A 56,558-nucleotide genomic window follows, 5' to 3' on the forward strand; every position below is an offset into this window, starting at 1 on the left:
CCGCTACGAGAAACGCGCTTACATCTACCTCGGTACCGTCACGCTCGCAGCCCTCGTCATCTGGCTCAGAACATGATCCGAGAAACAGTGCCTAGAACGACCGGCAATAGGCATCGGGTGTAGGGAGGATGCAGAGCAGGCACGGGTTCACGTGATCATGGAGTCTTTACGCTCGGTGATCACGAAGGACGGCCGTGCCGGCGCTGTCGTCCTGCTGCTCGAAACCGCTCGGCGCCGGAGGGAGACGATCATGACCGCCGTGCTCCGGGGCGGCCTACCGTGCCGGGCGGAACGGCTGCAGGAACCGGATCCCGTCCTCGATGCTGCCGTCCATCAGTTCCAGCAGTCGGGGCACCAGGTCCTGCATGCGGGGTGCCTGCAGGTGGCCTTCGAGGGCCTCGCGGCTCTCCCAGCGCTCGAAGATGACGAACGTGCCCGGTTCTCCCTCGACCTGGTGAGCCTCGTAGTCGATGTTGCCCGCGTCGTGGCGTGATGCGGTGACGGCGGTTGTCATGAACGCCCTCATCTCGGCTTCCTTCCCGGATTTGGCCCGGGCTTCCCACAGCACGGTGACGTAGCGGTTCGACGTGGTGATCATGATTGCTCCTCCTGACTCCGAACAGCACGGTCGTGCGCTGTTCACGCACCCCATGCTGGGTCCCCGGGAGGGTTGGCGGGAGCTACGGGGCTTCGTGGTATAGCGCGTGCTACCCAGCGGGGCGGGGTGTGCGGGAGGATGGTGTGCATGGATCACCTCGGTGCCGCGCTGCGGGCGTGGCGGGACCGGCTGGATCCCGCGACGGTGGGCTTCGCGCACGGCTCGCCCCGTCGGGTCCCTGGTCTGCGACGCGCGGAGCTGGCGACGCTGGCCGGCATCTCGGTCGAGTACGTGGTCCGGCTGGAGCAGGGACGGGTGGCGACACCCTCGGCGCAGGTCTGCTCGGCCCTGGCTCGCGCCCTGCACCTGTCCGACGACGAGCACGCTCACCTTTTGCGTATGGCCGGTCATGCAGCGGATCCGAGCCGGGTTCCGCGAATGATCCCGGGGAGTCTGTACCGGATCGTGGACCAGCTCGCTGGCAACCCGTTGGCGATCTACGACGCCACCTGGCAGTTGCTGCACTGGAATCCGTTGTTCGCGGCCACGTTCGGCGATCCCACGGTCCGCGCTGTGGGGGACCGCAACGTCCTGGTCTGGCAGTTCCTGGGTGAGCTGCCCCGGGTCCGGCAGACGGCGACCGAGCGGGCGGCGTTCGAGGAGTCCCTCGTCGCCGACCTGCGCGCGACGACGAGCCGGTACCCCGAGGATCCTGACCTCGCGGCGTTGGTATCGAGGCTGAACCTCAGCCCACGGTTCTGCGAGTTGTGGGGCCGCCGAGCGGTGGGCGGTCACCAGAGTGCGCACAAACTCGTCCAGCACCCGGATGTCGGAGACATCGCCATGAACTCCGACATCCTCAACACCCAGGACACGAACCTCCGCCTGGTGGTGTACACGCCGCAGCCAGGCACCGACGCCCGCGGCAAACTTGAATTCCTTGCGGCCATTGGGGTCCAGAGGATGTCTCCTCAGGGGTGACGGCCCGCGTTCCGCTTCCTTGTCCGGTGGACCGGGCAGGCGGGTGGTACGCGCCGTACCAGGAAGTTTCGTAGCTCCCGCCGACCCTCCCGGGACCCCAGCATGGAGTGCGTGAACAGCGCACGACCGTGCTGTTCGGACTAGGAGGAGCCGTCATGACCACCACATTCATCACCGGGGCCAACAAGTCTCTCGGTCTTGAAACCGCTCGTCGCCTCGTCGAGGCGGGGCACACCGTCCTCCTCGGTGCCCGCCACCGTGAGCGCGGTCGGGCCGCGGCCGAGTCGCTCGGCGCCCGGTTCGTGTCGATCGACGTGACCGACGATGCCTCGGTCCGGGCCGCGGCCGCGGATGTCGCCGCGCATGAGGGAACGATCGACGTCCTGGTCAACAACGCCGGCGTCCTCGGCAAGGTCGGCCCCGTCGAGGAGTACACCGCGGCCGACGTGAGCGCCGTGCTCGACGTAAACGTCGTCGGGATCGTGCGCGTCACGCACGCCTTCCTCCCGCTGCTGCGCAAGTCGCCGAACCCCGTCATCGTCAACGTGTCCAGTGGGATGGGCTCGTTCAGCATGACCCAGGACCCGGCGCGGATCGAGTCGCGATATGCCCTGCCCCTCTACTGCGCCTCGAAAGCCGCGGTCACGATGCTCACGACGCAGTACGCCAAGGAACTGAAGGACGTGAAGGTCAACGCCGCAGACCCCGGGCAGACCGCGACCGACTTCACCGGCGGCCTCGGGCACAGCGTCGCCGACGGCGCAGAGTCCATCGTGACCCTCGCGACGATCGGCCAGGACGGGCCGACGGGACAGTTCATCGACCGATCCGGGAACCTCCCGTGGTGAACCGGCCCTGAGCTCAGGGCCGGTCGACCCACCGCCCTGCGCATACCTCCTGCTCGTAATCTCTACGCTCAGTGATCACGAAGGATGGCCGTGCCCGCGCTGCCAGCTTGCCTGCTCGAACCCCTGTGGGACCAGTTCGCCGCGCTCCTCCCCGTCCGGGAGGAGTTCGTCGTCGGCCACCCGCTGGGCTGTCACCGCCGCCGCATCCCCGACCGAACCGTCTTCGAGCACGTCGTGCTCGCGCTGGTCCATGGTTCCGGCTACGAGCGGATCTCCACGCCCGGATGCTCGGACCGCACTATCCGCCGACGCCTCAAAGAGTGGTCGCGGCAGGGGATTTCCAAAGCGCTGCACGCTCTCGCCCTGGACGCCTACGACCGGATGATCGGCCTCGACCTTGGCGAGATCTCGGTGGGCGGCTGCATCACCAAGGCCCCGTCCGGCGGGGAGAAGGCCGGCCGCTCGCCGGTCGACCGGGGCAAGCAGGGGCTGAAGCGCTCCGCTGCCTGCGACGCCCGCGGCGTCCCGCTGGGGATCGTCTCCGAGGGGGCCAATAGGCATGACTCGCCACTGCTCGGACTGACCCTGGACGCCGCGCAGGAGCAGGTCGGCATGCTGCCGCACACCGTGAACGTCAACCTTGACCGGGGCTACGACAGCATCAGGACCCGTGCGTTGATAGCCGCGTTGGGGTTCACTGCCGAGATCGCCCGCAAGGGTGTGCCCGCCCCGATCCAGGCCAGCAGGCGCTGGCCCGTCGAGCGCACGCATTCGTGGATGAACGGCTACGGCAAGCTTCGGCGCTGCACCGAGAGAAACGGCAGGGTCGTGGACTTCTACCTCTACCTCGCCGCTACCCTCGTCACACTTCGCATGCTGATCCGGCAGGCACGCAGCCGCTACCGCTGGGATGGCCGACCCACCAGCCGCCGTCTCAAGTGATCCATTCGCCGGTCGGTCTTACTGCTACCTGGGCGGACGTCCGCGGTGTTCGTGCATGCCCGCCCGAAACCCATCCGGTCGATCAGCCTTCTCCGGCTGTGAGTTGTCGGGCGCCACATGAGTCGCTTCCCGCCCCGGTCCACGGGCTTGGACGACGGGTTCGGACCGGCGCCGGCCTGCTTCCCGGAGCCTGGAGTACGAGGGATGCCGTCACGGGCCGCGTACAGGTGCCGAGCGGCAGCGACGTAACCTGCAACAGGCGAGTCAGGTACTGCTGACGCGTCGCAGCCGTCCGTGAACAGCCTCGGGTGGCTCCCGCACTCCGAGATGTCAGGCGCCCGGAGCGACCAGGAGGTTGACCGGTGATCACTCTGACCGCGGTGGGAGGGGTGGCCCTGGTCGAACTGGGCATGGCCCTGACCCCTGGACCGAACATGGTTCACCTCGCCTCCCGCGCGATCACCCAAGGCCGCAGGGCGGGCCTGGTCAGCCTCAGCGGGACCGCCGTCGGGTTCGTGTGCTATCTGCTGGCTGCGGCAGCAGGTCTGTCCGCGCTGTTCGCCGCCGTACCGGCGGCGTACACGGTGGTCAAGCTCGCCGGGGCCGCCTACCTGGCCTACCTGGCCTGGGGCATGCTCAAGCCCGGTGGTCGCTCGCCCTTCGCCCCGGACCAGGGCCTGCCGCCGGTCTCCGACGCCCGCCTGTTCTCGATGGGGCTCCTGACCAATCTGCTCAACCCCAAGATCGCTCTGATGTACGCCGCGCTGCTGCCCCAGTTCCTGGACCCGCAGGCAGGCCCGGCCTGGGCACAGCTGCTCCAGCTCGGCGGGGTGCAGATCGTCGTGGGAGTCACCGTGAACGGGTTGATCATGCTGGGCGCGGCACGGATCTCGGGTTTTCTGGTCGCTCGGCCCCGCGTCATGACAGCCCAGCGGTTCACCGCAGGCGGCCTGCTGGGCGTTTTCGCACTGCGCACCGCCCTGTCCCGTACCCCCGCCCCCACCTGAGCCTGAGCGCGTCACACAGAAGATCATGTGCTGTGCGGTCTCCGTGACGCACTCCGGAGCGCCCGGGCGGGCACTGCACACGCCGGCGGTAGGCATTCGGTTCCGGCGCGCTTTCCGGTGCGGGAGATTCCCCGGGTCCCGGCCTCGCCCGGGAAGACGCTTCGCCACGCCCCCGGCCCGGTCTCGGGAACGGGGCCGGGCCCCACCCGCCGGCCGGCAGTCCCGCCAGGCAGATCGCGGGCAGGTCATCAGGACCGCCCCGGCCGTCCGGAGCCGGTGCCCGGGGCGGTCCGGGTTCTTGACGTGCTAGCGACAATGATGGCTTGATGGGCGGTACGGAGAAATGGGAGCGCTCCCAGGGCGCGTGTACCGCACTCCTGCTCCCGCCCCACTTCGGGAAGGACACCCCGTGCGCAGCAGGCATCACCCCCTCCTCGCCGCTTTCCTGGCCGTCCTGTTCGTCTTCGTCGCCGGCTTCGGCCTGGCCGGTGCCCCGTCCGCCACCGCCGCCACCACCGCGGCCCCGGTGCGGATCATGCCGCTCGGCGACTCCATCACCGGCTCCCCGGGCTGCTGGCGTTCCCTCCTCTGGAACCAGTTGCAGAACGCCGGTCACACCGACATCGACTTCGTCGGCACACTGAACGCCCAGAGCTGCGCCCTCACGCACGACGCCGACAACGAAGGTCACGGCGGTTTCCAGGCCACGGCCACCGCCGACCAGGACCTGCTCCCCGGATGGTTGGCGGCGACCTCGCCGGACATCGTTGTCATGCATTTCGGCACCAACGACGTCTGGAGCAACATCGCACCGGACGTCATCCTTGCCGCTTACACCAAACTGGTGGGCCAGATGCGGGCCGGAAACCCGGCGATGAAGGTGCTGGTCGCCCAGCTCATCCCGATCAATCCGAGCAGCTGCGCCGAGTGCGCCGCTCGTACCGTCGCCTTCAACCAGCGCATTCCGGCCTGGGCACACGGCATCACCACCGCGCAGTCTCCGGTGACCGTCGTCGACCAGTGGACGGGCTTCGACACGGCCACCGACACCTACGACGGCGTCCACCCCAACGCCTCCGGCGACGCCAAGATGGCGGCCCGTTGGTACCCGGCTCTGTCGGCCCTGCTCACCCCTGGGTCCCCGGGGGATCCGGGGAGCCCCGGGAACGGCGGTTGCTCCGCGGCCTTCCGGGCGGTGTCGGCCTGGCAGGGCGGTTACCAAGGCGAGGTCACGGTCACCAACACCTCGTCCGCTGCGGCGATCTCTTCCTGGGCGGTGGCTCTGACCCTCCCGGCGGGCAGTCGGCTCACCCAGGTCTGGAACGGCGCACTCACCGGGACGACGGTGCGCGACGCCGGGTGGAACGGCACGGTGGCCGCGGGAGCGAGTACCACCTTCGGCTTCCTCGCGAGTACGCCGGCCGCGGCGGGCACGCCTTCGGTGACGGCGACGTGTTCGGCGTCCCAGCCATGATGCATGGAGAAGGTTCGGGAGTGGGCTTCTGAATCGGTTCGGCGAGGCGGCCCGCTCTGCCGGGCGGGCCGCCCCGGCAGGCGCCGGAACCGGCGCCCGGGGCCGTCCGCGCCCATGACTCAGGCAGCCCGGCCGCGGTGCGCCGGACGGTTCAGGGCGAGTCGGGCGGCTCCTCAGGCCTCGGGGTCGCGCAGACCGACGCAGTCAAAGGCCCAGAAAGCTTCCGAGTAGACGAAGGTGCCCGTCATCCACGGCTCGTGAGCGGACAGCCGGGCGACCTGGAACGCGGCTTCGGGGATCCGCAACGACGGCGAACGGAAGCCCGCCGCGCCGGCACCCTCGAAACCGCGTGCGCCGTAGTAGTGCGGTGAACCCTCCAGGAACACCAACGGCACACCCTGGCTGTCGGCCGCCGCGAGGGCATGGGCGATGAGCCGCGTACCGACACCCCGACGCTGGAACTCCGGGACCACGCCCAGCGGTGACAGCGACAGGACGTCCACGATCCGGCGTGGAGCGTCCAACCGCGTCGCGCTCAGCAGGACGTGCCCGACGACCCGGCCGTCAACGGCAGCGACGAAGGACATCGGCGCCAGTGCGGCCTCCGTGACGCGAAGTGCTTCCACGAGTCCGGGAACCCGATCGTCGTGACCGAAGGCGCGCGTATGGACCTCGCGCACATCACGGTGATCGTCAGCCGTCTCCTGCCGGATCACCAGCCGGGCGCCACCAGAAGCGATTCGGGAGCCTCCAGGCGCATCGTGTGAGGTCATGGCCGCGAGGATAGATCGCGGGGGGCTCATGCGCGAGGCGATTACGCACCGGACCGTTACCGGCCGGGGCGCGGGGCCGACCGGGGCGCGGGGCCGGCCGGGACGCCCCACACCGGCGCCGGTCCTCCGCCCGGAGCGCGTGCTCCCGGGCCGGCCGCCTCCGGCCGTCCTCCAGCGGCTGCGGCGCTCCGCTGCCGGCCACACATCACCGACCGGCACGGCGGTTCTCCTCCGGTACCCGCGTAGCATGAACCCTGGCAGGCCGGGCACCTGCGACATCATGCCGGTGCCGGACGGTTCGGGGCTGCTGGCCGAGGGTGCGTCCGGTCAGGGGCTCTGTGGCGCGACGAGTGCCGGCCCCAAGCCCTCGCCCCCTGGGTCGGACCCTGATCGACAGCGAGCGAGGAGTCATCGTGACCGTATGCGGGCCTGACGGGAGTGGTGAGCCGGCCAGGCGTGTCCCGGAGCGCAGAGGCGGCCAGGACGGGGCTCTGACCCTGGGGAGGGCACTGGCCGCGGCGGAGGCGGCGGCACCCGTGGAGTCGCTCGACGTGGTCGCTCGCATGCTCAAGGAGAACCTCGGGGCCGCGTCGGTCTCGTTCCTGATCACCGACTTCACCGGCAGTTCGGTCGTCCGGCTGGGGGCGGCGGGCAGCGTCGACACCGATGGCCCCGCCCGGCGCATCGCACTGCGGGGCACCCTGTACGACGACGTGATCCGCACCCAGCGGCCCGAGGTGCAGGGCACGGGTGAGGGCATGTCGGTGCGGGTCGTCGCCCCGGTGACGAACCGGGGGGACGCCATCGGGCTCCTCGAACTGTTCCTGCCCGCGGTGCCGGACGCGGAGGTGATGCGGGAGATCGGGGAGACCGCGCACGCCCTGGCGTACATCGTCATCGCGAACCGGTCCTTCACCGACGTGTACCAGTGGGGCCGCCGCACCACCCCGCTGAGCCTGGCCGCCGAGATCCAGCACCGGCTGCTCCCTGCCTCGCTGGCGTGCGAGGCGGCCCAGTTCGCGGTCGCCGGGGCGCTGGAGCCCGCCGACCATGTCGGGGGTGACACCTTCGACTACGTGATCGACCGGGACACCGTCCAGCTCTCCGTCACCGACGCCGTGGGGCACGACGTCAACGCCGCGCTGCTGGCCACCCTCCTGGTGGGCGCCCTGCGCCGGGCACGGCGAGCCGGTGCGGATCTCGCCGAACAGGCCCTTCAGGCCGACCGGGCCATGCGGGAGCACGGCCACCAGGGTTACGTCACCGGCCAGCTCCTGCGCATCAGTCTGCTCGACGGCAGGACCGAGTTCGTCAACGCCGGCCACCCCTGGCCCCTGCGTATGCGGGACGGGCAGGTGCGGGAGATCGTTCCGGAGGTCGATCTGCCCTTCGGCTTCCAGGTCCCCCACACCTACCGGGTCCAGTCGCTGGACCTGCGGCCGGGTGACCGTCTGGTGATGCTCACCGACGGCATGCTGGAGCGTCACGCCAACAGCCTCGACTTGTCGGACCTGGTCATCCGCACCCGCGAGTTGCATCCCCGCGAGGCCGCCCGCACCCTGATCGCGGCGATCGTCGACGCCAACGACGGCCATCTGCAGGACGACGCGACCGTCATGTGCCTGGACTGGCACGGCGTCGGGCACTCCCAGCGGGATGCGGACACGGGTGCCGATCTCGCCGACGCCTCCGCACCGTCACGGACGGAGCGGACCACTCCGGGGCGGTGACCCCGGCCCGGCAGCCGGTTCCGGCCACCGGGTGAAGCTGTCGTCGTCAGGAAAGGCCTGGAGGACACGCGTCGGCACAAGCGTCACCTGGAGGTCTCAGGGCCGCGTGGCCACCGGCGTGGTGATGACGGCAGGGAGGCCGGAAGGGGGCTGGGCTCCCGTGATCCGGTTCGGGGTCTCGTCACCCGAGTGCGCCTGCGTGCCGGGGCGCCGGGAGGGCGCGGTGCCTGCGAGCCGCGGTGTCAGGGCACGGCAGCCGCGCGGCCGGCTCGAGCCGGCCGGCCCCCGCCAGATCCGGGCCATGGGTAAGGAACCGGCCGAACTTCTGTCACAGCACGGCTCCCTGATACACCATCACATCCGGGCATTTGGGTAATGCCATGGGAACAAAGAGTCACACAAGGGGGATACTGTCGAAGTCACCGGGGGCCCGTTTTCCGGACGCCGGGAAAGTCACTGCTTTGCACCTGGGCACGCCTCGCCCACCATGGCTGTGACGCCTGGTTCACCCGGAGTTGTTGAGCACGCCGCTCACGTTGAGTACTTCGTGACAGTTCTGCGCACGACGTCCCGTAGCCGGCGTGCCCGGCTTCGCACAGGTCACCTGGGCCGTCACCGTGTCGTTCTCGGTGATCCTGATGGGGGTGACCCAGTGGTAGTCCTGGTTGCGGAAGGTCTCCAGCGCGATCGTGGTGATCTTGCGTTTACCGAAATCGATGGTCAACACCCCTTCGTCGCCTTGGTAGTTCGCCACGACGATGTCGGTGATCTCGAACACCTTGCCCGCAGGCACCTTGTACGTGCCGGTCTTCTCCGCCCCCTGGGACGTCTGCAGGTCGATGGTGGCCGAGCTCTGCTGGCCGCCCGCACCGCCGGTCCCTGTGCCGGTGCCGGTGCCGGTACCGCCCCCGCCCGTACCCGGTCCGGTGCCCGAGCCACCGCCACCGGGCTGCTCGCCGGCGCCGGTGCCGGTGCCGGGCTCCTGACCGGGCCCGCCGGTGCCGCCCGGTGTCGGCCGGGCCTGGACGACGGCATCCGCCGCCGCTTCCTCGGCCGCACTGCGCACGGTGGGCCGCACCAGGGCGAACCAGGCGAGCAGCAGTGCCAGGATCACGGCGAGGACGGCGAGCAGCCACTTGGGGAAGACCGGTATCTGGACGAACTCCGCATCCAGCGGAGCCCGGACGTCGCCCGTGGCCTCGGCGGACTCCAGCCGTTCACCGGCCGGATCCGTCTCGGTGACCGTCACGGTGAAGGGCCAGGTCACCGGGTTCCCGAACCACACCGGTGTTCCGGTGCGCACCCGCAGCCCCACGTCCGCCGACTCGCCCGGCTCCAGTTTCCGTACCGTCGGCCGGAACGCGAACCCGAGTTCCTCGCCCGGCTGCGCGGGCTCGAAGCCCACCTGGACGGGGGTGTTGCCTTCGTTGCGCAGCGCCAGCCGGTACCGGCCGCGCAGCCAGCCACGGCGGCGCCGGGGGGCGATCTCGGTGTGCAGCTGCCGGAATTCCCCGATGTGTACGACGGTCTCCGGGACCCGTACCGCCTCAGGGTGCTCGGTGGGCAGCACCCGGACCGCGAGGGGCACATCACCGGCCGTCACCTCGGGTGCGCGCGGCGGTTCCAGACGGATCGTCACCGTTTCCGACGTCCCCGGGTAGAGGGACACGCGCTCCGGCTCCACGGTGGCCCACGCGGCGCAGTCGCCGATGACCTCCAGGCGGTACGCCTCGACGATGTCGCTGTCGTTGCGGACGGTCAGGCTGGTGGACGCGGTACCGCCGGGCGTCACCGACACCTCGGGGATGTCGAGACCGGAGGCGCCGGGGCTGGGGGAGGCTGTTGGAGACGTCACGCGGCAACGCTACGAGTGCGCACCCGGCCTCCACGAGAGGCACGGGGGCAACGCACCGGGCAGCGGCCATGCCCCTGAGAGCTGTGTTCAGCTCACCTTCCGATGAGTTTTCCCCGCCTGTCCACCGGCACCGATGCACTGAACGGGCGGCTTCCCTCGGCTCTGCGACACCACCGTTCCCGCAGCGGGGCGACCCGCCCCGCACATGCACAAGAAACAGGTACTGACACCCATGTCCTGCCCTCGCGCGAGCAGCCCCGCCTCTTCCTCCACCTCGTCGCAGCACCCGCCCTCCCCCGTCCGGACCGCACGCTGGACGACTCCCTCCGTCCGTCGCGAGCGCGTCTCGGTGGCCGTCTACGCACCCGATCCGATTCTGCACGTCGGGGTCGTCCAGCCCTTGCGTCAGCGGCCCGAGATCGACTTGAAGGACCTTCCCGACGCCGACCAGGCGCAGGTGTCCCTCGTCGTCGTGGACTCCGTGGACAACGAGACGGCCGCCCTGCTCAACCGGTTACGGCACAACTCCAGGACCCGCACCGGCCTCGTGGTCGGCACCTTCGAGTCCGGGGACGCGCTGCAGCGCGCCATCGACTCCGGTGTGGCTGCGGTGCTGCGGCGCGCCGAGGCCGACCAGGACCAGCTGCTGCGCCTGGTCCTGGCGATAGCCAACGGTGAGGGTGTACTCCCCGGAGACCTGCTGGCGAAGCTGCTCAGCCACGTGGGCAGCCTCCAGCGCTCGGCCCTCGACCCGCGCGCCGTGTCCCTGTCGACGCTGACCTCGCGCGAGGCGGAGATGCTGCGTCTGGTGTCGGACGGCCTGGACACCGCGGAGATCGCCCGGGAGACCTCGTTCTCCGAGCGCACCGTCAAGAACGTCCTGCACGAGGTCATCACACGGCTGCAGCTGCGTAATCGCGCCCATGCCGTCGGCTACGCGCTGCGCAACGGTCTGATCTGACCGCCGGGCCGCTCCCCGACAGCCCTCAGACCGCCCCGCCACTGCCCGAAAGCGCACCGGACGTTTCCCCCGGGTGCGTCCCGTCGGCCCTGCTCCGCCGGGGCCGACGGGACGCAGGATGGCGGGCGTATGTGCGACGGCGGCATTCGGACTGTGAGGTGGGCCGTGAACGGCACGGGAGATCGCGGCGGTTGGCGGCGTCGTCTGGGGAGATCCGGCATGTCGCTGCTCCTGCTGGCCCCCCTCCTCGCTGTCACCACGGCCCCCGCTCCCGCCCCCGGCCCTGGTGGGGGCGACGCCGTGGCGGCTGACGCGACCGCCACCCGGATCACGTACGCCGGTACCCGGCACCACAGTCTGGGGCGTGTCGCGACGACCACGTCCAGTACGCCTCTGTTCGGTAAGGGCCCGGCCCACAAGGGTCCGGCCCACTTCGACGTACAGCCGGCAGCGCTGGGCGACATGATGGTGTTCGCGAGCCGCCGCGACGAGAAGAATCCGCAGATCTACCTCAGGGCCGGGGACGGGTCGGTGCGCCGGCTGACCAGCGGACGCGACGCGGCACACCCCCGGCTGACACCGGACGGCCGGGCGGTCGTGTTCGACTCCGCCGAACCCGGGGCCGGCGCCGGTACCCAGCGTGACCTGTGGCTGGTGCGGGCCGACGGGACCGGTCTGACCCGGCTGACCGACACCCCCGCGAACGAGGAGAGCCCGACGCTCTCGCCGGACGGGGAGCGCCTGGCCTACTCCAGCGACAGTGATCCGGGCACGGGGCAGCAGATCTACGTACGCCCCCTGCGGGGCGGCGCCGCCCTCCGCGTCACCGGGCCCGCGGACGGCACGGGCAGCGAACCCGTCTGGAACCCGGTGGACGACGACGAGAACGGCGACATCATCGCGTACACGGCGACCGGCGCCGACGGGCCGCGCCTGCGCTGGACCGCCGGCAGTGGCGGGGGCGGCGGCCCGCTGCTGTCCGGTGCGCAGGCCGGCTGGCAGACCCACGGGGCAGCGTGGCTGCCCGACGGGGACGGTGTGCTGTTCCTCAGCCCGGACCGCACCTGTGAGTGCGAGGGTGACTGGGACCACGTGTTCCGGGTGCCGGCCCATTCGGAGCAGACGCCCGCCCTGGTACTGAGCGAGGACCGCGAGGTCGGGTCGGTCACCTGGCTCGGTCCGCTCGACGGGGGGACCGCCGTGGTGGACCGCACGTCCGCGTCGGGACCGCATGTGGTGACCCTCCAGGACGTGCGGACGGACGGCTCCGACCCCCGTGACCTCGGTCTGACGATCCTCGAGGAGGACCCTGCGGCCGACACCGAGACCGACCCGGCCAAGGATCCGCTGTTCGAGCCCGCCGCCGGGTACGACCCGTGGACCGAGCGGCAGAGCTACACGCCCGACGGCCGGCGGATCGTGGTGACCCGTTTCGAGGACACGTCCGACGGACGGGTCGAGCGGATCTGGACCGTGGACGCCGACGGCTCGAACGCACGGCCCCTGCCGCTCGCGGGACGCGAGGCCGGGGACTGGGACACCGACCCGGCGTTCTCCCCCGACGGTGAGCTCCTCGCGTTCACCCGCACGTCTCCCGGTGGCGCCGGCGAGGCGGCCGGGTCCAGCCACATCCTGATCGCGGACGCCGTCACCGGCAAGCTCCGGGGCGAGATCGTCCCGCCCGCAGGGGAGGTCCGAGGAGGCGACGCCCAGCCCGCCTGGTCCTCCGACGGCACCACCCTGGCCTTCACCCGCGAGGAGGTGATCGACGGGGGCGGCGGCAACAAGCACATCTGGACCGTGCCGGTGGACCACCTGGACCAGCAGCACGATCTGAGCGACACCGCCTGCCCCGGCGCCTGCGCGGTGATCGACGACAGTCCGGCCTTCTCGCCGGACGGGAGGACGATCGCCTTCAACCGGAAGAGCGGCGCCGGCCTGGTCGACGAGCGCAACGGCATCCTGCTCACCTCGGTGGCGGGTGGCGACTGCCGCGTCCTGCTGCCCGAGGCCGCACGCGGGCTGCCCGGTGCCTGCGACCGCCGACTGCCCGACACCACGGCCTCCGGGCCGTACCAGCCCCGGGACGCCGCGTGGACCGCGGACGGCCGGAGCCTGGTGCTCAGCTCCCGCACCGGGGTGGCCAGGAACAGCCCGGAGAAGCTGCACATGGTGGACGTGGGCTCGGGTGCCATGACACCGCTCACCGCCGCGCTGCCGGGCCGGCAGAAGGAGCCGGGGGTGCAGCAGTCCGTGGACCTCGCGGTGCGAGCGCCCGACACGTCCGGGGAGATCGTCGTCGGGCGGACCGGCACGCTCCAGGTCGACATCGTCAACCACGGCCCCGCCCCCTCCCCCGGCACCGGGCTGACCGTCGCCCCGCCTACGGGTGTCGGCGTCACGGAACTGACCGCCCCCGGTGGCGATTGCGACGCCGCCGCCCTGACCTGCGACCTGGGGGTGGTCCCGCCGGGCGGCACCGTCCCCGTGACCGTGACCCTCACCGGTGTCACGCCGGGTGACCAGCCGGTCGGCTGGTCGGTCGCCGGCGCCGTGATCGATCCGAACCCCAGCGACAACGCCGACCGGACCACGGTGCCGGTGGCCGAGGCGCCCGAGCCGCCCGGCCCCACACCGGACCCGACCCCGCCCACCACAGCGCCCCCGGTCACGCCGCCTCCGCCGGCCGAGCCGCCTGCTCCGGAGGCCGGGCCTGGCGTCCGTGTCACGGCGCAGCCGAACCCCGGCTACGTCGGCGGCCGGGTCGTCGTCACCTACACGGTCCGCAACGGCCGCAGCGCACTGGCCACCGGACTGCGCCTGCGCCTGGGCCTGCCCGCGGGGGTACCGAACAACGGGCCGCCCGCGGGCTGTGACACCGACTGGGTGTGCGCGCTGCCCGATCTTCCGCCGGGCGCCCGCGCCACGCTCCAGGTCGTGCTCAGCCCGAAGAAGGCGCTCACCGCCCGGGTCACCGGCGAGCTGACCACGAGCGGCACGGACGCCGACCTCGGTGACAACACCGCCCGGCAGCGGCTGCGCGTCCTGCAGCCGCGGATCGTCGCCGTGCCGCCGATCGGCAAGCCCGGTTTCGTGACGTCGGTGCGCGGCGAGGACTTCCCGCCCGGTGTGCCGGTGCGGTTCCGCTGGAAGCCGGGGATCACCGCCGCGGCGGCCCCGACCGTACCGATGGCGGACGGCACGTTCATCGGCCAGTTGCTCATCCTCGCCAAGGACGCGACGGGGCCTCGTGCGATCACCGCGAGCGGCTCCGGATTCTCACCGGTGAAGACGGACTTCCTGGTGGTCAACGGCAGTGTGCAGCCGCCGTACGGGGTGACGCGCCGGTGATCCACGAGGTGGACGAGGCGCTGCGGCGTCTGCTCGGCGGATCCGGGCTCACGGCGTCGGGCGTCGAGGTGGTCTTCGACGCGCCCACCAACGACTGGGCGGCCCGCCGCAGCGCCCCCACCGTCTGCGTGTTCCTGTACGACATCCGTGAGGACAACTCGCGGCGCGGCAGCAGCGCGGGTGAGGTGTACGACGCGGACGGTTTCGTGGTCGCGCGCCGTGCCCCGGCGCGCTGGTTCGAGCTGACGTATCTGGTCACCGCGTGGGCGGGCCGGCCCCAGGACGAACACCGGCTCCTCTCCCAGGTGCTGGCCTGCCTCGTCTCGACCGACACCCTGGGGCCGGACCTGCTGACCGGTTCGCTCGCCGAACTCGGCCTCATCGTGGGCCTGGACGCCGGGGGCACCGGGCTCGACGCCCCCGCCGCGTCGGACGTGTGGTCCGCCCTCGGCGGGGAGCTGAGACCTTCGCTCGGGGTGCGGGTCCGGGCGCCGCTGGCCGGTGTCCGGCAGGTCGCCGCCCCGCCGGTCACCGAAGGGCTGACCGTCCGCTCCGTGCCGCGGTCCGGGCCGGACGGCACGGAGCCGGCCCGCCGCCTGCGCTACACCGAAGTGAGCGATCCGGGTCCGGACGGCTTCGGGGGCCCCAGAGAGCGACAGCCGGCTCCCGCGCGCCGCCGGCGGCGAGGGGACCGGCAGCCGTGACGCACACCGTGGAGCCCGCCGCCCCGGCGGACGAGGACCGCGTCCCCTTCCTGTGGCAGCGGTTGCAGGTGGTGGAGGACCGGGTGCGGCGGGCGGTCGCGGCCAGGCGTTCCGTCGACCCCGACCCGGACGACCCCTACCGGGGCCAGTACCTCACCCCCGACGCGGCCGCCCGGATCCTCGACGGGCCGGGCGGGCCCGGCCTGCCCGCGCCGGCCCCCGCGGATCCGCCGCCGGGGTCCGTCCTGGGGCGCCTGGTCCGGGCCTTCGAACTGTCACCGCTGGATGTGGATCTGCTCCTGATCGCCGTGGCACCGGATCTCGACTCCCGGTTCGAGCGGCTCTACGGCTACCTCAACGACGATCTCACGCGCCGGCGTCCCACGACCGGCCTCGCCCTGGAACTGTGCGGGCACACTGGGATGACCTCCGGCCGGTTCCGGCTCTCCCCCGGTGCACCGCTGCTCGCGGGCGGTCTGGTGGAGGTCACCGAGCCCGGCCGGCCACCGCTGTCGAGGGTGCTGACGGTTCCCGACCGGGTCACCGGGCACCTCCTCGGCAGTTCCGCCCCCGACGCGCGCCTCATGGACGTGCTCGGCGCGGACACCGTCGACCCGGCCCTCGACACGGCGCTGGTCCGACGGGCCGCGGCCGCGGCCGGCACCGGCCATGTGCACCTGCGGGCCGTCGGCGGCGCCCCCGAGGGGCCGGCCGGAGCCGCTCTGCGGGCGTCCGGACGCCCCCCTCTGGTCCTGGACGCGGCAGCGCTGGCCCGGCGCGCGGGGGACCTGCCCGAGCTGGCGCGGGCCGCTGCCCTCGACGCACGCCTGACAGGCGCCGGGGTGGTCATCGGCCCGCTGGACGTGCTGCCCGACAAGCCCTCCGAGCGGGCACACATGCTGCGCACACTGTGCTCGGCCCTGTCGGGGGTCCCTCTGTTCACCTACGGTCCGGACGGCTGGGACCCGGCCTGGGCGGACCGTACGCCCGTGACCCTGACGGTCGGGCCCCCCTCCCCCGAGCAGCAGGTCGCGCGGTGGCGGCACGCGCTGGAGGCCGCCACCGACGGCGGGCAGCCGGTGGAGGACGTCGACGTGCTCGCCCGGTCGGTGGCCGCGCACCGCCTGGACGCCGGGCAGCTGCGGCGTGCCGCCGACGTGGCCGGCCGCACGGCCGCTCTCGCCGGCCGTCCGGTCGGTCCCGAGGACCTGCGCGCCGCCGTGCGGGCGCAGAACGGCGCGGGTCTGGCCCGGCTGGCCCGGCGGGTGCAGCCCGCGGTGGGCTGGGACGACCTCGTGCTGCCGCCGCAGACCCGCCGCGGGCTGCGTGAACTCGCCGTGCGCGCCCGCCATCGCGACCAGGTGCTCGGCGGGTGGGGCATGCGGCCGGGCGGTGGCCGGGGCCGTGGCGTGATCGCCCTGCTGGCGGGCGGGTCGGGAACCGGCAAGACGATGTCCGCCGAAGTGGTGGCCGCCGATCTCGGCATGGACCTGTACGTGGTGGACCTGTCCACGGTCGTCGACAAGTACATCGGGGAGACCGAGAAGAACCTGGAGCGGATCTTCACCGAGGCGTCGGCCGTCAACGGCGTGCTGCTGTTCGACGAGGCCGACGCGATCTTCGGCAAGCGCTCCGACGTGAAGGACGCACGCGACCGGCACGCCAACATCGAGTCGGCGTACCTGCTGCAACGCATGGAGTCGTTCGACGGGATCGCCGTCCTGACCACCAACCTGCGGGCCAACCTGGACGAGGCGTTCACCCGGCGCCTGGACATCGTGGCGGACTTCCCGATGCCCGACGCGGCCCAGCGGCTGGCCCTGTGGGAGCGGTGCCTGGGCGAGCGCCTGCCGCGCGCCGGCGATCTCGACCTCGGCTTCTGCGCGGACCGCTTCGAGCTGGCCGGCGGTTCGATCCGGGCGTGCGCGGTGACGGCCGCCTACCTGTCGGCCGAGTCCGGCATCCCCTTGACCATGCGTCAGGTGGTGTCGGCGATCGCCCAGGAGTACCGCAAGCTGGGCCGCCTGGTGCTCGACGCCGAGTTCGGCCCCTACCTGACGCAGGTCGCCGGCGTCTGAGCTGCACGCAGGGCCCCGGGGCCGCGTCCGGACGGGCAGGGCGATTGCCCTCGGCAGGGCCCGAAGTCCTCTGCCGTCGCCGCGGACCGGCGGAAAGGCTGAGCGGGACCCCGACCGCAGGAAAGCGAAGGAGCGAGCATGCCGACGTACCTCACCCCAGGCGTGTACATGGAGGAGGTGCAGTCCGGTGCCCGCCCCATCGAGGGAGTCGGCACCGCCGTCGCCGCGTTCGTCGGCTTCGCCGGGAACGGCCCGTTCCACACACCGACGCTGGTCACCAGCTGGGACCAGTACACCCTGCAGTTCGGCGGCTTCAGCGAGGGCACCTACCTGCCGCACGCCGTCTACGGGTACTTCGCCAACGGCGGCGGCTCCGCGTACATCGTCCGGGTCGGCGGATCCTCCGGCGACACGTCCGCCCCCGCCGTGAACGGCGCCGCGCGGAACGACGCGCCGCCGCCGGTGGAACTGGGCGGCTTCCTCGTCGCAGCCCGGCCCGGTGTGAGCGGTGTGTCCGTGGAGATCGCCGAGCCCGAGGGGGAGAACCCGCCCGAGGACCGCTTCAGGGTCCTGGTCCGCCAGGGCGACCAGGTGGCCGAGACGTACGACGCCTCCACCCGCAAGAACATCAAGGGCTACCTCCCCCACCAGGCCCGCGCCTCGAAGCTGATCGAGGTCACGGAGCAGCGCGGCGCGACCCAGAGCAGGCCCCCGGCGCAGACGGTGGCCGTTCCCGACGCGCCGGCCGCGCCCGCGTCCGGCGCGCCGGCCCGGCTCGACCCGGCGGAGTACGTCGGCGACGCGGGGGCCCGCACCGGGTTCGGCGGCCTGGAGACCATCGACGAGATCACGATGGTCGCCGTACCGGACCTGATGAGCTCCTACGAGCGCGGCGACATCGACGACGAGGGTGTGCGCACGGTGCAGCTCGCCGTCATCTCGCACTGCGAGCAGATGGGCGACCGGGTGGCGGTCCTGGACACCCCGCCCGGCCTGTCCGCGCAGCAGGTCCGCACCTGGCGCAACGACGAGGCCGGCTACGACTCCCGCTACGCGACCCTCTACTACCCGTGGGTGCGCGTCTTCGACCCGGCCACCGGGCGCAACTCCACCGTCCCGCCCAGTGGTCACGTCGCCGGTGTGTGGGCCCGGAGCGACGCCGAACGCGGCGTGCACAAGGCCCCCGCCAACGAGGTCATCCGCGGCGCCGTGGATCTGGCCCTGCGGCTGAGCAAGGGCGAGCAGGACCTGCTGAACCCGATCGGTGTGAACTGCGTACGGGCCTTCCCCGGCCGTGGCATCCGGATCTGGGGCGCCCGCACCCTCTCCTCCGACCCGGCGTGGCGCTATCTGAACGTGCGCCGCCTCTTCAACTACCTGGAGGAATCCATCCTCCTGGGCACGCAGTGGGTGGTGTTCGAGCCGAACGACGACCGCCTGTGGTCGAGCATCCGCCGCAACGTCAGCGCGTTCCTCACCGAGGAGTGGCGACGCGGCGCGCTGTTCGGGCGGACGGCCGCGGAAGCCTTCTACGTGAAGTGCGACCGCGACAACAACCCGCAGGAGTCCATCGACCAGGGCCGTGTGGTGTGCGAGATCGGCGTGTCTCCCGTCAAGCCCGCGGAGTTCGTGGTGTTCCGGCTGGCCCAGTTCTCCGACAGCACCAGCCTCGTCGACGAGTGAGCCACGGCTCCGCCACCCGGCCCGGACACCTCCGGGCCACGCGAATACAGGAAAGGTGACTGACAGTCATGGCAGAGGGCGATGCTCTTTCCACCCACATCTTCGGTGTGCAGCTCGGCGGCTACCTGGTCGAATCGATCCAGGAGATCAGCGGACTGACCGTCGAGGAGGAGGTCGTCGAGGTACGGCAGGTCAGCGCGGAGGGCAAGCAGATCATCCGCAAGCAGCCGGGCGCCCGCCAGGCCGGTGAGATCACGATCACCCGGGGACTCGACCAGAGCAGCGAGTTCACCACGTGGATCAAGGAAACCCTCAACAACGGGGCCGTGGACACGGCGCGGCAGAACCTCACCATCGAGATCAAGGACTCCACCGGGGAGACGGTCCGCCGCATCCAGCTGATGCAGGGATGGGCCTCGAAGTGGGAGGGCCCCTCGCTGAAGGCGGGCGAATCCGCCGCGGCCACCGAGTCCGTGACCATCGTGTTCGAGGAGATCGTCGTCGAATGAGGCGCCGTACGGTCACAGCCGGCAACCTGGAGGAGATCCTCCAGGCCACCGCACCCGCGGCGGACGCGGGAGAGACGAACCGCCCTCCACCCGGCGCCGCGCCCGCAGCCCGTCAGGACCACGGCCTGCGGACCGAGTTCGAGTTCGAGCTGCCGCGCGGTTACGTCGACGAGGCCGGCACCGTGCACCGCCACGGCGCCATGCGTCTGGCGACGGCCCGCGACGAACTGCGGCCGCAGATCGACCTGCGGGTCAAGGAGAACCCCGCCTACCTGAGTGTGGTGCTGCTCAGCCAGGTGATCACCCGGATCGGGACGGTCACCGATGTGCACGTCGGTGTCGTGGAGCGGATGTACGCGACCGACGTCGCCTTCCTGCAGGACTTCTACCGGCGCGTCAACAGCGAGGGGCACACGCGCGCGGCCGTCACCTGCCCGCACTGCGAGGGCGGCTTCGAGGTCGACCTCTCGGGTGGGCGCCTGGGGGAATCGTGACGTACGCGCTCCCCCGGCTGTGGGAGGAGATCGCGTACGTCGCCTATCACTTCCACTGGCCGCGCGAGGAGGTCCTGGACCTGACCCACGGCGAACGCCAGAAGTGGGTCACCGAGATCGCCCGCATCAACACCCGCGTGAACGAAGGCGGTTGAGCGCATGACATGGCGGGACAGACTGCGTCGCACGCGCCGCGCCGCCGACCCGTACACCCCGGCCGTACGGAGCCCGGGTGCCGCCGGGGAGCGGCCGGGCCCTGCCGTGCAGGCGTCCACCGTGCCCGGCGACTGGGACGGCGGCTGGCGCCGCACCGCCCCGCCGCAGCTCACCGTGGCCCGCACCCCCATGGCCGTCAGTGACGGCCTCGCCTTCCGCGCGGGTCTGGCCGCATGGCGCGACCCGTCGTTCGACACGGGACTCGCGCACGGCCTGCTGGCGTCCGCTCCGGGCGGCCTCATGCACGAGGTCGTCCGTCCTGCGGCCTCGGCTCCCGCTTCCCACAGCGGGGGCGGTCCGCTGCTGCTGCGCGCGCTGCCGCCCGCCGGGGAGGAGGCCCTGCCCGGCGCGGGAGAAGGCGGGTCGCCTCCGCCGGGAGTGCGGCACGGGGGCGCCGCCCCGGCGGCCGGCCGCCGGTCCCCGGCAGCGCGGTCCGGCGGCGCCACACGGGACACGACCCCTTCCGGCGCCGGCTCCGCAGTCGCTCCCGCGCCGCCGGGGGAGCACCCGCGGCAGGACCTGGCACCGGTCCGGCGACGCGCCCCGGACAGCGGCCGGGCGTCCGACGGACGGGGTACCTCACAGAAGTCCGCGGCACCGCAGCCGCACACGCCGCCTCCGTCCCGGCGCCCGCAGGCCCGGCGACGCGCACGGGCCGACGCCGGGCCGCCGGACTCCACGGTGTCCGGCACCGGTGACGGCCGTTCCACGCCCGGGCCCGTGGGCGAGCAGCGCACGACACCGCCGGTTCAGCGGCGTGCACGGAGCGGGACCCGGTCACCGGACCCGGCCACGTCGCCCGCCTCCCCTGACGGAGGAAGCACGGCGAACGGCCCGCGGAGCGCGACCGGGGGCCCGTCGCCGTCCGGTCCCCCCTCCACGGGGGCCGGGCGTCCGCCCGCGGACCGCTCCGGTCACGCCGCTCCGTCCGCCGCGTCCGCGCGAGCCCGGGGGCAGCGTGGTCCCGCGTTCGAGCACACCGCTACGGTGCTGGGTACCGCCGGGCCTGCCACGCACACGGCTCCGGTGCAACGGACCGGTCCGCCGGGCAGCCCTGCGGGCCCCGCGCCGAGCCCTCCCCGCTTCCCCCTGGTCCGCCGTGTCGCGGTGGTTCCGGATTCCCCCGCACCCCCGGCTCCCGTGGGCCGCGGGCCGGGCACGGCACCGCCGGGAACCGGCATGAAGGCCGCCGGGGCCTCCGCCGTGCGGCGGGGGCCCGGGCCGGTCCCGTCCGTCCCCGACGGCCCGGAGACCGGCCGGCCCTCCGTCCGTCCGCGTCCGGTGGGCCGCTCGCTGACCGTCGCCCGGCGCACGGCCGCACCGGTGCGCCGGGTGTCCGTGGTGCGTCCCGCCGCCCCCGCGGCAGACGCACGGAGCGGTTCAGCTGATGCCGCCGCGACCGGCCCGGTGAGGAGCGCGCGGTCCGGTACCGGTGCACCCGTCCCACGTGCGTCAGGCCGTCCTCCGCTGGGCGCCCCGCTGCCGGGGCCCCTCCCGCCCACCGCGACGGAGCCGCACCGGCAGGGCTCGGCCACGGGCAGCGCACCCGGTCCCGCTCTGCCCGTCGTGCAGAACCGGGCGGAGGAACCCGCCGTCCGGCGGCAGACGCGGCCCGAGGGCGGCGGGCGCGGCACGCCCACCACACCTTCGGTGCCCGGCTCGGCGCACCGGTCGGCCCCGCAGCAGCCCAAGTCCCGCCGCACCGGGCTGGGGCCGCCCCTTGCCGCGCTGCCGCCGAGCGCCGGTCCGCCCGTACCGGACTCCCGTACCGCGCGCGCCTCCGGACCGGATGCGCGCACCGCCGTGCAGCGCACCCCCGCAGGCAGCATGCCGGCCGCGCCGGCGCCCGCCGGAGCCCCACCTGCGCAGGCACCGTCCACCGGTGCGCAGGCACCGCCCACCGGCCACCCGCGGCAAGTCCCCCTGCTGGGGCCGCCCCCGGAGCCGCACACCGGGAAGGCCGACGGCACGCCGGGCGCCGGAGCAACCGGCGCGCCCGGCACGCCAGGCGTACCCGGCACCCTCGTGCGACGCCGGGCGGCGCAGGACACGGAGCAGCCGGACAGGGCGCCCGCGCCGCAGGACACCGGTCTCGGGGTCCTGGGCGCCACGCGCCATGACCGCCCGGTCCACGTGGTCGTCGCACGCGCCGTGGCCGGTCCGGAAGCTGTCGCCGCCCCCGGCTCCCAGGCGGCGCCACCGGCACGGCCCACCGTTCGGCTCCTGGCGGCGCGGCCGCTTGTCACCGGCACCGGCAAGGAGGACGCGATCGCTCCTCCCCCGGCCCCCGCCCGTTCCCGCCCCGTGGTCGCGGCGAGCTGGTCCCGTGACGCCGCCGTGGCCGGCAGCGGCGGTGCGCCGGCCGGCGGCTCGCGTCTCCCGGCCGGTGCGCCCCCCGTTCCGGTGGTCCAGCGCGCCCCCGCCGCCGCTGCCCCGCCGCGCGTCGTACGCCCGGCGCCCGCCGCGCGGCCACGCGTCGCACCCGAGGCCCGCCCGGACGGCTCCGCACCGGCGCGGCCCCTGCCCATGGCCGGCCCACAGCCCCGCCTGCCCACGGTCCAGCCCTCTGCGACGGCACCCCCGAAGCCTGCGGACGCACTACGGGCGGCGCCGGCGGCGTCCCCCACCGCACAGGTCGTCCAGCGCGTCCCCGACCCGCCCGCCCGGAGCGGGCAGACGGGCGGAGCCGCGAGCACCACCCCTCCCCCACAAGGGCTGAAGTCCGCCCCCCAGGGGGCCCAGGGCGCCGGCTCGCACGGCAAGGCGGCTCAGGTCGCGGCAGGCGATCTGGACGATCTGGCCAGGCGCCTGCTCGACCCGGTGACCCGTCTGCTGCGCGCCGAGTTACGGCGCGGCCGGGAACGGACGGGCAGGCCCTTCGACGGCCGCCGCTGAGGACGACGAACAGGAACGGACGACGGGACGACGGACTGATGACGGACAACATCTTCGCGACGAGCGTGTTCTTCCGGCTCGCCATCGGCGGCAACGACCTGGGGGCCTTCCACACCTGCTCCGGCATGGGTGCCGAGGTCGAGATGGAGAGCTACGCCGAAGGCGGCAACAACGGCTTCACCTGGCAGCTGCCCGGGCGCATCACCTGGACGAACATCACCCTCACCCGTCCCGTCACGACCGACACGGCCAAGATCAGCCGCTGGCTGGACGCGACGCTGCAACGGGTGGAGCCCAAGGACGGCGAGATCGTGGCACTGCGTCCCAACCTGACCCGGATCATCAGCTGGCAGCTGTACGGCATCGTTCCCGTGCGCTGGCAGGGCCCCTCCTTCGACCCGGCCGCCTCCCAGGCGGCGGTCGAGACCCTGGAGATCGCCCATCAGGGGCTGACACCGTCCTGACTCGCCTCGGCCTCCGCCCCTCGGACAGCGGTTCACCTCCGTCACCGTCTCCGAATCCGCTTTCGGAAAGGAACGCACACCATGTCCCCAGCCGTCCGTGCCGGCCGGGCCAGGGCCCAGCTCACCCTCAAGGAGCCGCCGACCTCGGTGGGGGCCAGGCCGGGCGGCACGATCGCGCAGCTGGACCTCCAGTTCAACCCCTCGACGCTCGAGCTGAGCAAGTCCACCGAGTGGCGGCGCACCCCCTCCCGCATGGCCGGTCAGTCCGCGCTCCCGGAGTTCGTCGGCAGCGGCCCGCGCACGCTGAGCCTCGAGGTGTTCCTGGACGCCACCGCCACCCACGACAACTCCGTGGAGCAGGCGGTGGAGAAACTGATGAAGGCGTGTGTGCCGACTCCGGCGAGCCTGAGCCGCAAGAAACCCGCGAGCCCCTGGGTCCGGTTCGAGTGGGGCACGGCGCGCACCACGTCGTTCGACGGGGTCCTGTCCAGCCTGTCGGTGTCGTACAAGCTCTTCGACGTGGACGGAAAGCCGCTGCGTGCCACCTGTTCGCTGTCCATAGAGGAGGCGAGCGTCGACCCGGCGGGGCAGAACCCCACGTCGGGCGCGCGCACCGCCCGCAGTACGCACACGGTGGTGGCGGGCGACAGCCTGGCCATGCTGGCCTGGCGTGAGTACGGCGACGCCACCGCCTGGCGGGCCATCGCGGAGGCGAACGGCATCGACGACCCGATGGCCCTGCGGCCCGGCAGCGAGCTCGTGGTGCCCGGCATACGGGACACGACCGGCGAGGAGGACTCGTGACCAAGGCCGAGGCACCCGGAGGCCGGTCGTTCGCGGCCGACCCCGTCATCGAGGCACCCGGCGAACTGCCGCCGGCCTGGGCCGCGCAGCTGGTGAGCTGTGTCGTGGACGAGAACGTCGGCCTGCCGGACACCGCGGTGCTGACCTACCGGGACCCCGACCACGAGTTCCTGGGCGCGACCGGCATCACCATCGGCACGCCTCTGCGGGTCTCGGTGGTGACCGTGAAGGGGAAGGCGCGCGAGCAGCTGTTCGACGGTGAGGTCACCGCCCTCGAACTCGACCGGGACCGCACCGGCACGTTCACCGTTCTGCGGGCCTACTCCAAGGCCCACCGCCTGCAGCGCGGCCGCAAGGTGGTCGCGTACCGGAACATGACCACCGCGGCGATCGTCCGCAAGGTGGCGGCGGGTGCCGGCCTCGCCTGCGGCAAGGTGGAGGCACCGGCCGTCACGCACAAGCAGCTGTCACAGGCCAACGTCTCCGACTGGGACTTCCTGCAGTACCTGGCGGGCGAGAGCGGCGCGCAGGTCCGGGTCGACGACAAGGGCAAGCTGCAGTTCACGCGGCCGCTGAGGGCATCCGGCGCGCCGGCGCCGTCGACACCGGCCACGAGCAGCCCGCTGGTCCTCGAGTACGGGCGGAACCTGCTGGCGCTGCGGGCCGGCCTGTCGGTCGCGGACGCGGCGGCGAAGGTACAGGTGCGCGGCTGGGACACCACCACCAAGCGGCCGTTGGTCGCCGAACAGGCGTCCGTGGTCAGCGGCACGGTGGTGCCGGGGCTGAACCCGGCGTCCGTCGCCCGGTTCGGCAGGTCGACGCAGATGACCGTCACCGACACCCCGTACCGTACGCAGGCCGAGGCGACGGCGGTCGCACGGGCCACCGCCGAACAGGTCAGCTCGCACTACGCGGAGTTGGAGGCGGTGGCCGACGGCAACCCCATGCTGCGCGCGGGCAGACCCGTCGCGCTCGGCAACGTGGGCACGGCGTTCTCCGGCCGGTACACGGCCACGGCCGTGCAGCACGTCCTGGAACCGCACGGCGGCTACCGGACCACGCTGTGGGTCAGCGCCAGCCCGGACCGGTCGCTGACCGGCCTGGTCACCGGTGCCAACGCTCCCGGCCGCGGCCCGCGCATCCCCGGACTGGCGATCGGGGTGGTGACGGACGTGCGCGAACCGAACGGCTCGGAACGCGGCGCGGTCCGCCTGAAGTTCCCCTGGCTGGACGACATGTACGTCACCGACTGGGTCCGCACCGTGCAGTGGGGCGGCAAGGGCGGGGGCGGCGTGGTCAGCCCCGAGGTCAACGACGAGGTTCTCGTCGGGTTCGAGCAGGGGCTGCTGGACAGCCCGTATGTCATCGGCGGCCTCTACAACGGCGTCGACACACCCTCTCCGCACGATGTGCCGCTGGTCGACAGGACGAGCGGAAAGGTCAACCGCCGTTCCGTGGCCTCGCGTTCGGGCCACCGTGTGGAGCTGCTGGACGCCGCGGCACCCGGCCCGTCGGGGCTGCGCCTGGTGACCGGGGACGAGCGCCTCGAAGTACGCATGGACGACCGCCGGGACCGGATCGAGATCACCGTGTACGCGGGGCCGAAGCGCGCCGCGACCTCCGTCGTCCTGGACAGGGACAACATCACCCTGGACGCCGGGCAGGGGACCGTGACCGTGAAGGGGCGCAGGGTGGACATCAGCGGTTCGGCCGGGGTCGACATCAGCGGCCGCAAGGTGGGGGTCGCCGCGCGGTCGGAGGTCACCGTCGACGGCGGTCTGCTCGGCGTCCTCAAGGCGAAACTCATCAAGATCAACTGATGTCCACGACACGACAGCCGCCCGGACCGTGCCGCAGGGCTCGCTCCGGGCCCCACCGCCGACCGCAGTTCTCGAGGAGTATCCGATGCCAGCCGCAGCCCGTTCCGGCGACGCCACCACCCACGGGGGCCGGATCACCACCCCGCCCCCCTCGGCCGCCGCGACGGTGGCCCGTGTCCTGATCGGTGGCCGCCCGGCCGCCGTCATGGGCAGCCTGCACGTCTGCCCGATGCCGCCGCACGCGGTTCTGGGCCCCGCCAACGTGCTCACGCCCGGCCCTGCCGGCCTCACCGCCGGGGTCCTCATCGGCGGGCTCCCGGCCGCGCAGGTGGGCGACAAGGCTGCCTGCGGTGCTCAGATCATCCCTCCCGGGGCACCGGACGTCGTGATCGGAGGCGCGCTGTGAGCGACCGGTTCATCGGCCGCGGCTGGGCGTTCCCGCTGCGGGTCGGCCCCACCGGCGGGATCGCCATGGTCGAGCGGGGGCGCGAGATCGAGGAGGCCATCCGGCTGGTCCTCGGGACGGCACCGGGCGAGCGCCCGATGCGGCCCGAGTTCGGCTGCGGCATCCACGACTACGTCTTCGCCCCGGGAAGCGGCGACACCGCGGGCCGGGTCGCCCAGCAGGTGCGCGAGTCGCTGGAGCGGTGGGAGCCCCGGATCGCGGTGGACGACGTGGCCGTCGCCTTCGACTCCGTGGAGGCGGGCACCCTCTACATCGACGTGCACTACACGGTGCGGAGCACGAACGACCGGCGCAACCTGGTCTTTCCCTTCTACACGATCCCCTCCGAGGAGGGGGCCGAGGAACCGGTCGCGAACTGATGGTCCTGCCTTCCCCCAATCTGGACGACCGCCGTTTCCAGCAGCTCGTCGACGAGGCGAAACGGTACGTACAGCAGCGTGCGCCGGAGTGGACCGACCACAACGTCTCCGACCCCGGCGTCACCCTCATCGAGACGTTCGCCTACCTCGTGGACCAGCTGCTGTACCGGCTGAACCGGGTCCCGGGCAAGAACTACCTGGCGTTCCTCGACCTGCTGGGCATCCAGTTGTTCCCGCCCGCGGCCGCCTGCGCCGAGGTCGACTTCTGGCTGTCGGCACCACAGCCCGACACGGTGTCCCTGGCCACGGGCACCGAGGTGACGACGGCCGCCGGGGAGGACGGCGAAGCCGTGGTGTTCGCCACCACAGCCGAACTGCACATCGTCCCGAGCGAGTTGACGCGCCTGGTGACCGCACCCCGCACAGGTGAACAGACCGACCGGACGGGCGCCCTCACCGAGGGCCGCGACGTGCCGTGTTTCCAGGCGACGCCCGAGCCCGGTGACGCGCTGCTGTTCGGCCTGCCGGCAGCGGTGCCGCGCTGCGTGGTCGCGGTGCGTCTGGACAGCCGCGTCGAGGGCGTCGGCGTCGACCCGCGCCAGCCCCCGCTGGTGTGGGAGGCCTGGGACGGTGGCCGCTGGCAGCGGTGCGAGACGGGCGAGGACACCACGGGCGGCTTGAACCGGCCCGGCGAGATCGTCGTGCACGTACCGGCCGGGCACACGACGTCGGTGATCGGGGGGACGCGGGCGGGCTGGCTGCGCTGCCGCGTCGTCGAGGCGGAGCCGGGCCAGCCGTTCTACTCCGAGTCCCCCACGGTGCGCGAGGCCGCCGTCTTCACCATCGGGGGCACCATGACGGTGGAGCACGCCGAGACGGTGACCGACGTGCCGCTGGGCACCTCGGAGGGGGTGGCGGGGCAGACCTTCCGTCTCGACCGCCCACCCGTCCTGCTCGACGGAGCACCACCGGTGGTGGAGGTCTCGTCGGCCGAGGGGTGGCTGCGCTGGGACGTCGTGGACCACTTCGGGAACTCGCGGCCCGCCGACCGGCACGTACGGGTGGACGCCACGACGGGCGAGTTCACGTTCCCACCGGCACTGCGCGAGGTGGACGGCACACTGCGGGTGTGCGGCGCCGTCCCGCCCAAGGGGGCCCAGGTGCGTGTGGCGCGCTACCGCACCGGCGGCGGGCCTGCGGGCAACGTCGCCCGGGGTGCGATCAACGTGCTGCGCAGCTCCGTCCCGTACGTGGCGCGGGTCGGCAACCGGGAAGCGGCCCGCGGCGGGGTCGCCGGTGAGACCGTCGACAACGCGAAGCTGCGCGCCCCGCAGGCGCTGCGGACGCAGGAACGCGCGGTGACCGCCGAGGACTACGAATTGATCGCCCGTCAGGCGGCGCCCTCGGTGCGCCGGGTGCGCTGTCTGCCGGCCGCCGGGGACCCGGGCGCGGTACGGGTTCTGGTGGTGCCCGACGCGGTCGCCGACGAGGGTGACGACCGGCTCCGCTTCGAGCAGCTGATCCCCTCCGACCAGGTGCTCGCCACGATCACCGAAGCTCTCGACGAGCGCCGTCTGATCGGCACCCGGCTGGTCGTGGAACCGCCCGTCTACCAGGGTGTCACCGTGGTGGCCCGGCTCACCGTGCCGTCCGGTGACACCGGCCGGGTCCGTGACGCCGCGCTGGCCGCGTTGTTCCGCCACCTCAACCCCCTGCACGGCGGCACGGACGGGACGGGCTGGCCGTTCGGGAGGCCGGTGCAGTACGGAGAGGTGTTCGGTGTGCTGCAACGCGCCGTCGGTGACGTGCTGGTGGACGACATCCGGCTGTTCGCCGCCGATCCGATCACGGGGCGGCGCGGCTCCCCCGTCGACCGCATCGACATCGGCGCCGGCACGCTCGTCTTCTCGTACCAGCACCAAGTGGTCGTGAGCGCGGCGGAACCGGGGGACCGCGGATGAGCCGCGCCGCCGTCCCCGGCCTGCCCAGCCGTCATCCCATCGGCGCGCAGCTGCCCGCCCTGTACGCCGACGCCGACTTCACCCAGCGGTTCACGGCCGGCCTCGACACCGTGCTGGCCCCGGTCTTCGCCACCCTCGACAACCTGCCCGCCTATCTGGACCCCCGGGTGGCACCGGCCGACTTCCTGGCCTGGCTGGCCTCCTGGGTGGGCGGTGTCGACGACCCCGGGTGGCCGCTCGAGCTGCGCCGTGAGGCGGCGGTCCGGGCCATGGAACTGCACCGCAGGCGCGGTACGCGCAACGGGCTGGTCGAGGCGTTGCGCCTGGTCCTCGGCGTGGGGGCGGACGTCAGCGGGGACGGCGCCGCCGTCTGGTCGCGCACGGCGGGTACCGGCCTGCCGCCCGCGCCGTCCGGCGAGGTCCTGATCCGGGTGTGGCCCGACCGGACGGAGACGGTCGACGCCGGCCGGGTCCACGAACTCGTCCGGGCCCTGTGCCCGGTGCACACGGCGTACCGGGTGGACGTGCTGACCGGGCCACCCACCGACGAAGGAGGGCGACGCCATGCGTGACTGTCCCATGTGCGGGGCGTCCAACGAAGCGACGGACGACTTCTGCGGCAACTGCGGCAGCTACCTGGGCTGGTCGGAAACCGGCGCGGCGGCGCGTACGGAGCGGACGCCGGACGGGCCGGAACAGCCCGCGGCGACCGGCGGTCCCCCGGAGGACCCCGCGCCGAGTACGGCCCCTGCGGCCACCGGGTCGCCCCACGCCCCGTCCGCGGGTACGCCGGACGCCGCTCCGCCCTCCTCGCTCGGCACGGCCACGACGCCGCTTCCCGGTGCCTCCAGGACCGGCGCCGATCCGGAGGACACGGGTGCGGAGTCCGCGGGCGCGGCGGCCGGCACCGCACCACGGCCTGCTCCTGCTCCCCCACGTGCCGCCCCGGCACCGTCCGGATCAGGGGACACGGCCGGCGGACCCACCGCGGATCCGCCCTCCCGGAGCACCGCCGTCCCGACGCCCGCGCCCGCCCCCGTCACGCCCCGCGCGACGGCACCGCAGCCGGTCAAACCCGCCAAGGCGGCCGCCCCGCGCGCGGTGGTCCGGCCCCCCGCGGCGGACAGCACGGTGAGCGGGGCGCCGTGCCCGGCCTGCGGCACTCCCAACCCGCCGCACCGCCGCTTCTGCCGTAGATGCGCGGCCCCCCTGGCCCCGGTCGCCGCGTCGGCTCCGGTGCCGTGGTGGCGGACCGTACGGCCGCTGCGGCGCCGCACCCGCACGGGCTCGGGGCGCCTGGTGCGCTTCACGGTGATCCTGGCCGTGGTGGTGGCCCTGTGCGCGGGAGGCTTCCTGCTGCTCCCGGCCGGACGTCATCTGTTCGAGGACACCCGGGACAAACTCGGCAAGCCCAAGGCGGTGACCCCGTCCCGCGTCACGGCCACCGCCCAGTTGCCCGGGCACCCGGCGGCCGACACCACGGACGGGCTCAGCAACCGCTACTGGGCCGTGCCCGGGCCCGGCGCCTCCGTGACGTACACCTTCGGCAGGCCGTTCCGGTTCGTCGACCTGATCATCACCAACGGCGCCTCGAAATCCGCCGAGGAGTACGCGGACGAGGCGCGTGCCCTGCGGATGGACATGGAGGTGACGGCACAGGACGGGCAGGTGCACCGTAAGCCGATCACCTTGAGCGACAAGCCCGGCCCCCAGACGGTCGCCGTCGGCATCAGCGACGTCACGGCCGTCCGGCTGACGCTCGACGCCCCCGCCGGACTGGCCCGGGGCCGTCACATCGCGCTCGCGGAGGTGGAGTTCTTCCAGCGCGGGTGAGGAGGGACCAGCTCGCGGAGTGCCGTTCCACCGGCGGCTCCGGCCGTCGCGACGGGCGGACTTCAGGCACACGGCCACCGCGGGCCCGCCGTAGACTTCTCGACCGCCGCCCGTTCTTCTCACGCACGCGGACCGCCGTGAGACACGGCGCCCCCGCACCCCACGAAGGCAACACGAAAGCAAGGTGCCATGTACAGCCTCATAGGTGTTCTGGTCGTCCTGGCAGGACTGACGACCGTGGCCACGGTGGAGGGCCGGGCCCGTCGGCTCGACCGGCGGATGGCCCGCCTCGAGCGCAAACTCGACCTCGTCCTGCGGCACTCCGGCATACAGGACGACGACCCCGTCGTGGCGGAGGTGGCGGCCCTGGTCCGTGCGGGCCGGGAGATCCCGGCGATCAAGAAGTACCGCGAGGCCACCGGTGCCGGTCTGCTCGAGGCCAAGGAAGCTGTGGACCGGCTCAAGGGGTGAGGAGAACGCCGCAGCAGACGGCGGGGAGGCCGGCCTGAGGAAGCCTGCGGCACTGTCGGCCCGTCGGCGGTTCGGTCATGGCCCGGTCCGGCGCGGGGCAGCTCGAAGATCTCCCTCCGTACAGCGGGCAGTCGTAGCCACTCCGCACTCACCGGCGTGGACGAGTACAGGCATCCGGAACTCCGGCGGCCGCTACCCACGTTCACCGTCATGCCGTCGATGCCTCCGAGGGCCGGGGCGACCGGGCGGGCCGTCGGCACCGTCAGCGTGGCAGGTCCAGCTCGGCCACGACTGTCTTGCCGACGGGCACCCGGTCGAGGACGTCCCACCGGTCTGCGAGCGCCTGCACCAGGAGCATGCCCCGGCCGGTCTCGGCCAGCAGCGGCACGGAGGAACGTGGCGCGCCGGGTGAGTGCGGCCGAAGCTCTCCCCGGGCGTCGGAGACCGCGATCCGCAGGGTCCTGCCGAGGATCTCGGCGGCGACCTCGAAGTCCCGGCCGGGGACGCGGCCGTGCGTGGCGGCGTTGACGGCGAGTTCCGCGACGAGCAGGGCGGCGGTGTCGGACGCCTCGCTGCCGTAGGGCACGCCCCAGGCGTCGAGCTGGTGCAGCACGAGCCGGCGGGCGAGGCGCGCGCCACGCGGGGTGGAGCTGAAGCGTTGGACGAACACGCCCACCGTGGGGAGGGTTTGGCCGGTCGCAGGGGTGAGCGGTGGTGTCATGCGACCAATCTGGCGGCATATCGGGACCGATCACCAGCAGAGACCCGCGTACGCCCTGTCTGCGTACGCGCCCGTCCCGAACGCGTACCACAGGAAAAGCACCGGCGACAGGAGGCCCCGGGGAGTTCGCCCACTGGTGGTACGAGGTGGCTCGCCGCTCCCGCAAGGGGCCGGGGCGGCCACCGCTCAAGGGCGGAAACGACCGCCCCTCAGGCGGCCGACAGCAGGTCGTCATCTGCCGGTCCAGTCAGCTGTGGGCGTTCTCCCACGCTTCGCGGATCGCCGCCGGAATGCGCCCGCTGTCGGACACCTGGTGACCGTTGGCACGAGCCCATTCCCGGATGGTCTCACTGTCGACGGGCGGCCGGACCGGGGCCTGCGGTGGTGCCCACAGCGTGGGGTCCGAGGGGACGAACGCCGTCGTCGGCTCGAGGACGTCCTTGGGGAACTGGGGCACGGACGTCTCGCCGCTCAGTACGGAGACGAGGAACTCGGTGAGGGTCCCGTCGTAGGTGAACCACCGAGGCCCGCGGGCTTCGTTCACGGCGACATGCCAGGCGTCCGGAGCAGTCCGTGGTTCAGTGATCCAGAAGAGGTGCTCTCCGTTGTCGGTGCCGCCCATCGGGAGGAGTTGCCGCGGGTCGTACGGAACAGGGTAGGTGCCTCGGTCGTGGTCCAGCTGCAGTTGCTCGCGGATCCTGGCGGGCATCGGGCCGGTGAGGTCGACCCATTCAGTGACTCCGTCGGGCTGGTAGATGCGCAGGTAGTCGGCGAAGGACCCCGGGCCGTAGGTGGATGCGAGCCGCTTGTAGTCCTCGGGAAGCGACACGTCGAGAACGCTCTCGACCTGGTGCCAGTCGATGGGACGGCGGCAACTCGCCTCTTCCGGTGGCGGGCAGAGTCGGGTCAGGGCGGCGAAGGCGGTCACTGGATTCCTCCGGCGCGTCGTTTCATCGAACCCTTCAGCGGGAAACCCGGTGGGTCCATCCATGGCCGTCACCAGCAAGTCCGACTGAGCCAGTCACTTCCCGTAGTCGGGCATTGCCGTCGCGAGGCGCTCCGCCACCGTCCGGAGCCAACTCTCGACCGCGAACGGGGCCGGTGGCTCAACCTCCATACCGAGCTCGGCCACGCCGACGGCGTAGTCGTCGTCCTCCAGTCCGAGGGCCAGCAGTTCGTGGATCTCACCGACCAGCCGGGCGGTCAGTTGGGGATCGACCGTTTCTCTGTAGTCGCGGACCGCAGCATCGTGGTCGGCGAATTCGTCGGGCATGTCCTGCGAGAACCAGCCGCCGAGGAATTGCCCCAGCTCCCCGAAGCGGGCGTGCCACTCCCAATGTGTCCGGGGCGTGGTCGTCGGAGGCACATCGCCGGACTCGATGCTGCGCTTGATGTGGTCAGCCATCCTGGACAGCCAGCTCTGTGTCTGGGATTCGGACAGCCCGAGGTCAGGTACCGAATAGAACTCGCCGAGGCGCTGTCGCAGGCGGCCGGGCGGATTCCGTGCGTACTCGCGGAGTTGTTGTTCGGCAACGGAGAGCGCCCAGGGCCTGGTGTGCCAGGTGTGCCGGAGGTACGCCTGAAGAGCCGGCGGCGCTGTGTCCGTTTCCGGATTGTCGGCTTCCTGTCCGGCGAAGGCTGCGACGACGACGTCGAGTTCGCCGTACCGGCGGTCGAACTCAAGCGGCTTCATGGGCACTGCGGCACCTTCAGAGGTAGATCGGGTAGGTGGCGTGCACGACGAAACCGTGTGGACTCGACGCTTCACGCCTCAACGTCACCCGCGCGGCCCGCACATCGACGGGCTCGCGACCGGCGAGCATCATCGCCTGCAGCAACACCCGGCCGACGGGCTCCGCACGGGATGGCCAAGCGGCCTCGATGGTGAGCCTAGGCCGCGTACCTTGGGCCAGCCAGCGGTGCACGGCCTGCTCGTTGCGCGTGACGACCTGTTGGGTACACCACTGTGCGGTCGCGCGGTCGGGGTAGGTGGCGGAACGGGTACGCACGGGAAATCCTCAGTCAGTCGTGAAGCCCCAGAAGATGCCGACTTCTGCGGCAGAGACAGCGATTACACCACAGTCCATTACGTGGCTGGTAAATCCCTCGTAGACACCCTCTCGACCGAACATGTCGGCATGGGGATTTTCGCGCGCCGACACTGCATTGGTGAAGAACAGCGCGTCTGCTCCGAACCTCTCCAGGACCGTTCGCGCGTGAGAGATCAGCTCAGCCTCTCGCGCATAAAAATCTTCAATGTCCTCCGTTTGGAACCACTCACCCTGGAGAGTGACCATGATTTTTTCGGCCCCGCTCCTGGCCACAGGGAAAGCCGCATCGAAGTCGCCCGGCGTGACAGCATCGAACGGGTTTTCCGAGCCCGCACCGTAATTCCTCCCCGCCGGCGCCATGACAATCCTCGGCCAGCCTCGCGGGTCGTCCGTCCGGAGTTGCATGACGTCGAGAGCATCCAGTCGCCAGTCATCGCGTCGCCGGGCTCCCACAGCTGCGAACATGCCCTCCCCGAAAATGGCCCGCAGGGAGCGACTCCACGAGGGGGCGTCGATTCGAGTCACGGGTCTTACCTCAGTCTTCAACGGCGCGCATGACGTGTACCCGGTTTCGCCCATCGACAGCGTCATGTCCAAGTTAATCATCCTCGAATCTCCAAAGGACGAGAATCATCCGTGGAGAGACACCGATGAGACAGAGGTCGATAGTTGTTTCCGCGAGCACGTTGACATGGAAGGAGGAACGAAGAAATCCGGACTCCTGCCCGTCCTCTGCGCCCCCATGGTTCGTCCAGAAGCGGGCGCCGTCACCTAGCTGATTCAGCATGTGAGCGAGAAAGCCATCCCGTTGTTCGTCCGCGCCCCTCAAGGATGGTCGCGGACCGTGGAGAAGCGACCCACATGCGATCAATTTCGACAGGTCGAGCGCATTCTCACGTGAAACCTCAGCAAGACTCGACTCCATGTCCTCGCGGTTTACGGACCGAAGTACGGGGCATTCACGCATGGCGGTGATCGCGGCCTCGTACCAGTCACCATCACCTGGCGCCGAGAGACGCGCAAACGTCTGACGCTCGTCAAAGCAGTCAGGAGGAAAATCGAGAGGTCGATCCATTGCATTCACCAGTCATTCACTCGGTACTCCGACCACGGGAATCAGGGCAGGGAAGGCATCGATGTGTATACGACATATGGCGGGACAAGCCCATTTTTATACTTCAACACCACTGTGGCACTGTGCGTGTCCAAGGCGTGCTGCGCCGATGGGTTCGAAGCTTCGACCGTACGACCCGTCACGTGCTGAAACTCCACCGGGTCCAGCCTCAGTATTGAGGTGTCCCTGCGAGGCCGGGACAGCCACGCCTTGATCTTTTCAGCATTGTTCACTCCGGCATTGGGCTGACCCGAGCCACTCGGCGGACCAACATACTCCATGACGGATTGCGTCGTCTTCTGAGCCTGGGGGAGGTCAACAAAACTGGACGCCGCATCGATGGTCGGCTGGTCCCTCAGTCGCATGGCAAGCTGCATATCAGTCTTGGCCACGTGCTTGTCGATTACATGACTTCCGTGGACGCCCTCCTGATTCGCGAGGTCGATAGGATAACGATGACTCGCCTCACTGTCCCCTGGGACAGTGTAAAGAGGATTACCTTTGAAATCGGTCAGAGCTCGGGCACCGAAAGACTCAGCCTGCGCCGACTCGGCCTGGAAGGTGGGGGCGCTGTTGTACGCCTCATCCAGAGCTTCGTGCAGTTTGTTGAGTTCGACGACCTGCCGGTGCACGCGGTTGTTGTATGCCTCGACCGCGGAATTCATCGCTTCCTCGTCCACCTCGAGAGCGAAGCCCTCCGCGAAACCCTTCCCTATGTTGAGGAGCCCCTTCCCGACGCTCTTGAGATCCTTCAGGCCCAGGCCGTCGCTCGTGTCGATGTGCGGCAGGGCCTTGATGGCAGCCTCGTAGTAGAGCCTGCGGATATCGTCCCGCACATCCTGCGCGGCAATCGCCCAGGCGCCCAGAGCGTCACTCATGACGTCACAGGTCTTGACCATCACGTCCATGACGGGGTGGCTGCCGGCCTTCCCGGGCTGAGCCGTGTCATGTTTCCACTCATAGCCCTCGCGGCTCTTGCCCCACGCGCTCGTACCCCAGACAGCGCTGCAGAACTGCCGCATCGCCCCAGCCCACTCACCGTTCGAGCGATCGGTGTAGTTGTGCAGGGCGCTACTGAGGTTGCCGTCCGTGGTGGTGACGACCATGCTCGCGGACACCCAGGCGACGGAGATGTTATCCAGGCCCAGATAGTCGGGCAGCGGCATTATCTCGGCCGCCTTGCCCATGCGATAGGCGTCTTCCAGGAGAGGCCTGATGATCGCCAGGACTCCGGCTTCCACTGCTTCCAGCGCCAACTGGAACATGTCCTGGCTCTGGTCGATGTCCGCCCATTTGAGGTCCGTCACGGACCCGTAGTTCGGCGGTGTGTCAATCACGGTCGGCGGCGGTTGGGTCTGGGCCGGGGCGCCCGAGGGGTCCGTGGCCGCGTCAGCCGTCGCATAGTTGTTCGCGGTCTGGGCGAATCCGACCGCAGCGCCTCCGACGCTCGCCACCGACTTGGCCCACACCTCGACGAAGCGGTTGCCGACCTTCTTGTACGCGTTGGCGAACTCCCATGCTGCGGTCCCGTAGCCCCCGCAGTCCGGATACCGGCCGAGCTCGTCGAGGAGCTGATTGCCCCCCTTGTGCAGGCCGTCCTGGAGGTACGCGACGTAGCCCGAGAGCGCGTGCAGCGCGCTGGGGGTGACGTCGATGTCTCCCTTACTCAAGGGAGGTGGAGGAGGGGGCATGGCCATCAGGCCGCTCCCCATCCCCGCAGCACTGCGGCATGTGCCGCGGCGTAGTTCGTCTGCCCTGTCATGACGATGCCGTGGAGCCACGCCTGAGTCGCCTGCAGGTCCCGGGCTGACCTGTCCCATTCGTCAAGCTTGTCGATGAACGCCTCGCGTGCCTCGCCTTCCCAGGTGAGAACGACCTTTTCGACGCGGTCGTGCATGGTGTGAACATTCTCGTTGAGCTCCTTGAGGATCTCTTCCAGCTGGCCGGAGAGAAGCTGGAGAGTGGCGAAGTCAACCGCTATTGTGTCGTCGCTGTCAGTCATGCGCACCCTTCGTCAGAGATCGTTCAAGCGGCTCGTGCGCGGCGCGGCAGGCTGACTCCCGGTGTTGGGAGTCGACAGCTCGGCCGCCTCCTTGTCCACGTCCACGGACATCTGGATGTGCTTGAAGGCCGCCAGCGTGTCGAGCTCCTGCTCCGTGAACCCGTCACGGCTCATACGCACAGCTGTTTCGAGCAGTTTCATGAGCTCCCGGATGCGAACCGCTTCCTTGGCGGCTTCACGATGTTGCTTTCGGTAGGCCTTGGCCGCAGGCCCCCGCCAGCGGGCTTCGATCGCGTCGACGACCGCGTCCATGCGTCTGACCTGCCGGTCCAGGTAACGCTGCATTTCGTCGAGGTCGTCAGCGAGCTTTGTCAGATTCTCGCTGCTCACCTGCAAGTTGGGATCTGTCGTCACGTGCTCGCCCCCGCATCCCGTGACCGCTCAAATGATCAAACGTGCTCAACGCATGCACCTTAACAAGCAGCAATGACAAGCACGGTTACCACTTCGCACACGGAAGTCGACACGTGTCACACCAGGACGGCTGCGGATGGCCCTTCCGAGGCTCCCCCGCTGCGCGGAGACCCGGACCCGATCGTCTCTTCCTCAGCGGCGCACATTCATTGAGTGAGGTCCCCTCCCTGTACGGAGTCCGTGACTTCCTGACAAGCAGGGGGACTCGCCACCGGCACCTACGCCGCGAACGGCGTCGAGACGCGCCTCACGTACAACAGCAGCCGCAACCGCCGCTCAGCGTCACGACGTCGATACCCACCAAGCCTGGCGGACCCGCCGAGAAAGGCCAGCACTACATGCCCGTCGACCAGAAGTCCTGGGAAGCCGCGGTACGCCACCTGTTCGAGGACGCGTGCCCGTACGACGCCACGGGCCCGCGCCGCCACGAGGACTGGGTCCTCGACGTCCTCGTGCTGATGGCCCGGGTCCCGGACCCGCGCGGCTGGGCCGGTCTCGACGACGCGGCGCGGAATCCGGAGCGTGAGGCGTCCCCCATGTACCCCTTCGTCGCTCACCCGTCGGAGTACATCGCGGGGCGGCTGAAGGAGATCGAGCGGGACAGCGCCGAGAACCTGCTCCTGGCCCTCACGGACGACAAGTGCACACTGTCCAACCTGGCGCGCTTCACAGAGACCCCGGACGAGCTGCGCGCGATGGCCCACACGATTCTTGAGCGCTTCGGGGACGAGGCCAGGTACTACACCAACGTCACGAGGCCCGGCCGCGTGAGCGGCACGCTCGACCTCGCATCATCGAACTGGGCGTACAGCCCGCTGAGCGTGTATGGGGAGGACTACGGCCTGATCGTCGTCTCGGACACCGAGGTCGGCATGTTCTGGAACTTCTCCGACTGCTGAACCGACCATCACCCGTACGAGCGCAGGCCCTGACCAGGTGTTTGAGGGGATGGGGATGCCCTTGTGCTGACCCGTTCCGCTTCCTGTTCCGGCCGGGAGACCGCCCAGTGGGCCACCCGACAGGTGGTGACCGCCAACGAGCAGGCCATCCACCGCTGGCTCGCCCGGAACACCGGGCCCGCCTCACCGTCGAGGCCGCCTGGCCGTCCCGCGAGGAGCCCATGGGCCGGGTACAGCTGGAGGCCGGCCGGCCGGTGTCCGCGCGGCGCGCGTGGTGCTGCGCCGCGAGCCGTCGAGTCCATTGGGCTTCGTCGAGGCTCTGTACGAGGAGATCCCGAGCGCGGGCGGACCCGCGCGGCATTCGGCTCGTGGATCCGCCCCTGGCGGCCACCAGATCCTCACCCCGTGTGCAGACCGAGATCAACTACGCGAACTCCCTGCCGCCGGTACGGACCGTTTGGTATTTTTCGCTCACCGATGTCGGCGCGCGACACCCGTCAAGGCACACTCGGTTGCCGGTGAGGGAGTACTCGATGAGCACGTGTGAGAGGTGTAAAGCGACCGGGCTCGACAAGGGCATGACGCTGTGCGACCCCTGCTTGCGGGAGATCGGGGCGGCCCTGCAGGAGCTGGAGAAGCAGGGCGTTGATCTTCTCGACCCCGATGACCCCGCCAACCCGTATTAGGGGACATGCACAGGACGTGGCTGCGGACGTGCGGACCGGACGGACCATCGGCTGGGAGGCCCCGATGACTGAAGCGATCTCTTCACAGAAGGCGGGAGACGCCGAGGCACCCTTCGAAGTGGTCCTGTCGGTCTCCGAGCCGGCGGACGTCGGACCGTTGTACCGCCGCCTCAGCCTCCTCCAGGGGCTGGAGGTCTCCCGCAGGCGCTCCGGCCCGGGCGAGGGGCAGCTCGGGGTCGTCGAGGTGCTGCAGCTGCTCGTGCCTTCGGCGGCGGTGCTCACGGTCGCGATCCGGACCCTTCCGGCGTTCATCAAGTCCCGGCGGTCGTCCGTGACGGTGACTCTGACACGCGGCAAGCGTTCGGTGACGGTGACCGTCGAGAACTCCGACGACCCGCAGACGGTCCTCGAGATCGCATCCCGTCTGCTCGGCGATGACTGACCTGACCGGCCGGGACTACTCCCGTTCGCGGGCGGTCCTCATGGGCACCTGGGACTACACGGACTTCGAGTCGTCACCGGCGGTGGAACGCAGTTATCACCGGATGCGGGAACTGCTCCTGGACCCGGTGTGCGGCTCGTGGCCCGAAAGCTCCGTCCAGGAGTTCGCCAACCGCCCCACGCTCGGCACGACCCATGTCGAGCTCGTCGAGGCGTTCGTCGCGGCCACGGACATCGCGTTGTTCTACTACGTCGGCCACGGGATCTACGACCACCGCGAGCGGCTGTGCCTCACCGTGGGCGACACCAGGATCGATTCCGCCTACACGACCGCCACGGGGCTGTTGTTCGAGGACGTGCGGGACGCCTTCCGCGCCAGCCGTGCCGCCGTCAAGATCGCGGTGCTCGACTGCTGCAACGCGGGGCTCGCCGCCGAGGACTACGGCCGTCTCTCCCCGGACCGCCTACCCCCGGTGTCCGGCACCTACCTGCTGATGAGCAGCAGCGCGTTCGAGAGCTCCTGGTACGAGAAGGAGGACGTCCACCAGGCGCAGACGCACTTCACCCGAGCGCTCGTGGACACCGTGCGGGAGGGCGTACCCGGCGGGCCTGCCGGTCTCACCCTCGATCACATCTTCCCCGTGGTCGCCGACAAGCTCGTCGAGAAGGGCAGCCCGGAACCCGGCCGCCGTATCGAGGACAACGCCGCCGGCTGGGTGTTCGCCCGCAACAACGCACCCGAGGCACCGCCCGAGCCCGGAGGTGATCCCGAAGCTCTCTACCGCTCGGCGTACCGCCTGGAGACCGAGGGGGGTGTCGAGCAGCTCCCTCTGATCACCTTGCGCTATCAGGCAGCCGCCGCGGCCGGACACGCGCCCTCGATGAACCGGCTGGGCCAGATCGCCGAGGGCCGGGTCCAGGCGAGGATGCAGGGCATCGAACCGGAGCCTGTCACTGGCGAGGCGCTCCAGGAGGCGACGCAGTGGTACACCAAAGCCTACGAAACCGGTGACCACGCGGCCCCGCTCCACCTCGGGCAGCTCTACGAGGAGCAGTACGGCAACCAGAGGCAGGCGCTGTCCTGGTACGACCTCGCCGTCCGACGGGGCAACAGTGCGGCGAAGGAACGCCTGGCCGGGCTGCAACAGCGCATCCGTCTCGGGATCGGCCCTTCCCCGCAGCCGGAGGACGGGAGCGTCGAGGAACCGGACAGCGACACCAGGACAGGGCTCACCCACGCCGGTCAGGCCACCGAGCTGCTGCGTGGGCAGTGGCTTGCGGACTGGGGCGGCACGGCGTCTGCACACCTGGCTCTGGCCGAATGCCTCGATGTGCTCGCGGAAGCCTGCGGCGGGGACCACGGCGAGTGGGGAACCCTGCCGCAGGCAGAACAGTCGGACGTCCTGCGCGACTTCACCGACTCGCATCCCCGTAGGTCGGAACTCGTGAAGGCGGCACGCCGCTACTACGAGTCAGCCGGCCCGGGTGAGCTCCGCGCCCACGCCGCCCGGCTCCGCCGCCGGGCGGCAGGGGTCCCCACCGAATCCCCGGACACGGGAGAGACGCCATGACGAACCCGCACGTCAGCACGGCACTCCGGCAGTCCCTCGACCGCCATCGTTTCTCGCTCCGCCCGCAGCCAGGAGTGCCCGTCGGCGAGGAGATCGTGCACGTCGTCCTCGACCACGGTGAGGAGACTTTCCATGCCGGCCGCGTGAGCCACGATCGAGGGTTGTGGTCGGCCTTCGCCGTCGTCCGCCCACAGGGTCTCTGGCGGGCTGACGAGGTCGGCCGGTACGAGTCGTTCGAGGATGCCGTGCTCGCCGTCCTCATGAGTTTCACCTACGTGGAGTAGGAGGCCCGGAATGCGCGTCGAACCCCGGTTCCGCGATCAGATCAGATGCCTCGTCCTCAAGGACCGCAGGGCGAAAGCGCTCGACGAGGCCCTCTCTCCCGAGGACAGGGTCGCCTTCAACGGATTCCTGGTGTCGGTCGTCGCTGTGCTTCTCGCGCCCAGGCTGCGCGACCGGTGTGGCATCGAGGAACTCGCGGTCTTCAGCGACGAGGTGGCTGCCGCGCACCGCGCCGAACGACGACCGGTCAACGAGTTCGTCGTGGAGGAGATCCTCCGCGAGGTGTACGGAGTGCCACGGCTCTTCCTGACGCTACCCGTACCGCCCAGAACCGTATCGGCGGCGGGCGCGGCGATCGTGCGGTATCTGAACAACACGGACAGCACCGTCGCGGCCGACATCGACCGGATCCTCGACACCGCCGTGGAACTCAGCCGGCGCCGCGACCCTCGTTGAGGCCGTAGTCGGCGGCTCAGGGAGTGCGCATCAGGTTGCGGAGACTGGCGACGAGGGCGGGCACATCGCGTTCCACCTGCTCCGGGGCCGCCGCCGGGTCGGACGATTCCGGCTTCTGGAGCACGGTGCGGCAAGGGCGGCAGAGGCCGTCCGGGAGCGCTTCGGCCGGGCCGGGGCGGCCGCAGTCGGCACATTCGACGAGGAGGCCGCGCGCGGGAGTGGTGCCGAGCGAGCCGGGCGCTACGGGCAGTTGGGGCGGCATCTTGTCGGTGAGGCGGCGGCGCATCAGGCCCACAGGGGATCCGATCGGCTCGGGAAGCCCTGCGAGCAGTGCGGAGGTGAGGTACTCGGGGCTGACACCGCGTGCGAACCATGCGGCGGCCAGGGGCTCCAGAGCGGCACAATCGGCGGCGGAGAGCGCGAGGCGGGGTTCGCGGCGCCCGAGTTCGGCGAGGGCGCGGTACGCGGAGGAAGAGCTCGCCGCAGCCGACGGGGCGGCTGCGGCGGGCTCGGGGCCCGGCGCCGGGGCGGGCACCGGGGCAGGCAGCAGTGGCATCGGGCCCGGGAGTGCGGTGGTGCCCGCTTCCAGCGGCCGGGCCGGGGGCTCGTCGGCGTTGCGCTGCCGAGGCACGGCGGGTGCGTGAACCGGCCCGGCGGAGGGTTCGGATACCGGATCCGGCTCGGCAGCCGACTGCGTGAGCCTGGCGGTCCACCACTCGTTGTCGTGGGCGGTGCGGGACCAGTAGGTGAGCGTCACCCACCGGCACTGGCCGTTCCCTTCCACCCGGCAGCGCACACGGCGCAGGTGCCCGGCCACGGCGAGGGCGCGCAGCGCGGTACCGATGGCCATCTGGCCGTACAGCGGCAGGTCCTTGGCCAGCGACTTGATGTCCATGGCGGCACCGTCGGGCAGGTGGTCGACATACCCGGCGACGTAGCGCTCCCGCTCGGGCAGGAGGACGAAGGCGCTTGTGCTGGATGACCCTTGGGCGGGGACGGTCTGCTTGCCGTAGCCGGTACGGGCCTTGTGGTAGGGGCGCGAGGCTGCGGGGGCGGGCGGGGCGGAGCTAGGCTGCTGGATAGCCACGAGATCGGTCTTTCTAGGTGTTCGATCTTGGGTCAGACCCCGGCCGGTGCGCCAAACACCGTGTCGGGGTCGTCTCGTTGTGGGCACCGTAAGCAGCCACGACTCTCCGCTGCAACTCGATCACGATTAGTCATACTTGCTGGCCGTGACGGGGTGGGAGGGAGGGGAGGTTTCCCCAAAAGCCCTTACGTACCTCCCGGATGAACAACACGGCTCGAATCCCGGAGCCCGAAGCCCGGCCCTCGAAACCCGAAGCTCAAGCGTCGGCCTGGGAGCCCTCGCCGAATCCCCGAACGGGTGAATACGGATTCCGCGACGCTCGAACCCCGAGATTCGAGACCCGAGCACCGGGATGGCGACCGCACCACCACGACGCGGCATCGCGGTGCACTCGACGACGCCTGACCGTCCTTGCCCAGGGCCCTGAGCCGCGGCCTACCGACGCTTCAGGACACGCCACTCACGGCCCGACTTCGGGATCTTCGCCTCGTCTGTGGCCCGGCGGTCCTCGTCCTGGACGACTTCACCGACGATGACCTGGCCCCCGACCGGCTTGGCGAGTTCCAGGCCGGAGAGGTGCACCTTGAGCCTCTTGGACATGGGGCGGAAGGTCGCGAAGGTGAGCCCGCCGGACACGGCTGCCCCGACGAGAGGAATCGCCTTCGAGACGGACTTGGCGAAGGTCTGCTTCGTCATCTCGACGCCGAGGTACCCGGCGACCTTCTTCACGATGGGGTAGACGACACCCTGGGTCAGTGCCTTCTGGGGCAGCTTCTTGGCCACCTGCTTCGACATCGCCTCCGCCACCTTCCCCACGGCGGCGTTCGCGGACTGGGTCCCGAACATCACTCCGAAGAAGAGCGTGAGCACGCCTTTGGTGGCGTCATCGAGGTCGTCGGTGTCGGTGGAGAACAGATCGGGCCAGCTGTAGAGGTAGGCGAGCTTCTGCGCGACGCGCAGCATGTGGCCGACGTACTGGGCCAGATCGGCCGGCACCGTGGCGGGCATGGCGATGAATCCGGGAATCCCGGCAGCCGCGGAGAGCGCACTCACCTTGGCGGTCTCGTAGCGGATGGACTCGTTGGCCACCCTGTCCAGAACGTCAAGAGGGATACCCGCCGCTGCGGGGGTCTCCTCGATCGCTCTGCGCACATCATCTTCCGAGCAATGACGGGCCAGCGCCGTCCGGAGATACGCCCCCCTGTCGATTCGCACACCTGGCAGCCTCGCTGCGCCGGCCAGAAGAGCGGAGAAGCGCGACTCCGGGTTCTCGCTCACATGTCCCGTGACCATGCCAGGAACGTACAGCAGACGGGTGACCGGCATCCTTCGAATCGGTCATTGTGATCGCGGATCGGGACTGCGGGAGCCGGGGATGGCGGACGCGACGGGGACTGCGCGGCGCCGCCACCCCATGAGGGCGAACTCCGGCTCGCACCAGCCTCGCCGTGCGTACGCTGTGTCAGCGTACGCACACGGTGAGTGGACAGTACGAAGCGCCCGGCCTGACGATGGAGCCGATCGGAAGCGGTACGACGGGGCGGTGCGCGCGAAAGGTGGCCACGGTGGCCTACGAGAACACGGACGACAGCTTTGCGGGAACGGTTGCGGGTGGAACAGGCGCTGGAGCCGGCACCGAGCCCGGCAAGTCGGACAGCCTGCGCACGTTCGGCGCGTTCGTCCAGGCCCTGCGAGAACACGCGGGGCTCTCCCGCGAGGAGTTCGGCGACCATGTCCGCTTCTCCAAACACACGGTCGCCTCGATCGAGCAGGGTCGCCGGATGCCGGACCGCGACTTCGTGGAGCGCGCAGAGGCCGCGCTCGGGAACACGGGGGCACTGCGGAAGGCGGCGCCGCACCTGTCGCGGCAGGCTGGGCTGGCGAGTTGGTTCCGGCAGTGGGCGCGGCTGGAGACCCAGGCGGTGACCTTGTGGACCTACGAGTGCCGAGTGGTCCCCGGACTGCTCCAGACTGAGCGCTATGCGCGATCCGTGACAGTGAGCGTGCCACCCGTGAAAGACGAGGAGCAGGTGGCTGAGCAGGTGATGGCGCGGTTGGAGCGCCAACACCTGTTTGATCGCAAGCCACCGATCGCGTTCAGCTTCATCGTCGAACAGGCCGTCATCGAGCGTGGCACGGGAGGACCGGACGTGATGCGGGAGTTGCTCGACAGCCTCGTGGAGCGGTCGTTGCAATTCAACGTCGAGTTGCAGATCATGCCGCGCTGCCAGCCGGACCACGCCGGGTTCGACGGCCCGTTGATGCTCCTGGAATCACAGGAAAACAAGTGGTTCGGTTACGCAGAAGGGCAGCGTGGCGGCATGTTGATCGCGGACCCGAAGGAGGTCAGCATCACTCTCCAGCGGTATGCGAAACTGCGCTCACAGGCTCTCACCTCCGAGGACTCCAGGAGCCTGCTGAAGCAACTGCGAGGAGCGCTATGAGCAGCATCGACGAACGGGCTTGGTTCAAGAGCAGCTACAGCGGTTCCGACGGTGACGCCTGCGTCGAGGTAGCGAGGGGGATGGAGGCAATCCACGTCCGCGACTCAAAGGACCGGTTGAGCCCCGAGCTCGCCCTCTCCCTCACCGCGTGGGACGACTTCGTCGCCTACGCCGCCCAGAGCTGACCCTCACGCCCCGCGCCGGACCCGCCCGGTGCGGGGCGCTGACGTTCTCCGGCCGAAGCCGCAGATGTGTCCAACGCCTGCAATCCGTCACTCTCTGGCGTCGAACCATGTCGTGGCGTCGAAAGCCTGCGTGATCGCGAAATGCGACTTGTACATGGCTACGAGAGCGTCAGCACTGACGCCGAGCCAGACGGACACGAGCGCGTCGGTCTTCACGGGAGCGGCTCACCGCGCGTTCTGTGCGGAGTGCGGTGGTCCGAGTCCATGCCGTGCCGACGCCTGGGAGCCCGACTGCGAGGCGTTGTGCGCGGCGGCCTTCACGACGGACGATGGGTCCGGAACCTGCGGAGCCCCGCGGGCCGGCTGGCGGGAGTCGCTGTGGATCCGTTGGAGGACTGGCTGGAGAGTATGCAGCCCCGGCTGGCCGGCTTGGTGGACTTCGAGTGGCCGGACGGCTCGCTGACGGACCACTCACCGGCGTCGTCGGCTCGCCTGGAGGCGGAGCTGCTGACCCGGACCGAGCCCGGGGCGGACTTCCTGGAGCGGGTAGCCGGATTCCTCGGTGAAGCCCTGCTGTCGGCGGCCGGCGGGAGCTGGGCCTGGGACGAGCGGCGGGGGCTTCCGGTCGTGACGCCGGACCCGGAGCTGGGCCTGCCGTCCGTCTGCCCGGCGGAGCTGGTCGAAGAGGCCCGGCGGCGCCGGGACGGAGACGAGTTCGGCCGCAGCCTGCGGGAACTGGAGCAGGCGGTCGCCGAGAAGCAGGCTGCCGCACCCGGCTGGACGCCGGTCAAGGAGCCGACCCCGGGTCTCGATCAGGACCCGGCGGCCACGTTCGACTCGCCGTATCTGGACGCGTGGCTGGCGAAGCACGCAGCGGGCCTGCCGGCCTGGCTCGCCACGTACGCGGAGCGGCCCGGGCTCTGGGACTTCAGCCGGGCATCCCTGGACGAGCTCGAGGCGGCGGCGCGTCGACGGGCGTCCGGACCGGACGAGTTGGCGGAGGACCCGGACTTCGCCGAGGGGGCCTCCTGGTACCTCGGAGAGGTGCTGCGGCCGGCGATGCGCGCGCAGTGGTGCTACCACCCGGGTGAGCCGGACGGGGACAACATGTTCGTCGGGCGCCCCTTCCTGGACCAGCTGATCCCGGACGGGACGGTCGCGGTGCCGTTCCTGCTGATCCAGGTCGCACTCGCCGACCGCGCGCCGGGTGTGCTTCGACACGCCTACGATCGGCTCACTTGAACCTGTCCCCCCGGCGGACATGTGTCGCTAGGTTGGCCAATGCCTATATCTGCAGGGGGAGTTGCTCGTGAGCGGACGCCGTCGAGTCCGAACGTGGTTGATCGCGGTGACCCTGGCGGCACTGTGCGGGCCGCTCGGCTTGGCGGGCCCGGGCGTGGCCGCACCGAAGCCGGTGCCGCTGCCCAGCTTCGACGGACCCGCGCCGGATCCGGAGACACTGCCGGGCGGGTCCCGTCCGGCCCCGATGGGCAAGAAGCAGACGTACGAGTACGAGAACCCCGCCGAGTGGCTGCGTGGCCGAGCGGAGCCGAAGGCCCACGAGGTGGCGGCGGCAGTGCTCGACAAGAGGGCCACGATCTCGGGTTTCTGGCAGCACGCCCTGAAACGACGGCAGGACTACCAGCGGGACAAGGCCAAGGAGCTCAACAAGTACCTCGCCAATCCCGTGGGTGATCGGCCGAGCCCCGTGGCGCCCTGGCACAAGTGGCTCCGGAGATACGTTCCGAATCAGGGCAACGACAACCAGGGCAAAGCCTTCGTCCGGCATGTGGTGGAACGACTCAAGCTCGGTGCGAACCACGGCTGGCAGACCGAGTTGCACGTCCCTGAAGTGAACCGCTACTACGACTTGGCCAACGTGGGACTCGGCCTGTACTACGAGCTCAAGTCCGGCAGCGGCATCAGCGAAAAAGAACTGGCACGGGACAAGGCGTTCGTCGAGGCCGAGCGGGGGAAGGCCGCCCCCCGGCGGCTGGTGTACCTCTTCGCCGTACCGCCGAGCACGAAGTCCAAGAGGCTGCTCATGGAGGCCGGTATCGATTACGTCGTGGTGCCGGCGCAGAAGAAGGTGATCAACACGGGCGGTCCGCCGACCGACCCGAACGACCAGTTCCCGACCCGTCCGGCCGACAGCGATCCCGGCGGCAACGATCCCGACGGCGGCGGTCCCGACGGCAACGGTCCTGACGGCGGCGGCACGCCCAAGGGCGGCCCGCAGGACAGCGGGCCTCAGGGCGGTGCGGCTGCCGACGACATCCTGCGAGCCCCTGACCAATACCAGGCCCCGGCCGCGGCGCCGGCGGAGATCGCCGGCTCCGGGGACACCCCGGAACAGGCCGCCGAGCTGCGTCAGGTCGACAAGCAACTCGCCGCGGAATCCGGCCACCCCGAACTGGCCGAGGACCTGGGCGGCGTCGACTTCTCGACGCTGGAGCTGCGCTACGTCTCCGACACCTACCACAACGGCTCCGGTGTGCAGTACGCGTTCAAGGCCGACGCCCTGACGACCGACGAGCCGGCCTTCGGCGGCCGGCGCACCGCACGGCTCGCCTCGGACTCGTTCTTCGTCTGGCTGGCGCTCCCGCCGTCCGCGTTCACGGTCAACCTCAACCCGGACGAGCCCGACCGGATCATCGACGAGAAGTTCGGCAGGACCGACGCCGGGCGGGTGCTGCTGGAGGCCGACCTGGCGATGAAGAAGTCGGTGGCGAAGTTCATCCACCCGAACACCCCGGGCGGCAAGAAGTTCTGGGACTCGCTGCGGGGCGAGACCAAGTGCGTGTCCATGAGGCAGTGGATCGTGCCCGGCACGGCCACCGTCCGCGACAACGACGACGAGCTGTACATCCTGGAGGCGCCGCTGCAGGTGAAGATGGAGTCGGAGGTCATCAAGACCTCGGGCGTCGGCGGCAACACCGGCTGCGGACAACAGGACGAGGCCGGCACCCGGCACAACGAGGCGCTGTACCGCACGACGATCCTGCCGCAGGTCCAGAACGCGGTGAACACCGCGCCCGAGTACGCCGATCTGCGCCGGGTCTACGCCAGCCGGGTCGCCGCCGAGTGGTTCCGCAAGCGCAGCGCCGACAAGCACACCGCGTACTCGGACCTCATCGGTAAGGGTGACATCAGCCGCTGGGCCTCCCAGGAGAAGTGGACGCCCCGTGAGGTCTTCGACCGCTACGTCCAGTCGTACAAGAACGGCGAGTTCAAGGTGAAGCGCACCACCACCAAGGGCGACCTCGTCTACACCGACACGTACGTCTACGGCGGCGTGGACTTCACCCGGATCAGCCAGAACCGTCTGAGCGCCGCCACGTTCGCAAAGGAACACGCCGCGCTGAAGGCCACGGCACACGATGCGCTGGACGCGCCGAGCACCGAGGGAAGCGACGTGTGGCTCGGCGGTCAGACCACCGCCGTCCCCTACGCCGAGGCGTTCGCCGGTCCCGAACCGGCAACGTCGAAAAGCCTGTTCCACGTGCTGGGCGCGGCGCCGCTCACCGTCTGGCTCGTGACGGGCGGTGTGCTGTGGTGGCGCCGCCGGACCGGCTCACCGACGGGGGCCGCCCGGTGACTGCGACGAACCAACCGCCCCTGGCACCGGCACCTCCGAGGCCGCCGGGGGCCGTGTTCGCGGCGGGCTACCTGTTCGCCGGGGTGGCCGCGCTGGCCCTGGTCTCGGCGGTCGGCACACTGTTCGCCGTCCCCGAGTTCCGCCACCGCCGGAGCGAGGAGGCAGCCGACAGCGCGGCGGGGGACCTCGCCTCGTACGGTCTGATCGCGTTCGCCGTGCTCACCGTCGCGTTCGGCGGCGTCTGCCTGCTGCTGTCCCTGCTCGACGGACGGGGGCGGCAAGGGGCGCGGGTGGCGACCTGGGCCGTCGGCGGGGTGTGCGTCTGCTTCGACATCGCGCTGTTCACCGTCGGCTTCCCCGACTCCGTGCCCTGGTACGGCGACATGACCCGGATCGTGGCCGCCGGGATGCTGCTGCTGACGCTCGCCTCGGTCACCCTCCTGGCGCTGCCCGCCTCCCACAGGTACTTCCGCTCCACGAGGTCCGCCCGGCAGAGTGCGCGCCCCCCTGTCACGCCGCCCCCGGCTCCCCCACCGGCCGTTCACCAGGACCCGCCGCACACCCGACAGGCCGCCCCTCCCGGTGACCCGGCCCCCTCTCCCCCGGACCTGCCCCCGCCTCCCGCTCACCCGCCCGCGCCTTCCGGCCATCCGCACCTGCCGCCCGGCGCCCCGCCCCCTCCTCCCCACTGGCCGGCGCCGCAGCCGCTGCTCCAGGACGCACATCGACGTCGGCCGGCCGCCGTCACCACCGCCCTGGCCGTCCTGGTGGGCGTCGCGGTCGTCACCCTCGTGGCCGCTGTCGTGGAGATCCGGATGTACCAGGCCACCTTGAAGTGGCTCGACGACTACCAGCGGATCATGGAGGAGCAGACTGCTCCGTACGGCATCGACGTGGCGTTTCCCGAACTGCCGGACACCGCCGCGGGGCCGACCGTCATCATGGTCGTGGCCCTGGTGGCCGTCGCGGTGCTCCTGATCGGCCTGGCCTTCGCCATCCGGCTGCCCAGACCACGGGCACGCGTCACGGTCCTCGTCGCCACGGCGCTGTTCGCAGCACTGGCCACGGGCCGGGGCCTCCTGACCGCGAGCTCACAGGCCACCCTGAGCCGGCTCTCGGAGGAGTCGCAGCGGCTGAGGGAGAGCATGGGTGCGGGGCAGTACCAGGACCCGTTCCCCGGTTTCGCCGAGATCTACCCCCAGTGGGCGTACCAAGCCGTCTACCTGACCACGGCCCTCGCGGTCCTCGGGTACGTCGCGGTCTTCGTCCTGCTGCTCCTGCGGGGCTCGAACGCCTGGTTCGCCATGGCAGGGAACCGCGCGCACCGGTACGTCCCGCCACCGCCGCACCTCGGACAGGGGTACGGGCAACATCCGGACAGGTGACGCCGATACGGCGGAACTCCCGGTTCCTCCACGGCACCGTCGGGCACGTCGCCGGTGGCGGACTCCACCGCCTCCTCGGGGAGGACCTGCCGGTCGCCGGCCGGATCATCTCGCCGAGCAGACGAGGTCCTGCTCGATGGCGTCCACCGTGTCCAGCAGGACCCGTGCGACGCTGCGCAGATCCCGGTTCGTGACCGTGTCGCCCACCACGATCGCGGCCATCGGGCCGGCCCTGCCCAGGCGGACCGGGGCCGCCAGTTCGACCAGTCCGGGAATGTGCTCGCTCCTGGCGTAGGACAGGCCGGTCCGACGAATGCGTTCGAACTCGCGCCGCATCGCGTCCGTTCTGGCCGGGATCACGCGGGAGCCGGGCATCGTGGTGGCGAACAGGTCGGCCGGGTTCCGCTTGGCCATCGCGAGCAGAAGCCTGCCCGCCGCCGAACGGTGTGCCGGAACCGGCTGCCGCAGCGCCATCGCCAGACGGACGTGCTCCTGACCGTAGAGGGTGCCGACGTGCTGGACCTTGGCGCCCGACAGCGTGCCGAGGCTGACGATCCGGTTCGTCAGTTGGAACAGTTCGATCAGGAAGGGAGTGATCGGGTAGTTGAGCCACTGCGCCGACCCGGGGCCGCCGGTGTCCGCCAACCGGTGTAAGTAGGTGCCGAGTTCGTAGGACTTCGACTCCTTCCGCACGGCGAGGCCGTTGTCGGTGAGCACCCGCATCAAGCGGTGCAGTGTGGACTTGGGGAGGTCCACCAGGCGTGACAGCTCCGACAGGGTCAGCGGCCGCGCCGCCTCGGCCAGGACCTCCAGGACGGCGAGCGCTTTGCGCAGCGGGCCGCCTGCGGATCCGGGCGTCGGAGGATCTCGCTCGTCGTCCACGCGGAACTCCTGTCGCTGAGGCACGTCCGTCCGGTCCATGCCTACCTGCGCGCGCACGGCGAACTCAAGATCGGCCGGGCTTGCTGGCCCGTGGGTCCACGACATCAGGCCCTTTTGGCGGTCCCGGCCCGGGTCCGGTGGCCCGGGCCGCTGTTTCCATGGTCGTTCCGGAAAGTGGAAACGGACGTTGAGGGCTGCGCCTCGTCCTCCCTAGTCTCCCAGGCGTGGCTAATGTGAGCTCGGATGTGTACGCGGCCGGTGGCGTGACCCGCCGCGTCCTGCTGGCTGGTCCTCGATCCTTCTGTGCGGGTGTCGAGCGGGCCATCGAGATCGTCGAGCGGGCGCTGGACCTGCGCGGCGCCCCTGTCTACGTGCGCAAGCAGATCGTGCACAACGTCACCGTCGTCGACGACCTCGCGGCACGTGGCGCGGTGTTCGTCGACGAACTGGACGAGGTGCCCGACCACTCGACGGTGGTGTTCTCCGCGCACGGAGTCTCACCCGCGGTGCGCGAGGAGGCGGACCGGCGCGGTCTGGACGTGATCGACGGAACCTGTCCCCTGGTCGCCAAGGTGCATGCCGAGGCGCGCCGTTTCGCCGCCCGGGGCGACACCATCGTCCTCGTGGGACACGCGGGGCACGAGGAGGTCGAGGGCACCCTCGGCGAGGCACCGGAGTCCATGGTGCTGGTCGAGACGGCCGACGAGGTGCGCGAACTGTCCGGATCCGACGGGCGGAACGTGTCCTACCTCACCCAGACCACGCTGGCCGTCGACGAGACCGCGGAGGTCGTCGGGGCCCTGAGAGAGAAGTTCCCGCTGCTCCAGGAGCCGCCGTCCGACGACATCTGCTACGCCACCACCAACCGGCAGGCCGCGCTCAAGGCGATCGTCGCCGAGTCGGACCTCGTCCTGGTCGTCGGTTCGGAGAACTCCTCCAACTCGGTCCGCCTGGTGGAGATGGCGCGTCGCGAGGACACCCGCGCCGAGCTGATCGACCGTGCCGCCGACATCCGGCCGGAGTGGCTGCAGGACGTGCGGACGATAGGGCTCACGGCCGGTGCCTCGGCGCCACCCGCCCTGGTGACGGAGGTCGTGACCTGGTTGAAGACCTTCGGTCCGGTCACCGTCGAGGAACGTGAGATCACCCGCGAAGACATCCATTTCGACCTTCCCTCGACGGTGCGCGACACCACGCACCGGTCGGCGGACGGCCGTCCCAGCTGAGCAAGGAGAGACGTGTCACCCTCTGTGCTCGGCCGTATCACCGGCCCCGAGAGCGTCAAGAGCCTGCATCCGGACCAACTGCCCGTACTGGCACGCGAGATCAGGGAGTTCCTGGTCGAGAAGGTCTGCGCGGCCGGTGGGCACCTCGGCCCGAACCTCGGCGTGGTGGAACTGACCATCGCGCTGCACCGGGTGTTCGACTCACCCACGGACCGGATGGTGTTCGACACCGGGCACCAGTCCTACGTCCACAAGATACTCACCGGCCGGCAGGCCGCCTTCGACTCGTTGCGCACGGCCGGGGGCCTGTCCGGCTATCCGCTCCGCGAGGAGTCCGAGCACGATCTCGTGGAGAACTCGCACGCCTCCACGGCGCTGTCCTACGCGGACGGCCTGGCCAAGGCCCGGCGGCTGCTCGGTGAGGACCACCGTCGCGTGGTCGCGGTCACCGGGGACGGCGCGCTGACCGGCGGCATGGCCTGGGAAGCCATGAACAACCTGGGCCGCGGTGCCGGCCCGGTGGTCGTCGTCCTCAACGACAACGGCCGCTCCTACGACCCCACGATCGGCGGGCTGGCCGAGCACCTGACCGCACTGCGTGCCGGTCTGCACCAGGGCCCCACCCTCTTCGAGACCATCGGCTTCGCCTATCTCGGTCCCGTGGACGGGCACGACATCGCCGCCGTCGAGCAGGCGTGCCGCCGGGCGGCGGAGCTGGACGGTCCGGTCGTGGTCCACTGCGTCACCGAGAAAGGCCGGGGGTACGCCCACGCCGAGAACGACGAAGCCGACCGCATGCACGGTATCGGCGTCATCGATTCCGCCACGGGCCGGTCACTGGGCGGTTCCGCCCCCTCGTGGACCGGAACGTTCGGCGGTGAGATGGAGCGGATCGGTGAAGTACGGCCCGACGTCGTGGCGCTGACCGCCGCGATGCTGCGGCCGGTCGGTCTGCACCGGTTCGCCCAGCGCTTCCCGGACCGGGTGTTCGACCTCGGTATCGCCGAGCAGCACGCGGTCACCAGCGCCGCGGGGATGGCCATGGGCGGCCTGCATCCGGTGGTCTGCCTGTACGCCACGTTCCTCAACCGGGCCGTGGACCAGATCATGATGGACGTGGCTCTGCACGAGCTGCCGGTGACCTTCGTCCTGGACCGTGCGGGTGTCACCGGCCCCGACGGGCCCAGCCACCACGGCATGTGGGATCTCGCCCTGCTGGGCACGGTGCCGGGCATGCGCGTCGCCTCGCCGCGCGACCCCGTCCAGCTCGCGGAACTGCTGGACGAGGCGCTGGACACGCGGGACGGCCCCACGGCGCTGCGCTTCCCCAAGGGGGGCGCGGGTCCGGAGATCCCCGCTCTGAACCGCATGGAGGGCGTGGACATCCTGCACCGCACCCGGTCCCGGCCGCTGGACGTCCTGCTCGTCAGCACCGGGGTGCTCGCGGACACCGCGCTGCGCGCGGCGGAGCTGCTGGCCGCCGAGGGCGTCGGGGTCACGGTCGTCGACCCGCGCTGGGTGCTGCCGGTCAATCCTGTCCTGGTCCATCTGGCCGCCCGGCACCAGCTGACGCTCTCCGTCGAGGACGGGGTGCGCACCGGAGGGGTGGGCGCGGCCCTGGCCCAGGCGTGCGCCGACGCCCGGGTGTCCACGCCGGTGCACGCCCTGGGACTGCCCCGCGAGTTCCTCAGCCACGGTGAACGGCCGGCCATCCTCGCCGAACACGGTCTCACCGCGCAGTCCGTCGCCGGAACCGCGCTCGCCCTGCACAACGCCGCGGCGACATCACACGCACCCGCACCTCGTCGGGAGAGGACACCACGGTGACCCAGGTAGCACTCGGTATGCCCGCTTCGCCGCCCATCACGCTCGCCGACCGCCGCAGAACCCGCCAGTTGCGGGTCGGGGCGGTCGGGGTGGGCAGTGACCACCCCGTCTCGGTGCAGTCGATGACGACGACCGTCACCGCCGACGTCAACGCCACCCTGCAGCAGATCGCCGAGCTCACCGCCGCCGGCTGCGACATCGTCCGCGTCGCCTGCCCGAGCGCGGACGACGCCGAGGCGCTGCCCCTGATCGCCCGGAAGTCGAAGATCCCGGTCATCGCCGACATCCACTTCCAGCCGAAGTACGTCTTCGCGGCCATCGAGGCCGGCTGCGCCGCGGTGCGTGTCAATCCCGGCAACATCAAGAAGTTCGACGACAAGGTGGGCGAGATCGCCCGTGCGGCCAAGGACCACGGCACCCCGATCCGGATCGGGGTGAACGCCGGGTCGCTGGACGCACGTCTGATGCGCAAGTACGGGAAGGCCACCCCGGAGGCGCTGGCCGAATCCGCGCTGTGGGAGGCGTCGCTCTTCGCGGAGCACGATTTCCACGAGCTGAAGATCTCGGTCAAGCACAACGACCCCGTGGTCATGATCCGCGCCTACGAGATCCTCGCCGAGCAGTGCGACTACCCGCTGCACCTGGGCGTCACCGAGGCGGGGCCGGCGTTCCAGGGCACCGTCAAGTCCGCCGTCGCCTTCGGGACGCTGCTGCGCCAGGGCATCGGCGACACCATCCGTGTCTCCCTCTCGGCTCCTCCGGTGGAGGAGGTCAAGGTCGGTTCCCAGATCCTCCAGTCGCTCAATCTGCGGCCCCGCAAACTGGAGATCGTCTCCTGCCCCTCGTGCGGCCGGGCGCAGGTGGACGTCTACAAGCTCGCCGACGAGGTCACCGCCGGTCTGGAGGGCATGGAGGTGCCCTTGCGGGTCGCCGTGATGGGGTGTGTGGTCAACGGTCCCGGGGAGGCGCGCGAGGCCGACCTCGGAGTGGCGTCCGGCAACGGCAAGGGCCAGATCTTCGTCAGGGGCAAGGTCATCAAGACCGTTCCCGAGCACCGCATCGTGGAGACCCTCATCGAGGAGGCCCTGAATCTCGCCGAGACGATGGACCAGGAAACCGGAGGCTCCGTCACGGTCGTCACGGGCTGAATGAGGGATTCCCCTGGAGGGAACAGAAACAGGTCGATCAACCGGCTCCCCGAAGTGGACCACAGTAAGGTCATTGACGTCGCCTTTCCGACTGACAATGACCGGTATTGGACCACACTCGGGGAGTTTTGACGTGTTTCCAGTATGTGAACCAACGCTGAACGTACCCCGAACTCCGGCTTCGCGACGGGGCTTCGGCAACACCGGAGCGACCTCCGGCGCCCCTCCCCCGGCCACCCGCGCGCCCGGCCCGTGGTCACCCGCCCCTGTGGTCGGGTGACCACGCCCCGTCGTCCTTTCCGGCCCCATTGAGCGGATGAGGCCGCACAAACGGAGGAAAAGCGAAGAGCGACGACGGTCCGGGCGGCCCCGTGCCCGCGACCGGGCACGAACGCTCCGGCTGCCGCGCTGCTCATTTCCTGGAGGCTTGCCATGATCGCCAAAACCAGAACCGCCGAAACCACGATACGTCCGGTGAGGACGCTGGTCCGGGCGCCGGATCCGCTGACGCATTCGGCGGTCAGCAGTCAGCTCGGTGCCGCGCCGAACATCGAGGTCGTCACGGTGGACGGCCCCGGCCCGGCAGACGTGGCCGTGGTCGTCACCGAGCGCATGACCGTGGAAGTGACGTCGCTCCTGCGCAAGTTCAAGAACTCCTTACGCGTACCGGTGGTCCTCATCCCGTCGGAGATCGACCGTTCCGACCTGCTGACCGCGGTGGAGTGCAACGTGGTCGCGGTACTGCCACGGGTCGCCGCCACCAGCAGCCGTATCGAGGAGGCGGTGCTGACCGCCGCGGCCG

General features: G+C 70.8%; 55 protein-coding genes and 1 pseudogene (1 of these 56 running past the window's edge). 40 read left to right on the plus strand and 16 right to left on the minus strand.

The features are described from left to right. Positions 1-274 precede the first annotated feature (274 nt). Entirely contained in the window at positions 275-598 is a 324-nt protein-coding gene (locus ACF1FZ_RS18770; protein ID WP_391774496.1) for a putative quinol monooxygenase, read from the minus strand. A 147-nt stretch (positions 599-745) separates the two neighbouring features. Here ACF1FZ_RS18770 and ACF1FZ_RS18775 point away from each other — a divergent pair, with 147 nt between their 5' ends. The 5 genes from ACF1FZ_RS18775 to ACF1FZ_RS18795 all read left to right on the plus strand — a co-directional run bounded on the left by ACF1FZ_RS18775 (position 746) and on the right by ACF1FZ_RS18795 (position 5,850). Further along, positions 746-1,579, plus strand: coding sequence for a helix-turn-helix domain-containing protein (locus tag ACF1FZ_RS18775; RefSeq protein ID WP_391774497.1), 834 nt, complete (start codon positions 746-748; stop codon positions 1,577-1,579). A 155-nt stretch (positions 1,580-1,734) separates the two neighbouring features. Continuing rightward, entirely contained in the window at positions 1,735-2,427 is a 693-nt protein-coding gene (locus ACF1FZ_RS18780) for an SDR family NAD(P)-dependent oxidoreductase (protein ID WP_391774498.1), read from the plus strand. A gap of 90 nt (positions 2,428-2,517) precedes the next feature. Further along, positions 2,518-3,369 (plus strand): IS5 family transposase, encoded by an 852-nt coding sequence (locus ACF1FZ_RS18785; RefSeq protein WP_391774499.1) that lies wholly within the window; start codon positions 2,518-2,520, stop codon positions 3,367-3,369. Positions 3,370-3,731: 362 nt separating this feature from the next. Further along, on the plus strand, positions 3,732-4,376 hold the full coding sequence (locus tag ACF1FZ_RS18790; RefSeq protein ID WP_391774500.1) for a LysE family translocator: 645 nt from the start codon (positions 3,732-3,734) through the stop codon (positions 4,374-4,376). A 409-nt stretch (positions 4,377-4,785) separates the two neighbouring features. Further along, positions 4,786-5,850 carry a GDSL-type esterase/lipase family protein gene (locus ACF1FZ_RS18795; RefSeq protein WP_391774501.1) on the plus strand — a complete coding sequence of 355 codons (1,065 nt, stop codon included), beginning with the start codon at positions 4,786-4,788 and terminating at the stop codon, positions 5,848-5,850. A 173-nt stretch (positions 5,851-6,023) separates the two neighbouring features. Here ACF1FZ_RS18795 and ACF1FZ_RS18800 read toward each other — a convergent pair whose 3' ends face one another. After that, complete coding sequence (locus tag ACF1FZ_RS18800; protein WP_391774693.1) at positions 6,024-6,566, minus strand: GNAT family N-acetyltransferase; 543 nt, start codon at positions 6,564-6,566, stop codon at positions 6,024-6,026. 548 nt (positions 6,567-7,114) lie between these two features. Between ACF1FZ_RS18800 and ACF1FZ_RS18805 the strand changes: the two genes are divergently transcribed. Continuing rightward, positions 7,115-8,353: a PP2C family protein-serine/threonine phosphatase gene (locus tag ACF1FZ_RS18805; protein WP_391774694.1), complete on the plus strand. Its 1,239-nt coding sequence runs from the start codon at positions 7,115-7,117 to the stop codon at positions 8,351-8,353. A 505-nt stretch (positions 8,354-8,858) separates the two neighbouring features. Here ACF1FZ_RS18805 and ACF1FZ_RS18810 read toward each other — a convergent pair. After that, positions 8,859-10,208, minus strand: a complete 1,350-nt coding sequence (locus ACF1FZ_RS18810; protein ID WP_391774502.1) for a hydrolytic protein — start codon at positions 10,206-10,208, stop codon at positions 8,859-8,861. Positions 10,209-10,440: 232 nt separating this feature from the next. Here ACF1FZ_RS18810 and ACF1FZ_RS18815 point away from each other — a divergent pair, with 232 nt between their 5' ends. The 16 genes from ACF1FZ_RS18815 (at position 10,441) to ACF1FZ_RS18890 (ending at position 29,545) form a co-directional block, all read left to right on the plus strand. After that, positions 10,441-11,169 carry a LuxR C-terminal-related transcriptional regulator gene (locus tag ACF1FZ_RS18815; RefSeq protein WP_391774503.1) on the plus strand — a complete coding sequence of 243 codons (729 nt, stop codon included), beginning with the start codon at positions 10,441-10,443 and terminating at the stop codon, positions 11,167-11,169. A 219-nt stretch (positions 11,170-11,388) separates the two neighbouring features. Further along, a complete protein-coding gene (locus ACF1FZ_RS18820; protein WP_391774504.1) occupies positions 11,389-14,520 on the plus strand; it encodes a hypothetical protein in 3,132 nt (1,043 codons plus the stop codon). Next, on the plus strand, positions 14,517-15,224 hold the full coding sequence (locus tag ACF1FZ_RS18825; RefSeq protein WP_391774505.1) for a DUF4255 domain-containing protein: 708 nt from the start codon (positions 14,517-14,519) through the stop codon (positions 15,222-15,224). Before ACF1FZ_RS18820 ends, ACF1FZ_RS18825 begins: the two co-directional genes overlap by 4 nt. Further along, positions 15,221-17,302 carry an ATP-binding protein gene (locus tag ACF1FZ_RS18830; RefSeq protein ID WP_391774506.1) on the plus strand — a complete coding sequence of 694 codons (2,082 nt, stop codon included), beginning with the start codon at positions 15,221-15,223 and terminating at the stop codon, positions 17,300-17,302. The genes ACF1FZ_RS18825 and ACF1FZ_RS18830 overlap by 4 nt, the downstream gene beginning before the upstream one ends. 138 nt (positions 17,303-17,440) lie before the next feature. Further along, positions 17,441-18,985: a phage tail sheath family protein gene (locus tag ACF1FZ_RS18835; RefSeq protein ID WP_391774507.1), complete on the plus strand. Its 1,545-nt coding sequence runs from the start codon at positions 17,441-17,443 to the stop codon at positions 18,983-18,985. Between the two features lie 68 nt (positions 18,986-19,053). After that, positions 19,054-19,494, plus strand: a complete 441-nt coding sequence (locus ACF1FZ_RS18840) for a phage tail protein (RefSeq protein ID WP_391774508.1) — start codon at positions 19,054-19,056, stop codon at positions 19,492-19,494. Beyond that, positions 19,491-19,988 carry a hypothetical protein gene (locus ACF1FZ_RS18845; RefSeq protein ID WP_391774509.1) on the plus strand — a complete coding sequence of 166 codons (498 nt, stop codon included), beginning with the start codon at positions 19,491-19,493 and terminating at the stop codon, positions 19,986-19,988. Before ACF1FZ_RS18840 ends, ACF1FZ_RS18845 begins: the two co-directional genes overlap by 4 nt. Continuing rightward, positions 19,985-20,143 (plus strand): DUF6760 family protein, encoded by a 159-nt coding sequence (locus ACF1FZ_RS18850; RefSeq protein ID WP_389192697.1) that lies wholly within the window; start codon positions 19,985-19,987, stop codon positions 20,141-20,143. The genes ACF1FZ_RS18845 and ACF1FZ_RS18850 overlap by 4 nt, the downstream gene beginning before the upstream one ends. Before the next feature lie 1,627 nt (positions 20,144-21,770). Continuing rightward, positions 21,771-23,099 (plus strand): hypothetical protein, encoded by a 1,329-nt coding sequence (locus ACF1FZ_RS18855; protein ID WP_391774510.1) that lies wholly within the window; start codon positions 21,771-21,773, stop codon positions 23,097-23,099. A 38-nt stretch (positions 23,100-23,137) separates the two neighbouring features. Beyond that, positions 23,138-23,563 (plus strand): phage tail protein, encoded by a 426-nt coding sequence (locus ACF1FZ_RS18860; protein WP_391774511.1) that lies wholly within the window; start codon positions 23,138-23,140, stop codon positions 23,561-23,563. Positions 23,564-23,644: 81 nt separating this feature from the next. Then, positions 23,645-24,367: a LysM peptidoglycan-binding domain-containing protein gene (locus ACF1FZ_RS18865; RefSeq protein ID WP_391774512.1), complete on the plus strand. Its 723-nt coding sequence runs from the start codon at positions 23,645-23,647 to the stop codon at positions 24,365-24,367. After that, positions 24,364-26,187: a VgrG-related protein gene (locus ACF1FZ_RS18870; RefSeq protein WP_391774513.1), complete on the plus strand. Its 1,824-nt coding sequence runs from the start codon at positions 24,364-24,366 to the stop codon at positions 26,185-26,187. Before ACF1FZ_RS18865 ends, ACF1FZ_RS18870 begins: the two co-directional genes overlap by 4 nt. A gap of 85 nt (positions 26,188-26,272) precedes the next feature. Beyond that, positions 26,273-26,593 carry a PAAR domain-containing protein gene (locus tag ACF1FZ_RS18875; RefSeq protein ID WP_391774514.1) on the plus strand — a complete coding sequence of 107 codons (321 nt, stop codon included), beginning with the start codon at positions 26,273-26,275 and terminating at the stop codon, positions 26,591-26,593. Then, positions 26,590-27,012, plus strand: coding sequence for a GPW/gp25 family protein (locus ACF1FZ_RS18880; RefSeq protein ID WP_391774515.1), 423 nt, complete (start codon positions 26,590-26,592; stop codon positions 27,010-27,012). Before ACF1FZ_RS18875 ends, ACF1FZ_RS18880 begins: the two co-directional genes overlap by 4 nt. After that, positions 27,012-28,973, plus strand: a complete 1,962-nt coding sequence (locus ACF1FZ_RS18885) for a putative baseplate assembly protein (RefSeq protein ID WP_391774516.1) — start codon at positions 27,012-27,014, stop codon at positions 28,971-28,973. Before ACF1FZ_RS18880 ends, ACF1FZ_RS18885 begins: the two co-directional genes overlap by 1 nt. Beyond that, positions 28,970-29,545: a phage tail protein gene (locus tag ACF1FZ_RS18890; RefSeq protein WP_391774517.1), complete on the plus strand. Its 576-nt coding sequence runs from the start codon at positions 28,970-28,972 to the stop codon at positions 29,543-29,545. The genes ACF1FZ_RS18885 and ACF1FZ_RS18890 overlap by 4 nt, the downstream gene beginning before the upstream one ends. Before the next feature lie 60 nt (positions 29,546-29,605). Here the strand turns inward: ACF1FZ_RS18890 and ACF1FZ_RS18895 are convergent, their stop codons facing one another. Further along, a complete protein-coding gene (locus tag ACF1FZ_RS18895) occupies positions 29,606-30,283 on the minus strand; it encodes a hypothetical protein (RefSeq protein ID WP_391774518.1) in 678 nt (225 codons plus the stop codon). On the opposite strand from ACF1FZ_RS18895, the gene ACF1FZ_RS18900 reads away from it, so the two are divergent. Both ACF1FZ_RS18900 and ACF1FZ_RS18905 read left to right on the plus strand, forming a co-directional pair. Continuing rightward, complete coding sequence (locus tag ACF1FZ_RS18900; protein WP_391774519.1) at positions 30,273-30,806, plus strand: NADase-type glycan-binding domain-containing protein; 534 nt, start codon at positions 30,273-30,275, stop codon at positions 30,804-30,806. The two genes, ACF1FZ_RS18895 and ACF1FZ_RS18900, sit on opposite strands and share 11 nt — an antisense overlap. 189 nt (positions 30,807-30,995) lie before the next feature. Then, complete coding sequence (locus ACF1FZ_RS18905; protein ID WP_391774520.1) at positions 30,996-31,277, plus strand: hypothetical protein; 282 nt, start codon at positions 30,996-30,998, stop codon at positions 31,275-31,277. 262 nt (positions 31,278-31,539) lie between these two features. On the opposite strand, the gene ACF1FZ_RS18910 is transcribed toward ACF1FZ_RS18905, so the two are convergent. The 8 genes from ACF1FZ_RS18910 to ACF1FZ_RS18945 form a co-directional block, all read right to left on the minus strand. Next, a complete protein-coding gene (locus ACF1FZ_RS18910) occupies positions 31,540-31,998 on the minus strand; it encodes an ATP-binding protein (RefSeq protein WP_391774521.1) in 459 nt (152 codons plus the stop codon). A gap of 247 nt (positions 31,999-32,245) precedes the next feature. Further along, positions 32,246-32,926, minus strand: coding sequence for a histone-like nucleoid-structuring protein Lsr2 (locus ACF1FZ_RS18915; protein WP_391774522.1), 681 nt, complete (start codon positions 32,924-32,926; stop codon positions 32,246-32,248). Between the two features lie 93 nt (positions 32,927-33,019). Beyond that, the gene (locus tag ACF1FZ_RS18920; protein ID WP_391774523.1) at positions 33,020-33,697 is read right to left on the minus strand and encodes a contact-dependent growth inhibition system immunity protein; all 678 of its coding nucleotides are present in this window, start codon (positions 33,695-33,697) and stop codon (positions 33,020-33,022) included. Positions 33,698-33,707: 10 nt separating this feature from the next. After that, positions 33,708-34,007 (minus strand): RNase A-like domain-containing protein, encoded by a 300-nt coding sequence (locus ACF1FZ_RS18925; RefSeq protein WP_391774524.1) that lies wholly within the window; start codon positions 34,005-34,007, stop codon positions 33,708-33,710. 9 nt (positions 34,008-34,016) lie between these two features. Continuing rightward, positions 34,017-34,655: a hypothetical protein gene (locus ACF1FZ_RS18930; protein WP_391774525.1), complete on the minus strand. Its 639-nt coding sequence runs from the start codon at positions 34,653-34,655 to the stop codon at positions 34,017-34,019. Positions 34,656-35,165: 510 nt separating this feature from the next. After that, positions 35,166-36,833 carry an RNase A-like domain-containing protein gene (locus tag ACF1FZ_RS18935; protein ID WP_391774526.1) on the minus strand — a complete coding sequence of 556 codons (1,668 nt, stop codon included), beginning with the start codon at positions 36,831-36,833 and terminating at the stop codon, positions 35,166-35,168. 26 nt (positions 36,834-36,859) lie between these two features. Then, positions 36,860-37,165, minus strand: coding sequence for a WXG100 family type VII secretion target (locus tag ACF1FZ_RS18940; protein ID WP_391774527.1), 306 nt, complete (start codon positions 37,163-37,165; stop codon positions 36,860-36,862). A 12-nt stretch (positions 37,166-37,177) separates the two neighbouring features. Continuing rightward, positions 37,178-37,555 (minus strand): WXG100 family type VII secretion target, encoded by a 378-nt coding sequence (locus tag ACF1FZ_RS18945; RefSeq protein ID WP_391774528.1) that lies wholly within the window; start codon positions 37,553-37,555, stop codon positions 37,178-37,180. Positions 37,556-37,977: 422 nt separating this feature from the next. Here ACF1FZ_RS18945 and ACF1FZ_RS18950 point away from each other — a divergent pair, with 422 nt between their 5' ends. The 7 genes and pseudogenes from ACF1FZ_RS18950 to ACF1FZ_RS18980 all read left to right on the plus strand — a co-directional run bounded on the left by ACF1FZ_RS18950 (position 37,978) and on the right by ACF1FZ_RS18980 (position 41,974). Then, positions 37,978-38,538, plus strand: a complete 561-nt coding sequence (locus ACF1FZ_RS18950; protein ID WP_391774529.1) for a hypothetical protein — start codon at positions 37,978-37,980, stop codon at positions 38,536-38,538. Positions 38,539-38,601: 63 nt separating this feature from the next. Next, positions 38,602-38,851, plus strand: a pseudogene (locus ACF1FZ_RS18955) (hypothetical protein); the annotation flags it as partial. 220 nt (positions 38,852-39,071) lie between these two features. Further along, positions 39,072-39,224, plus strand: a complete 153-nt coding sequence (locus tag ACF1FZ_RS18960; RefSeq protein WP_391774530.1) for a hypothetical protein — start codon at positions 39,072-39,074, stop codon at positions 39,222-39,224. Positions 39,225-39,288: 64 nt separating this feature from the next. Further along, complete coding sequence (locus ACF1FZ_RS18965) at positions 39,289-39,666, plus strand: hypothetical protein (RefSeq protein WP_391774531.1); 378 nt, start codon at positions 39,289-39,291, stop codon at positions 39,664-39,666. Next, on the plus strand, positions 39,659-41,236 hold the full coding sequence (locus ACF1FZ_RS18970; RefSeq protein ID WP_391774532.1) for a peptidase C14 caspase catalytic subunit p20: 1,578 nt from the start codon (positions 39,659-39,661) through the stop codon (positions 41,234-41,236). The genes ACF1FZ_RS18965 and ACF1FZ_RS18970 overlap by 8 nt, the downstream gene beginning before the upstream one ends. Then, entirely contained in the window at positions 41,233-41,520 is a 288-nt protein-coding gene (locus tag ACF1FZ_RS18975) for a hypothetical protein (RefSeq protein ID WP_391774533.1), read from the plus strand. The genes ACF1FZ_RS18970 and ACF1FZ_RS18975 overlap by 4 nt, the downstream gene beginning before the upstream one ends. Positions 41,521-41,530: 10 nt before the next feature. Continuing rightward, on the plus strand, positions 41,531-41,974 hold the full coding sequence (locus tag ACF1FZ_RS18980) for a hypothetical protein (RefSeq protein WP_391774534.1): 444 nt from the start codon (positions 41,531-41,533) through the stop codon (positions 41,972-41,974). Between the two features lie 16 nt (positions 41,975-41,990). Here ACF1FZ_RS18980 and ACF1FZ_RS18985 read toward each other — a convergent pair whose 3' ends face one another. Beyond that, a complete protein-coding gene (locus tag ACF1FZ_RS18985; RefSeq protein ID WP_391774535.1) occupies positions 41,991-43,061 on the minus strand; it encodes a MarR family transcriptional regulator in 1,071 nt (356 codons plus the stop codon). A gap of 435 nt (positions 43,062-43,496) precedes the next feature. Next, positions 43,497-44,354 (minus strand): hypothetical protein, encoded by an 858-nt coding sequence (locus tag ACF1FZ_RS18990; protein ID WP_391774536.1) that lies wholly within the window; start codon positions 44,352-44,354, stop codon positions 43,497-43,499. 272 nt (positions 44,355-44,626) lie between these two features. On the opposite strand from ACF1FZ_RS18990, the gene ACF1FZ_RS18995 reads away from it, so the two are divergent. Then, positions 44,627-45,505: a helix-turn-helix domain-containing protein gene (locus tag ACF1FZ_RS18995; RefSeq protein WP_391774537.1), complete on the plus strand. Its 879-nt coding sequence runs from the start codon at positions 44,627-44,629 to the stop codon at positions 45,503-45,505. Then, positions 45,502-45,690 carry a DUF397 domain-containing protein gene (locus ACF1FZ_RS19000; protein WP_391774538.1) on the plus strand — a complete coding sequence of 63 codons (189 nt, stop codon included), beginning with the start codon at positions 45,502-45,504 and terminating at the stop codon, positions 45,688-45,690. The genes ACF1FZ_RS18995 and ACF1FZ_RS19000 overlap by 4 nt, the downstream gene beginning before the upstream one ends. 87 nt (positions 45,691-45,777) lie before the next feature. Here ACF1FZ_RS19000 and ACF1FZ_RS19005 read toward each other — a convergent pair whose 3' ends face one another. Then, complete coding sequence (locus ACF1FZ_RS19005) at positions 45,778-45,906, minus strand: hypothetical protein (RefSeq protein WP_391774539.1); 129 nt, start codon at positions 45,904-45,906, stop codon at positions 45,778-45,780. A 162-nt stretch (positions 45,907-46,068) separates the two neighbouring features. On the opposite strand from ACF1FZ_RS19005, the gene ACF1FZ_RS19010 reads away from it, so the two are divergent. The 3 genes from ACF1FZ_RS19010 (at position 46,069) to ACF1FZ_RS19020 (ending at position 50,673) form a co-directional block, all read left to right on the plus strand. Beyond that, positions 46,069-46,932, plus strand: a complete 864-nt coding sequence (locus tag ACF1FZ_RS19010) for a hypothetical protein (RefSeq protein WP_391774540.1) — start codon at positions 46,069-46,071, stop codon at positions 46,930-46,932. A gap of 67 nt (positions 46,933-46,999) precedes the next feature. Continuing rightward, positions 47,000-49,288 carry a hypothetical protein gene (locus tag ACF1FZ_RS19015; RefSeq protein WP_391774541.1) on the plus strand — a complete coding sequence of 763 codons (2,289 nt, stop codon included), beginning with the start codon at positions 47,000-47,002 and terminating at the stop codon, positions 49,286-49,288. Continuing rightward, a complete protein-coding gene (locus tag ACF1FZ_RS19020; RefSeq protein ID WP_391774542.1) occupies positions 49,285-50,673 on the plus strand; it encodes a hypothetical protein in 1,389 nt (462 codons plus the stop codon). Before ACF1FZ_RS19015 ends, ACF1FZ_RS19020 begins: the two co-directional genes overlap by 4 nt. Positions 50,674-50,778: 105 nt before the next feature. On the opposite strand, the gene ACF1FZ_RS19025 is transcribed toward ACF1FZ_RS19020, so the two are convergent. Then, a complete protein-coding gene (locus tag ACF1FZ_RS19025; protein ID WP_391774543.1) occupies positions 50,779-51,555 on the minus strand; it encodes an IclR family transcriptional regulator in 777 nt (258 codons plus the stop codon). Positions 51,556-51,779: 224 nt separating this feature from the next. Here ACF1FZ_RS19025 and ACF1FZ_RS19030 point away from each other — a divergent pair, with 224 nt between their 5' ends. The 4 genes from ACF1FZ_RS19030 to ACF1FZ_RS19045 form a co-directional block, all read left to right on the plus strand. Further along, a complete protein-coding gene (locus ACF1FZ_RS19030; RefSeq protein WP_391774544.1) occupies positions 51,780-52,781 on the plus strand; it encodes a 4-hydroxy-3-methylbut-2-enyl diphosphate reductase in 1,002 nt (333 codons plus the stop codon). Between the two features lie 12 nt (positions 52,782-52,793). Further along, a complete protein-coding gene (locus ACF1FZ_RS19035) occupies positions 52,794-54,608 on the plus strand; it encodes a 1-deoxy-D-xylulose-5-phosphate synthase (RefSeq protein WP_391774545.1) in 1,815 nt (604 codons plus the stop codon). Continuing rightward, positions 54,605-55,756, plus strand: coding sequence for a flavodoxin-dependent (E)-4-hydroxy-3-methylbut-2-enyl-diphosphate synthase (ispG, locus tag ACF1FZ_RS19040; protein ID WP_391774546.1), 1,152 nt, complete (start codon positions 54,605-54,607; stop codon positions 55,754-55,756). The genes ACF1FZ_RS19035 and ispG overlap by 4 nt, the downstream gene beginning before the upstream one ends. A 474-nt stretch (positions 55,757-56,230) precedes the next feature. Next, a protein-coding gene (locus ACF1FZ_RS19045; protein ID WP_391774547.1) for a response regulator transcription factor crosses the window boundary here: on the plus strand, positions 56,231-56,558 show its 5' portion. It continues 287 nt past the right edge of the window; the window shows 328 of its 615 coding nt (coding positions 1-328); it begins with the start codon at positions 56,231-56,233; its stop codon lies off the right edge, out of view.

The sequence above is a fragment of the Streptomyces sp. NPDC014623 genome, assembly GCF_043088245.1.
Taxonomy (GTDB): domain Bacteria; phylum Actinomycetota; class Actinomycetes; order Streptomycetales; family Streptomycetaceae; genus Streptomyces.

Excerpts from the sequence above, each read along its gene's own strand:
- ACF1FZ_RS18890 (WP_391774517.1), top strand. The coding sequence starts at position 28,970 with ATGAGCCGCGCCGCCGTCCCCGGCCTGCCCAGCCGTCATCCCATCGGC.
- ACF1FZ_RS18965 (WP_391774531.1), top strand. The coding sequence starts at position 39,289 with ATGACTGAAGCGATCTCTTCACAGAAGGCGGGAGACGCCGAGGCACCC.
- ACF1FZ_RS18840 (WP_391774508.1), top strand. The coding sequence starts at position 19,054 with ATGGCAGAGGGCGATGCTCTTTCCACCCACATCTTCGGTGTGCAGCTC.
- ACF1FZ_RS18820 (WP_391774504.1), top strand. The coding sequence starts at position 11,389 with ATGTCGCTGCTCCTGCTGGCCCCCCTCCTCGCTGTCACCACGGCCCCC.
- ACF1FZ_RS18960 (WP_391774530.1), top strand. The coding sequence starts at position 39,072 with ATGAGCACGTGTGAGAGGTGTAAAGCGACCGGGCTCGACAAGGGCATG.
- ACF1FZ_RS18905 (WP_391774520.1), top strand. The coding sequence starts at position 30,996 with ATGTACAGCCTCATAGGTGTTCTGGTCGTCCTGGCAGGACTGACGACC.
- ACF1FZ_RS18975 (WP_391774533.1), top strand. The coding sequence starts at position 41,233 with ATGACGAACCCGCACGTCAGCACGGCACTCCGGCAGTCCCTCGACCGC.
- ACF1FZ_RS19000 (WP_391774538.1), top strand. The coding sequence starts at position 45,502 with ATGAGCAGCATCGACGAACGGGCTTGGTTCAAGAGCAGCTACAGCGGT.
- ACF1FZ_RS18835 (WP_391774507.1), top strand. The coding sequence starts at position 17,441 with ATGCCGACGTACCTCACCCCAGGCGTGTACATGGAGGAGGTGCAGTCC.
- ACF1FZ_RS18940 (WP_391774527.1), bottom strand. The coding sequence starts at position 37,165 with ATGACTGACAGCGACGACACAATAGCGGTTGACTTCGCCACTCTCCAG.
- ACF1FZ_RS18910 (WP_391774521.1), bottom strand. The coding sequence starts at position 31,998 with ATGACACCACCGCTCACCCCTGCGACCGGCCAAACCCTCCCCACGGTG.
- ACF1FZ_RS18980 (WP_391774534.1), top strand. The coding sequence starts at position 41,531 with ATGCGCGTCGAACCCCGGTTCCGCGATCAGATCAGATGCCTCGTCCTC.
- ACF1FZ_RS18950 (WP_391774529.1), top strand. The coding sequence starts at position 37,978 with ATGCCCGTCGACCAGAAGTCCTGGGAAGCCGCGGTACGCCACCTGTTC.
- ACF1FZ_RS18845 (WP_391774509.1), top strand. The coding sequence starts at position 19,491 with ATGAGGCGCCGTACGGTCACAGCCGGCAACCTGGAGGAGATCCTCCAG.
- ACF1FZ_RS18815 (WP_391774503.1), top strand. The coding sequence starts at position 10,441 with ATGTCCTGCCCTCGCGCGAGCAGCCCCGCCTCTTCCTCCACCTCGTCG.
- ACF1FZ_RS18885 (WP_391774516.1), top strand. The coding sequence starts at position 27,012 with ATGGTCCTGCCTTCCCCCAATCTGGACGACCGCCGTTTCCAGCAGCTC.
- ACF1FZ_RS18865 (WP_391774512.1), top strand. The coding sequence starts at position 23,645 with ATGTCCCCAGCCGTCCGTGCCGGCCGGGCCAGGGCCCAGCTCACCCTC.
- ACF1FZ_RS18780 (WP_391774498.1), top strand. The coding sequence starts at position 1,735 with ATGACCACCACATTCATCACCGGGGCCAACAAGTCTCTCGGTCTTGAA.
- ACF1FZ_RS18770 (WP_391774496.1), bottom strand. The coding sequence starts at position 598 with ATGATCACCACGTCGAACCGCTACGTCACCGTGCTGTGGGAAGCCCGG.
- ACF1FZ_RS18775 (WP_391774497.1), top strand. The coding sequence starts at position 746 with ATGGATCACCTCGGTGCCGCGCTGCGGGCGTGGCGGGACCGGCTGGAT.
- ACF1FZ_RS18875 (WP_391774514.1), top strand. The coding sequence starts at position 26,273 with ATGCCAGCCGCAGCCCGTTCCGGCGACGCCACCACCCACGGGGGCCGG.
- ACF1FZ_RS18990 (WP_391774536.1), bottom strand. The coding sequence starts at position 44,354 with ATGGTCACGGGACATGTGAGCGAGAACCCGGAGTCGCGCTTCTCCGCT.
- ACF1FZ_RS18970 (WP_391774532.1), top strand. The coding sequence starts at position 39,659 with ATGACTGACCTGACCGGCCGGGACTACTCCCGTTCGCGGGCGGTCCTC.
- ACF1FZ_RS18860 (WP_391774511.1), top strand. The coding sequence starts at position 23,138 with ATGACGGACAACATCTTCGCGACGAGCGTGTTCTTCCGGCTCGCCATC.
- ACF1FZ_RS18930 (WP_391774525.1), bottom strand. The coding sequence starts at position 34,655 with ATGATTAACTTGGACATGACGCTGTCGATGGGCGAAACCGGGTACACG.